Genomic DNA, 57,671 nt, shown 5'->3' on the forward strand with positions numbered 1-57,671 from the left:
TTTAATTATAAGTACTTGACTAATCGTAGGAAAGAGGCTGGGACAAACACAGGCTTTTTCAATACATTGGCAGATTGAGTGTCATTGAAGAAGCTCGAAATTTAGAAAAATGTATTTTTGATGAGTGAACATTTACGATTTGAATTAAAATAAAAGCAAGAGAAACAAAAACGTTACTCTTGCTTAAATCTACGTATGTTAGATAAAGAATCCTGCAATAGCCGCTGATATAAACGAAACAAGTGTTGCACCAAATAATAATTTTATTCCGAAACGAGCAACAACGTCACCTTTTTCATCATTCAATGATTTAATAGCTCCTGAAATAATACCAATTGAACTAAAGTTTGCGAATGATACTAAGAAGACAGAGGTAATTCCTTTAGCATGTTCCGATAATCCAGTCGCTTTACCTAAATCTTGCATTGCTACAAATTCATTAGATAGTAATTTTGTAGCCATTACTGAACCAGATTGAACTGCATCTTGCCACGGTATTCCAGTTAGGAAAGCGAAAGGTGCAAAAATAAATCCAATAAGCGTTTGGAAGTTCCATTGAATAGCACCACCAGACATAAAGCTTAAGATTCCACTCACCATTCCATTTAATAAAGCAATAATTGCAATATAACCTATCAGCATAGCGCCTACAATAACTGCTACTTTAAATCCATCTAGTATATACTCCCCAAGCATTTCAAAGAAAGATTGTTTTTTTGTTTCGTTCTCATCAATTAATAATTTGTCGTCTTCCTCATTGACTTTATAAGGATTAATGATAGATGCAATGATAAAACCACCAAACAAGTTAAGCACTACTGCAGTAACAACATATTTTGGTTCAATAAGTGTAAAATAAGCGCCTATAATTGATGCTGATACCGTTGACATCGCTGAAGCAGTTAATGTATATAAGCGTTGTTTAGGTATGTAAGGTAATTGTTTTTTTAATGAGATAAAGACTTCAGATTGTCCTAGAATTGCTGCCGCGACCGCATTGTAAGATTCTAAACGGCCCATTCCATTAATTTTTGAAATTAAAAAGCCCAGTAAGTTAATAATTAGTGGAAGTATTCGTGTATATTGTAATATACCAATCAATGCTGAAATAAAAACAATAGGTAACAAAACGCTAAAGAAGAATGGTGGTTGTTTAGGATCAATAAATTTAAAGCCACCAAATACAAAATTGACACCGACCGCTGCTTTAGCTAATAAATAATTAAAACCATCTGAAATACTCCCAATAACTGAAATTCCCAAATTAGTTTTAAGTAATATAAATGCAAATATTAGTTGAATTACTAATAGCAATCCAACATATCGCCAGCGAATATTTTTTCTGTCTGAACTAAATAAAACTGCGAGTGCTAAAAAGAAAATGATTCCTAATATCCCAATCACAATATGCATATTTCTTCATTCCTTTAAATTTTTTCTATTTTCTATCATACAACAAAATGAACACGCTAACATCATTAATTTGAAATTTTAAAATCAAATTGGTTGAAAAAGGTCAAAGATGGTCATATAATATAGTCAAAGAAGGTCAAAAAAGAGGTGATATCTATGCACAATATGTCCGACATCATAGAACAATACATTAAGCGGTTATTTGAAGAAGCAGATGAAGATGTTGTAGAAATACAACGCGCTCATATTGCTCAACGTTTCGATTGTGTTCCTTCTCAACTTAACTATGTTATTAAGACACGTTTTACTAATGAACATGGTTATGAAATAGAAAGTAAACGTGGTGGCGGTGGTTACATTCGAATCACTAAAATTGAAAATAAAGATGCTACAGGTTATATTAATCACTTACTACAATTAATAGGTCCATCTATTTCTCAACAACAAGGGTATTATGTCATAGATGGTTTGTTAGATAAAGGTTTGATCAATGAAAGAGAAGCTAAAATGATACAGACCATTATTGATAGAGAAACTTTAAAAATGGATGTTGTTGCACGCGATATTATTAGAGCTAATATCTTAAAACGATTACTACCAGTTATTAATTATTACTAGGTTAGGTGAGGTGTTTAAAATTGCTTTGTGAAAATTGCCATTTTAATGAAGCGGAAGTTAAACTTACTGTTAAAGGTATAGATAGTACGCATGAAAAATGGGTATGTTCAGTATGTGCCCAAGGAGAAAACCCCTGGTTACATTCTAACGATGATAATACGTATCATACACACCAAGACGATATAGAAGAAGCATTTGTAGTGAAACAGATACTTCAACACCTTGCTGCAAAACATGGTATTAATTTTCATGAGATGGCATTTAAAGAAGAAAAAAAATGCCCAACGTGTCAGATGACACTTAAGGATATTGCACATGTTGGTAAGCTTGGGTGTGCTGATTGTTATGCTACGTTTAAAGAAGACATCATTGATATAGTTCAACGTGTTCAAGGTGGTCAATTTGAACATGTAGGAAAAACACCACAATCATCGTATAAGAAACTTGCAATAAAAAAGCAAATTGAAGAAAAATCAAAATATCTAAATAAATTGATAGATGGTCAAGAGTTTGAAGAGGCAGCGATTGTTCGTGATGAAATTAAAGCTTTAAAAAGTGAGAGCGAGGTGTCTCATGATGAGTAATATCCATACTAATATTAGTGAGTGGATGAAGATGTCTGAGGAGACACCTGTTATTATTTCTTCCAGAATTCGATTAGCTAGAAATCTTGAAAACCATGTCCACCCACTTATGTTCCCTTCAGAGCAAGAAGGATATCGAGTGATAAATGAAGTTCAAGATGCGCTTTCCAACTTAACTTTAAATCGATTAGATACGATGGATCAACAAAGTAAAATGAAATTGGTTGCGAAACATCTTGTGAGTCCTGAACTAGTGAAACAACCTGCTTCAGCAGTAATGTTAAATGATGATGAATCGGTAAGTGTTATGATAAACGAAGAAGATCATATACGAATACAGGCTCTAGGAACTGATTTATCGCTAAAGGATTTATATCAACGCGCTTCTAAAATTGATGATGAATTAGATAAAGCGTTAGACATTAGTTATGATGAGCATTTAGGATATTTAACTACCTGTCCTACTAATATTGGTACAGGAATGCGTGCAAGTGTGATGTTACATTTACCTGGACTCTCCATTATGAAAAGAATGAACAGAATTGCACAAACAATTAATCGTTTTGGATTTACAATTCGAGGTATATACGGAGAAGGGTCACAAGTATATGGTCACATTTATCAGGTTTCAAACCAACTTACACTAGGGAAAACAGAAGAAGACATTATCGATAACTTAACTGAAGTTGTAAATCAAATTATAAATGAAGAAAAGCAAATAAGAGAAAGACTTGATAAACACAATTCTGTAGAGACACTGGATAGAGTTTATCGATCATTAGGTGTACTACAAAACAGTAGAATTATTTCTATGGAAGAAGCCTCATATCGTTTGAGCGAAGTGAAACTAGGTATTGATTTGAATTATATTTTGCTTGAAAATTTTAAATTTAATGAATTAATGGTAGCAATACAGTCACCATTTTTAATAGATGACGATGATAATAGAACAGTAAATGAAAAAAGAGCTGATTTATTAAGAGAACATATAAAATAGGAGGTATTTATACATGTTATTTGGTAGATTGACAGAGCGTGCACAACGTGTGTTGGCACATGCACAAGAGGAAGCAATTCGTTTGAACCATTCTAATATTGGAACAGAACATCTTTTGCTTGGTTTAATGAAAGAGCCAGAAGGTATAGCAGCAAAGGTATTAGTAAGTTTTAATATTACTGAAGATAAAGTCATCGAAGAAGTTGAAAAACTTATCGGTCACGGTCAAGAGCAAATGGGCACACTACATTATACACCGAGAGCAAAAAAAGTAATTGAACTGTCTATGGATGAAGCTCGAAAGCTACATCATAACTTTGTAGGAACAGAGCATATACTATTAGGTTTAATTAGAGAAAATGAAGGTGTTGCAGCACGTGTATTTGCAAACCTAGATTTAAATATTACTAAAGCACGTGCCCAAGTTGTAAAAGCTTTAGGAAGTCCAGAAATGAGTAATAAAAATGCGCAAGCTAATAAGTCTAATAACACGCCTACTTTAGATGGATTAGCTAGAGATTTAACTGTTATTGCTAAAGATGGAACGTTAGATCCAGTCGTAGGACGAGATAAAGAAATTACTCGTGTAATTGAAGTTTTAAGTCGTCGTACTAAAAATAATCCTGTGCTAATTGGTGAACCCGGTGTTGGTAAAACAGCAATTGCTGAAGGGCTTGCGCAAGCAATTGTTAAAAATGAAGTACCAGAAACTTTAAAAGACAAACGTGTAATGTCATTAGATATGGGTACAGTCGTAGCTGGCACTAAATATCGTGGTGAATTTGAAGAAAGATTGAAAAAAGTTATGGAGGAAATCCATCAAGCTGGTAATGTTATTCTATTTATCGATGAACTTCATACTTTAGTTGGCGCTGGTGGCGCAGAAGGAGCAATTGATGCATCTAATATTTTAAAACCTGCTTTAGCTCGTGGAGAATTGCAATGTATAGGTGCCACAACATTAGATGAATATCGTAAAAATATAGAAAAAGACGCTGCATTAGAACGTCGTTTTCAACCAATTCAAGTGGATGAACCTACAGTTGAAGACACGATTGAAATCTTAAAAGGATTACGTGACCGTTATGAGGCTCATCACAGAATTAATATCTCAGATGAAGCTTTAGAAGCGGCTGCTAAATTGAGTGATCGCTATGTTTCAGATCGTTTCTTGCCAGATAAAGCCATTGACTTAATTGATGAGGCAAGTTCAAAAGTTAGACTTAAAAGTCATACAACGCCAAGTAATTTAAAAGAGATTGAACAAGAAATTGATAAAGTAAAAAATGAAAAAGATGCTGCAGTTCATGCTCAAGAATTTGAAAATGCCGCTAATTTAAGAGATAAGCAATCTAAACTTGAAAAGCAATATGAAGATGCTAAAAATGAATGGAAAAATGCACAAGGTGGTTTAGATACTGCCTTATCTGAAGAAAATATCGCTGAAGTAATAGCTGGTTGGACAGGTATTCCTTTAACTAAAATTAATGAAACTGAATCAGATCGTTTATTGAATCTTGAAGATACACTTCATAAACGTGTCATTGGACAAAACGATGCTGTCAATTCAATTAGTAAAGCTGTTAGAAGAGCTCGTGCTGGTCTTAAAGATCCAAAACGTCCAATCGGTAGTTTTATTTTCTTAGGACCTACAGGTGTGGGTAAAACTGAATTGGCTCGTGCTTTAGCTGAATCTATGTTTGGTGAAGACGATGCAATGATTCGCGTAGATATGAGTGAATTTATGGAGAAACATGCTGTCAGTCGATTAGTTGGTGCACCTCCAGGATATGTAGGACATGATGACGGCGGTCAATTGACTGAAAAAGTTAGACGTAAACCATACTCTGTGATTTTATTTGATGAAATTGAGAAAGCACATCCTGACGTATTTAATATTCTTCTACAAGTTTTAGATGATGGTCATTTAACAGATACTAAAGGTCGTACTGTGGACTTCCGTAATACTGTGATTATTATGACTTCTAATGTGGGAGCTCAAGAATTACAGGACCAACGCTTTGCTGGTTTTGGAGGTGCTTCAGAAGGTAGTGACTACGAAACTGTCAGAAAAACAATGATGAAAGAATTAAAAAATTCATTCCGACCAGAATTCTTAAACCGTGTTGATGACATTATTGTCTTCCACAAACTTACAAAAGATGAATTAAAAGAAATTGTTACAATGATGGTAAATAAACTTACTCACCGTCTTTCAGAGCAAAATATTAATATTGTTGTTACTGATAAAGCGAAAGAAAAAATTGCAGAAGAAGGATATGATCCTGAATATGGTGCTAGACCACTCATTAGAGCAATTCAAAAAACGGTTGAAGATAATTTAAGCGAATTGATTTTAGATGGAAATAAAATTGAAGGTAAAGAAGTAACAATTGATCATGATGGTAAAGAATTTAAGTATGATATTTATGAAATTACAGCTAAAAAAGAAACAACAGAATCATAATTAAATTATTATAACTTTAATTTCGCATATTGAGTTACTACAATTATAACGTTAAATATTAAATTAAGAAGAGTGAGATAGAAAGCGTAAGTAATTCGCTGTCTCACTTGGTAATGAGGACTAGAGTTGAAAATTGAGATTAGCCCAAGTTCAACTCGGTTGTCAATTGCCAATAAATAAAATGCCTGGGACAATCATTGTCTCAGGCATTTTCTATACTAAGATAATCACTTAAATATATAATAATAAACAATGAATGAGGTAAATCAATTTAAAATTTTACTTATATTTTTGCTGAATCATCATTAGTATAATTGCCAGAATGTTTAAACAGATAAGCATATGATGAATGTTATAGGTTCATTATAGAAATATTATGAAAGGGTTATAGACTTATAAGTGTTATCAACATCATTATTTAATTTTAATTTGTCAGATTCAACTTGTCAGTTTAAAATAGATTTGTTCATATTAAATCGGAGGTGTCTCAATGGCCAAGAAAAAAGTAATATTCGAATGTATGGCATGTGGCTATCAATCTCCTAAGTGGATGGGCAAGTGCCCTAACTGCGGTGCGTGGAATCAAATGGAAGAAATAGTAGAAAAGGTTGCTCATCCTAAACATGGTGTAAAAACAAAAGAAACAGCAGGTAAGGTACAAAAGTTAAATAGTGTTAAGCATGAAGCTACCCCTAGATTACTTACAGAATCAAAGGAATTTAACCGTGTTTTAGGTGGAGGTATTGTAAGTGGTTCGTTAGTACTAATAGGTGGAGACCCAGGTATTGGTAAGTCGACTTTATTGCTACAAATTTGTGCTGCGCTGTCACAAAATAAGAATGTTTTATATATTACTGGTGAGGAATCTATTAATCAAACTAAGTTGCGCGCTGATCGTTTAGAAGAAGATTCTAGTCATCTTAATGTTTTAGCTGAAACTGATTTAGAAGTGATACATCAAACTGTAAAAGAAGAGAGACCTGACTTACTTGTTGTTGATTCGATTCAAACAATCTATCATCCGGAAATTAGTTCCGCACCTGGATCGGTATCACAAGTAAGAGAGAGTACGCAGAGTTTAATGAACATTGCTAAACAAATGAATATTGCCACATTTATTGTGGGACACGTAACAAAAGAAGGACAAATCGCCGGACCAAGATTATTGGAACATATGGTTGATACAGTTCTTTATTTTGAAGGAGATGAGCATCACGCATATCGTATCCTTAGAGCAGTAAAAAATAGATTTGGTTCTACAAATGAGATGGGGATTTTCGAAATGAAGCAAAGTGGATTAAAAGGTGTACTTAATCCTTCTGAAATGTTTTTAGAAGAACGTTCTACAAATGTTCCGGGCTCTACAATCGTCCCCACTATGGAAGGAACAAGACCACTACTCATTGAAGTCCAAGCGCTTGTTACACCAACAACATTTAATAATCCTAGACGAATGGCTACAGGTATAGATCATAATCGATTAAGTTTACTTATGGCGGTTCTAGAAAAAAAGGAAAACTATTTACTCCAACAACAAGATGCCTATATTAAAGTAGCAGGTGGCGTCAAATTAACAGAACCTGCTGTTGATTTAAGCATTATTGTTGCGACAGCTTCAAGTTTTAAAGATCAAGCTGTTGATGGATTAGATTGTTTTGTGGGTGAAGTTGGATTAACAGGTGAAGTACGCAGAGTATCTCGCATAGAGCAACGTGTTCAAGAAGCGACCAAACTAGGGTTTAAAAGAGCTATTATTCCACAGACAAATATTGGAGGTTGGACATTCCCAGAAGGCATCCAAGTCGTTGGTGTTTCATCAGTACATGAAGCTTTGAAATATGCATTACATTCAAAACAGCGATAAGCCATATTGTTAAGCCATACTAGGATATAACATCAATGGAAGGAGGCTATAAATTGAATATAACAAAAGCAATTGTTGTAGCAATCTATATCATTGTTGGTGCAGCACTTGGTGTTATAATTATACCCGAAGTTGTTACAGATCTTGGCATTCATCACCATGCGGTTATCACTAATTATTATGTAGATGGTTTCATAGGGATCATTATATTTTTTATAATATTTGGATTGTTCATTAATAAAGTAACATATGCTTTTAAACAATTTGAACAATTAATCATGAGACGTAGTGCGGTAGAAATATTATTTGCTACAATTGGTTTAATTATTGGTTTATTTATTTCAGTGATGGTTTCTTTTATCTTAGAAATGATAGGTAATTCCATATTAAATCACTTTGTACCTATGATAATCACTATTATTTTATGTTATTTAGGGTTTCAATTTGGTCTGAAAAAAAGAGATGAAATGCTTATGTTTTTACCAGAGAATATGGCACGTTCCATGTCTAATAATATACGAAGAGCGACACCTAAGATTGTAGATACAAGTGCCATTATCGATGGAAGGATATTAGATATTATACGTTGCGGATTTATCGATGGTGATATATTGATACCACAAGGCGTTATAAATGAATTACAGGTTATAGCGGATGCTAAAGATAGCGTGAAACGTGAAAAAGGTCAAAGAGGATTAGATATTTTGAATCAACTTTATGATTTAGATTATCCTACACGCGTTATACATCCAACTCAATCCCATAGTGATATAGATACATTATTAATTAAATTAGCACAACAGTATCATGCACATGTGATTACGACTGATTTTAATTTAAATAAAGTATGTCACGTTCAAGGAATTACAGCACTCAACGTTAATGATTTATCGGAAGCAATCAAACCTAATGTACATCAAGGCGACCAGTTAAGTATTTTATTAACGAAGATAGGTAAAGAGCCAGGACAAGGCGTAGGATATTTAGATGATGGTACAATGGTGGTTGTTGATAACGCGAAGAGTTACATTGGTCAACAAGTTAATTTAGAGGTCGTAAGTTTGTTACAAACATCATCAGGAAGAATTGTTTTTGCGAAATTTGTTGACTGAAATTTTATAGATTATCTCTGTTAGAATAAGGGTTTCATGTGAAACGTATCGTACGAATTTAGGTACTATATTTAAGTGGAATATTTCAAATTGATTTTATTTAACAAGGTTATGCATATTAAACATGTGACTTATCAAAGAGTTCTTTAAGTGCTACAATATTATTGAAATATTAGGTGGATTAGAATATTCAATATTTAATCAAGTTATTCATCAAGGTATACTTTAGGGTATCTTTATCGTTTGAATAACTTTTTTAAAATTAAACCACTTACAATAAACTACCGCATTTATTTGCATATTTTGATAGTGGTCATAGTTATCATTTTATTGATGTATAATTTGCAAAGTATTTTAATTAATATTTGGCTATTTATTATCCACACAATTAATAGTAGGAGTGAAAATAATGAGTGAACGTATCAGAGTAAGATATGCGCCAAGTCCAACAGGATATTTGCATATTGGTAATGCAAGAACAGCATTATTCAATTATTTATTTGCTAAACATTATAATGGTGATTTTGTTGTTCGCATCGAAGATACAGATAGTAAACGTAATTTAGAAGATGGTGAATCTTCACAATTCGATAATCTAAAATGGTTAGGTTTGGATTGGGATGAATCTGTCGATAAAGATAAAGGTTTTGGACCTTATCGTCAATCTGAACGTGCAGAAATCTATAATCCACTAATTCAACAGCTATTAGAGGAAGACAAAGCATATAAATGTTATATGACTGAAGAAGAGTTAGAAGCAGAGCGTGAAGCTCAAATTGCTCGTGGAGAGATGCCAAGATATGGTGGACAACATGCGCACTTAACAGAAGAACAGCGTCAACAGTACGAAGCGGAAGGGCGTAAACCATCAATTCGTTTCCGTGTGCCTAAAGATCAAACATATACTTTCAATGACATGGTTAAAGGAGAAATTTCCTTTGAATCTGACAATATCGGAGACTGGGTAATTGTAAAAAAAGATGGTGTTCCGACTTATAATTTTGCAGTTGCCGTAGATGATCATTATATGCAAATATCAGATGTTATACGTGGTGATGACCATGTTTCAAATACACCTAAGCAGTTAATGATATATGAAGCATTTGGATGGGAAGCACCTCGTTTTGGTCATATGTCACTCATTGTTAATGAAGAGCGTAAAAAATTAAGCAAGCGAGATGGTCAAATCCTACAATTTATCGAGCAATATCGTGACTTAGGATATCTTCCAGAAGCATTATTTAACTTTATTACATTGTTAGGTTGGTCACCTGAAGGTGAAGAGGAAATCTTTTCTAAAGAAGAATTTATAAAGATTTTTGATGAAAAACGCTTGTCTAAGTCTCCAGCTATGTTCGATAGACAAAAACTTGCTTGGGTTAACAATCAGTATATGAAAACAAAAGATACAGAAACAGTATTCGAACTTGCATTACCTCATTTAATCAAGGCTAATCTTATACCTGAAAACCCATCAGAAAAGGATAGAGAATGGGGACGTAAATTAATAGCGTTGTATCAAAAAGAAATGAGTTACGCTGGTGAAATTGTTCCATTATCAGAAATGTTCTTCCATGAAATGCCGGAACTTGGAAAAGATGAACAAGAGGTATTACAAGGAGAACAAGTGCCAGAACTAATGAACCATTTATATGGTAAATTAGAATCTTTAGAATCGTTTGAGGCAACTGAAATTAAGAAAATGATTAAAGAAGTTCAAAAAGAAACTGGTATTAAAGGTAAACAATTATTTATGCCTATTCGTGTTGCTGTTACTGGACAAATGCATGGTCCTGAATTACCTAACACAATTGAAGTATTAGGCAAAGATAAAGTATTGTCACGCTTAAAAAACCTTGTTTAAATAAATATTAAGTCATAAAGTGTTTACGACTTGAAATTTTACAAGTGACAACATATGATTATAAATATAAAGTGATTCAAAGGATTAGTAGTTAAATGTTTATGTGTCAGAGAGTGTGCGGTAGCTGTGAGCACATCATAAATATTAATGAATGCACCTTTGTTAATAAAAATAAATAATTGAGATGAGAATAGTAATAAATCAAATATGAGTATTGCTATTAAATGAAGAGTGGAACCGTGCGAGAGCGCCTCTAGCAACAAATGTTAGAGGTGCTCTTTTCATATTTTTAAACTTATGATACCGATGATATTCCGCATAGTGATTTAAACGTGTTGAAATTAATTTGATTAGACTGAGGGGGAGACGTTCGTGTTAAAAAGAATGAGAGACGATATAAAGATGGTGTTTGAACAGGATCCTGCAGCGCGCTCGACTTTAGAAGTAATAACTACTTACGCTGGATTACATGCAGTTTGGAGTCACTTAATTGCCCATAAATTATATAAAAATAGACGCTATGTAGCAGCCAGAATGATTTCTCAACTATCACGTTTTTTTACCGGAATTGAAATACATCCAGGTGCAAAAATCGGTAAGCGTTTATTTATCGACCATGGCATGGGTGTAGTTATTGGAGAAACATGTACAATTGGTGATAATGTTACTATTTATCAAGGAGTTACTTTAGGTGGTACAGGCAAAGAAAAAGGAAAACGCCATCCTGATATTGGTGATAATGTTTTGATAGCAGCTGGATCTAAGATATTAGGTAATATAAAAATTGAATCAAATGTGAATATTGGAGCTAATTCCGTAGTATTACAGTCTGTTCCTAGTTATACAACTGTAGTAGGTATACCAGGTCACATTGTTAAACAAGAAGGTAGACGTATTGGTAAAACATTTGATCACCGTAACTTACCTGATCCACTTTACGAACAAATTAAACACTTAGAAAGACAGCTTGAAAAAGCTAAGAATGGAGAGATTCAAGATGATTACATTATATAATACCTTAACACGTCGGAAAGAGACGTTTGAGCCCATTGAACCAGGTAAGGTCAAAATGTATGTATGTGGGCCAACAGTTTACAATTATATTCATATTGGAAATGCACGACCAGCTATTAATTATGATGTAGTCAGAAGATATTTCGAATATAAGGGATATGAAGTCATCTATGTTTCTAATTTCACAGACGTTGATGATAAACTCATTAATCGCTCTAAAGAACTTAATGAAAGTGTTCCTGAAATTGCTGAAAAGTATATTAAAGCTTTTTATGAGGACGTTGGTGCTTTGAATGTGAAAAAGGCTACATCTAATCCGCGTGTGATGCATCATATGGGTGAAATTATTGATTTTATTAAAGAATTAGTAGATGAAGGTTATGCATATGAAAGTGACGGTGATGTCTATTTTAGAACACGTCAATTTGATGGATATGGTAAATTAAGTCATCAATCATTAGATGATTTGAAAGTTGGCGCTCGTATTGAAGCTGGAGAACAAAAAGAAGATGCGCTAGATTTTACTTTATGGAAGAAAGCTAAACCAGGTGAAATTAGTTGGAATAGTCCATTTGGTAAAGGTAGACCAGGTTGGCACATTGAATGTTCAGTAATGGCTTATCATGAACTAGGGTCTACAATAGATATTCACGCAGGTGGTTCAGATTTACAATTTCCGCATCATGAAAATGAAATTGCTCAATCAGAGGCTCATAATCATGCACCTTTCGCAAATTATTGGATGCATAATGGTTTTATTAATATTGATAATGAGAAAATGAGTAAGTCTCTAGGAAATTTCATTTTAGTTCACGATATCATTAAAGAAGTCGATCCAGACGTATTACGATTCTTTATGATTAGTGTGCATTATCGTAGCCCAATAAACTACAATTTAGAATTAGTAGGTGCGGCGCGAAGTGGTCTTGAACGTATACGTAATAGCTACAAGTTAATTGAGGAAAGAGAACAAATTGCCTCAGATTTGGAAGAACAATCAGAATATATACAACAAATAGATAAAATACTAAATCAATTTGAAACGGTAATGGATGATGACTTTAATACTGCTAATGCAGTAACTGCATGGTATGACTTAGCTAAACTTGCAAATAAATATGTATTAGAAAATACAACTTCAACAAAAGTTTTAAATAGATTTAAAGAAGTGTACAGCATTTTTAGTGACGTCCTTGGTGTACCACTTAAGAGTAAAGAAACTGAAGAGTTACTAGATGAAGACATTGAACAATTGATTGAGGAGCGTAATGAAGCACGTAAAAATAAAGATTTCGCTCGAGCAGATGAAATTAGAGATATGTTAAAAGCACGTCATATCATTTTAGAAGATACCCCCCAAGGTGTAAGATTTAAACGTGGCTAAACATATGAACGTAAAACTTCTTAATCCTTTAACATTGGCATATATGGGTGATGCAGTACTTGATCAACATGTGCGTGAATATATCGTGCTAAAATTACAAAGTAAACCTCATCGTTTGCACCAAGTATCGAAAAGTTACGTTTCAGCGAAAAGTCAAGCTAAGACTTTAGAGTATTTGTTAGATATTGACTGGTTTACAGAGGAAGAGCTAAGTGTTTTAAAACGAGGACGTAACGCTAAAAGTTATACAAAAGCTAAAAATACTGACATTCAAACTTATCGTAAAAGTTCAGCGTTAGAAGCTGTTATCGGATTTTTATATTTAGACCATCAATCAGAACGATTAGAAAACTTATTAGAAACAATTGTTAGGATAGTGGATGAAAGGTAGTGTGAATGTGGAAGATATAGTGATAGTAGGTAGACACGCAGTTAAAGAAGCAATTATATCAGGTCACGCCATAAATAAGATTTTGATTCAAGACGGTATAAAAAAGCAACAAATTAACGACATTTTAAAAAATGCAAAATCACAAAAATTAATTGTACAAACGGTACCAAAATCTAAATTAGATTTTTTAGCAAATGCACCTCACCAGGGTGTGGCTGCTTTAGTAGCCCCATATGAATATGCAAACTTCGATGAATTTTTACAAAAACAAAAGAAAAAAGCCCGTTATTCAACTGTTATCATTTTAGATGGTTTAGAAGACCCGCATAATCTTGGCTCTATATTAAGAACAGCAGATGCTTCTGGTGTTGATGCGGTTATTATACCTAAAAGACGATCAGTTGCGCTAACACAGACCGTTGCAAAAGCTTCTACAGGAGCGATTCAGCATGTTCCGGTTATAAGGGTTACTAATCTTTCGAAAACTATCGACGAATTAAAAGACAACGGCTTTTGGATTGCGGGGACAGAAGCTAATAATGCAACGGATTATAGAGATTTACAAGCAGATATGTCACTAGGTATTGTAATAGGTAGTGAGGGGCAAGGTATGAGTCGTTTAGTGAGTGATAAGTGTGATTTTCATATTAAGATTCCAATGGTTGGACATGTCAATAGCTTGAACGCGTCTGTGGCTGCAAGTTTAATGATGTATGAAGTATATCGTAAACGTCATCAGTTAGAGGAAAAGTCATGAAGAAAAGATACTTAATTATAGATGGTTACAATATGATTGGCCAATCCTCAACACTTAGCACTGTTGCTAAAGAGAATTTAGAAGAAGCTAGAGAGCAATTATTAGACACAATTGCCAACTACAATGCATTAATAGCAGATGAAATTGTCTGTGTATTTGATGCCTATGAACAGTCAGGGATAGAAAGGGAATACTTCTATCATGGTGTCAAAACAATCTTTACTAAAGAAAAAGAAACTGCAGATAGTTTTATAGAACGCTACGTGTATGAATTATATAATAAACACACGACACACATTACCGTTGTAACAAGTGATATGAGTGAACAACATGCTATTTTTGGTTCAGGTGCATATCGTATTTCTTCAAGAGAAATGTGGCGTGAATTAAAAGAAAATGAGGTTGTTGTTAACAAGTCACTTGATGATTTTAGCGAAAAGAAACCAAGAATTAGAATTCCGTTATCTAATGAGATACTTGAAGAATTTGAAAAGATTAGACGTGGCAATCAGAAAAAAGACTAATTTTGCTCTGTTGTGATTTTAGATAGATTTCATATAAACTAATTTCAACTTACTCGAAAGGTTAGATATATGAATCTGAATAAACAGCAACATGAATATACAGCACTGTGTCTATCGCAAACAGAAAATAAATCTTCTGAAGAACTATTTGAGTCTTTAATAGAAGAGCTAAAGCCACTGATTTACAATAAAATAAGGTATATCTCCCATAATAAGTATGACATTGAAGACATGTATCAAGAGATTGTTATTAAATTCTACCGTGCCTTGCAAAAATTCGACTATCAACAAGGTGTACCAATAGAACACTATATTTATTTTTTAATTCGTTCGGTTAAATATGACTATCTTAGAAAAGTAAAAGCGAATTATAAACGTCAACCTCTACTTGTTAATGAATACATTGTTGAATATAACGCTACTTTGGCATTAAACGATATAGAAAGATCGATAATTAGAAAAGAATTAACATTAGCTTTTAAAAGAAGCGAAGTCAAACTCAGTCGAATGGAAAGACGTATCATTCGATTACTACTTAATGATTACAAGCCAAAGGAGATTGCTATGGTTTTAAATTTGGAATCCAAAGTTGTTTATAATGCGATTCAACGTAGTAAATGTAAACTTAAAAGAAGTTTTGAATAAGAAAATAATATGCAAATAGTATACTGTATGGTGAGGAAATTATAGCGTGGCGCATAAGTTTGACATTTAATACAATACTTATGTATAGTATATTGGTATTATAATGAGTAAAGGTGAATAATTGTGAAGAAAGTACCTTTGAATTGTGAGAATTGTGGCAATCGGAATTACAATGTTCCTAAAAAGGAAGGCTCAGCAACGAGACTTACTTTAAAAAAATATTGTCCAAGATGTAACGCGCATACAGTTCATAAAGAATCGAAATAAGATGATATCAATTAATTGAGTATGACTTTCATTAGAAAGTTATAGAGTGTGGAGGTCTTATGATGGCTAAAAAAGAAAGTTTCTTTAAAGGCGTTAAGTCAGAAATGGAAAAGACGAGTTGGCCAACTAAGGAAGAATTATTTAAATATACAATAATAGTTGTATCAACAGTGATATTCTTCTTAGTCTTTTTCTATGCCTTAGACATAGGAATTAATGCATTAAAACAATTATTTTTAGGTTAGGAGTGAAGACATGTCTGAAGAAGTAGGCGCTAAGCGTTGGTATGCTGTACATACCTATTCAGGATATGAAAATAAAGTTAAAAAGAATTTAGAAAAAAGAGTAGAATCTATGAATATGACTGAACAAATTTTTAGAGTTGTCATACCAGAAGAGGAAGAAACTCAAGTTAAGGATGGGAAAGCTAAAAAGCTTGTGAAGAAAACATTTCCTGGATATGTATTAGTTGAGTTAATCATGACAGATGAGTCGTGGTATGTAGTTAGAAATACTCCTGGAGTAACAGGATTTGTCGGATCTGCAGGTGCAGGATCAAAACCTAACCCTCTACTTCCTGAAGAAGTACGCTTCATTCTTAAGCAAATGGGTCTTAAAGAGAAAACAATAGATGTTGAACTCGATGTTGGGGAACAAGTTCGTATCCAATCAGGTCCTTTTGCTAATCAAATTGGAGAAGTACAAGAGATTGAAGCGGATAAATTCAAGCTTACTGTACTTGTTGATATGTTTGGTCGTGAAACACCTGTAGAAGTTGAATTTGACCAAATTGAAAAATTATAAAACTATTTTGTTTAAATTCACTCAAAACACATTTGAATAGATTTAAGAAAGATATTCATTAAAAGAAAATAGAATTATAAGTTAGAAAAGTATATTCCTTTATTTATAAGTGATGGATGTACATAAACAAGCGTTATGAATGTATAAAATAAAACAAATAATAATAGCGTAGTTAGCAAAGTTGAAATTTTACTATTGATTTTTTATCAATATGAGTGTTAAAATAATGTGGTCGCGCTTTTATAGCGCTCATTTCGTCACGAAATGTTTAAGAGTGGGAGGGCAAAACTAAGCCCTGTGACCACATCACGATATCAAGGAGGTGCACATCGTGGCTAAAAAAGTAGAAAAAGTAGTTAAATTGCAAATTCCTGCAGGTAAAGCGAATCCAGCACCACCAGTTGGTCCAGCATTAGGTCAAGCAGGTGTGAACATTATGGGATTCTGTAAAGAATTCAATGCTCGTACGCAAGAACAAGCAGGTTTAATCATTCCGGTAGAAATCAGTGTTTATGAAGACCGTTCATTTACATTCATTACAAAAACTCCGCCGGCTCCAGTACTACTTAAAAAAGCAGCTGGTGTTGAAAAAGGTTCTGGTGAACCTAATAAAACTAAAGTTGCAACAGTAACTAAAGATCAAGTACGCGAAATTGCTCAAACAAAAATGCAAGACTTAAATGCTGCAGACGAAGAAGCGGCAATGCGTATTATTGAAGGTACTGCACGTAGCATGGGTATCACTGTACAATAATAAAGCGAAACTTTTTAAATTAATTTGAAATAAACTTAATTTAGACGATAAAAAGCAGGTAACAGATAGGGTATACAATGAATATTGTCTATTGGTTTGTTAACATTGCAAATAGTGATGTTAACGTTCATCTGTTATCTGCTCTTAACTTGCAAGGCGCAAGTGAATGTGGGAGGAAATTCCGCTAAAACCACTAAAGGAGGAACTATAAATGGCTAAAAAAGGTAAAAAGTATCAAGAAGCAGCTAGTAAAGTTGACCGCACTCAATACTATAGTGTTGAAGAAGCAATCAAATTAGCTAAAGAAACTAGCGTTGCTAATTTCGACGCTTCTGTTGAAGTTGCATTCCGTTTAGGAATTGATACACGTAAAAATGACCAACAAATCCGTGGTGCAGTAGTATTACCACACGGTACTGGTAAATCACAACGTGTACTCGTTTTCGCTAAAGGCGATAAAATCACTGAAGCTGAAGAAGCAGGTGCAGATTATGTAGGTGAAGCAGATTACGTACAAAAAATCCAACAAGGTTGGTTTGATTTCGACGTAGTTGTAGCTACACCTGATATGATGGGTGAAGTTGGTAAACTTGGTCGAGTATTAGGACCTAAAGGTTTAATGCCTAACCCTAAAACTGGCACTGTAACAATGGATGTTAAAAAAGCAGTTGAAGAAATCAAAGCTGGTAAGGTAGAATACCGTGCTGAAAAAGCAGGTATTGTACATGCATCAATTGGTAAAGTGTCATTCGATGAAGAAAAATTAGTTGATAACTTCAGAACTTTACAAGATGTATTAGCGAAAGCTAAACCAGCTTCTGCTAAAGGTACTTACTTCAAATCTGTTGCTGTTACAACAACAATGGGTCCTGGAGTAAAAGTTGATACTTCATCTTTCAAACTATAAATTTTAAATAGAAAACAAATTACAGACTAACTATTGATTTTAGTCTGTAATTTTTTGTTGACTTTTTATACTAAAGCAGTTATATTAATACTTGTGATTATTTTACCTAAGACAGTAGGAGTTATTAATAACTTAAAACAGTATCCTACCGAGGCTAAAATTGACTTGAACGTGATGATTAATGATCTTTCAAGCACTTTTTGCCGTGGGTAGAAAGTGCTTTTTTTATTGTGATTAAAAAAAGCACCCAATAAATTTAAATGGAGGTGTCTGAATGTCTGCTATCATTGAAGCAAAAAAACAACAAGTCGATACTATCGCTGAACAACTTAAAAATTCAGTTTCAACAGTTATCGTTGACTACCGTGGTTTAACTGTAGCAGAAGTTACTGAATTACGTTCACAATTACGTGAAGCAGGTGTTGAGTATAAAGTATACAAAAACACTATGGTTCGTCGTGCTGCTGAACAAGCAGGTATCGAAGGCTTGGATGAATTCTTAACAGGTCCTACAGCAATCGCAACTTCTACTGAAGATGTTGTTGCACCAGCAAAAGTTATTGCAGGATTTGCAAAAGAACATGAAGCTTTAGAAGTTAAAACAGGCGTTATGGAAGGTAACGTTATCTCTGCTGAAGAAGTTAAAACAGTTGGTTCATTACCTTCACACGATGGTCTTGTATCTATGCTTTTATCTGTATTACAAGCACCTGTACGCAACTTCGCTTATGCAGTTAAAGCTGTTGGAGAACAAAAAGAAGAAAGCGCTGAATAATTGCGCATAAAAATTAAATTAATGGAGGAAATATAAAATGGCTAATCAAGAACAAATCATTGAAGCAATTAAAGAAATGTCAGTATTAGAATTAAACGATTTAGTAAAAGCAATTGAAGAAGAATTTGGTGTAACTGCAGCAGCTCCAGTAGCAGCAGCAGGTGCAGCTGGTGGCGGAGATGCAGCAGCTGAAAAAACTGAATTTGATGTTGAATTAACTTCAGCTGGATCTTCAAAAATTAAAGTTGTTAAAGCAGTTAAAGAAGCAACTGGCTTAGGATTAAAAGATGCTAAAGAATTAGTAGATGGAGCTCCTAAAGTAATTAAAGAAGCTATGCCTAAAGAAGATGCTGAAAAACTTAAAGAACAATTAGAAGAAGTTGGAGCTAGCGTAGAATTAAAATAGTTTCTACTTTCTAATTAAATAGTTAGGTTGAAAATGTATGTTTAACCTATTTAATATAGATTTCAATGCAAATACAACCTGAATTCTTTGAGAAGTTAAAACCCCGTTATTCTAATAACGGGGTTTTTCAATTAATTAATACAAGCATACTAAATGCTTTTGGATTGAATGATAAAAATAGAGGTGAAGAAATGAGTCATTATTATGATGAACAACCTGATGTTAAAAGTAACCCAAAAAGAATTAGTTATCAAATTAAAAATGCGCAACTAGAGCTTACTACTGATGCTGGAGTTTTTTCAAAAGATAATGTAGATTTTGGATCTGACTTACTAATTAAAACTTTTTTAAAAGAACATCCTCCAGGCCCAAGTAAAACCATCGCGGATGTAGGATGTGGATATGGTCCTATCGGTTTAGCAATAGGAAAAGTATCTCCACACCATCAAATCACAATGTTGGATATTAACAATAGAGCCTTGGCGTTGGCAGAAATGAATAAGACGAAAAATCAAGTGGATAATGTAACGATTATAGAAAGCGATTGTTTATCTGCTGTCAATCATCAGTGCTTTGATTACATTTTAACTAATCCCCCTATTAGAGCTGGTAAGGACATTGTTCATCGAATCTTTGAACAAGCGTTTGACAGACTCAAGACTACGGGTGAACTTTATGTCGTCATTCAAAAAAAGCAAGGTATGCCTTCAGCTAAAAAGAAAATAGAAGAACTATTTGGCAATGTAGAAATTATAGCTAAGAGTAAAGGATATTATATTTTGAAAAGTATAAAAGGTTGATTTCGAAATGGTATTCTGATATAGTTATAAAATGTAAAAATTTATGTTCAATAAGTGTGTACTTTTACGTAAAATGGATAAATTAATTAAGTGTAAATAGAAATCGAAAATGGTGTCATCATATGTGTTGCCGTTTTCTTTTTGTCTTTTCTATTATTTATTATATTCAATTGAAAAGTAAGGGTGAACACACAATTTTTGAGGGGTGAATCTGTTTGGCAGGTCAAGTTGTCCAATATGGAAGACATCGTAAACGTAGAAATTACGCGAGAATTTCAGAAGTATTAGAATTACCAAACTTAATAGAAATTCAAACAAAATCTTATGATTGGTTCCTTAAAGAAGGTTTATTAGAAATGTTCAGAGATATTTCTCCAATTGAAGATTTCACTGGCAACCTATCTTTAGAATTTGTAGATTACAGATTAGGTGAACCTAAATATGATTTAGAAGAATCAAAAAACCGTGACGCTACTTATGCAGCACCTCTTCGTGTGAAAGTGCGTCTTATTATTAAAGAAACTGGTGAAGTTAAAGAACAAGAAGTCTTCATGGGTGATTTTCCACTGATGACAGATACAGGTACGTTCGTAATTAATGGTGCTGAACGTGTTATCGTATCTCAATTAGTTCGCTCACCATCCGTGTATTTTAACGAGAAAATCGATAAAAATGGACGTGAAAACTATGATGCAACAATCATTCCTAACCGTGGTGCTTGGTTAGAGTATGAGACAGATGCTAAAGATGTTGTATATGTTCGTATCGATAGAACACGTAAATTACCATTGACTGTATTACTACGTGCGCTAGGTTTCTCAACTGATCAAGAAATTGTTGACTTATTAGGAGACAGCGAGTATTTACGTAATACATTAGAAAAAGATGGGACAGAAAATACAGAACAAGCTTTATTAGAGATTTATGAACGTTTACGTCCTGGCGAACCACCAACAGTAGAAAATGCTAAAAGTTTATTATATTCTCGTTTCTTCGACCCTAAACGTTATGATTTAGCTAGTGTAGGTCGTTATAAAGCGAACAAAAAATTACACCTAAAACATCGTTTGTTCAATCAAAAATTAGCAGAGCCAATTGTTAACAGTGAAACTGGTGAAATTGTCGTTGACGAAGGAACAGTTTTAGATCGTCGTAAACTTGACGAAATCATGGACGTATTAGAAACAAACGCTAATAGCGAAGTATTTGAACTTGAAGGTAGCGTAATTGACGAACCTGTAGAAATCCAATCTATTAAAGTATATGTGCCTAACGATGAAGAAGGTCGTACGACTACTGTCATTGGTAATGCACTACCTGATTCTGAAGTTAAATGTATTACTCCAGCAGATATTGTTGCCTCAATGAGTTATTTCTTCAACTTATTGAATGGCATTGGTTATACAGATGATATTGATCATTTAGGTAATCGTCGTTTACGTTCTGTCGGCGAGCTATTACAAAATCAATTCCGTATCGGTTTATCAAGAATGGAACGTGTTGTTCGTGAAAGAATGTCAATACAAGATACAGATTCTATTACGCCACAACAACTGATTAATATCAGACCAGTTATTGCATCAATCAAAGAATTCTTTGGTAGTTCACAATTATCTCAATTCATGGACCAAGCTAACCCGTTAGCAGAGTTAACGCACAAACGTCGTTTATCTGCTTTAGGGCCTGGTGGATTAACACGTGAACGTGCTCAAATGGAAGTGCGTGACGTTCACTACTCTCACTATGGGCGTATGTGTCCAATTGAAACACCTGAGGGTCCTAATATTGGTTTAATAAACTCATTGTCAAGTTATGCTAGAGTGAATGAATTTGGTTTTATTGAAACGCCATATCGTAAAGTGGATTTAGATACAAACTCAATCACCGATCAAATAGATTATTTGACAGCTGATGAAGAGGATAGCTACGTTGTTGCACAGGCTAATTCTAGACTTGATGAAAATGGACGTTTCTTAGATGATGAAGTTGTTTGTCGTTTCCGTGGTAATAACACTGTTATGGCTAAAGAGAAAATGGATTACATGGACGTTTCACCAAAACAAGTTGTTTCAGCAGCAACAGCATGTATTCCATTCTTAGAAAATGACGACTCTAACCGTGCGTTAATGGGAGCAAACATGCAACGTCAAGCAGTGCCTTTAATGAATCCTGAAGCTCCATTTGTGGGTACAGGTATGGAACATGTAGCCGCAAGAGACTCTGGTGCTGCAATCACTGCTAAGCATAGAGGGCGCGTTGAACATGTTGAATCTAATGAAATTTTAGTTCGTCGTTTAGTTGAAGAAAATGGAACTGAGCATGAAGGTGAATTAGATCGTTATCCTTTAGCGAAATTCAAGCGTTCAAACTCTGGTACTTGTTATAACCAACGTCCGATTGTATCAATTGGAGATGTTGTTGAATATAATGAGATTTTAGCGGACGGTCCTTCAATGGAATTAGGAGAAATGGCATTAGGACGAAATGTAGTTGTTGGTTTCATGACATGGGACGGTTACAACTATGAGGATGCTGTAATTATGAGTGAACGACTAGTTAAAGATGATGTATATACATCTATTCATATTGAAGAGTATGAGTCAGAAGCTCGTGATACGAAATTAGGACCTGAGGAAATCACACGTGATATTCCAAACGTATCTGAAAGTGCACTTAAGAACTTAGATGATCGTGGTATCGTTTACGTTGGTGCAGAGGTTAAAGACGGTGACATCTTAGTAGGTAAAGTAACGCCTAAAGGTGTAACAGAATTAACAGCTGAAGAGAGATTATTACACGCTATCTTTGGTGAAAAAGCACGTGAGGTTCGTGATACATCATTACGTGTACCTCATGGTGCTGGCGGTATCGTTTTAGATGTTAAAGTCTTTAATCGTGAAGAAGGAGACGATACTTTATCTCCTGGAGTTAACCAATTAGTACGTGTATATATTGTCCAAAAACGTAAAATACATGTTGGTGACAAAATGTGTGGTCGTCACGGTAACAAAGGTGTTATTTCTAAGATTGTTCCAGAAGAAGATATGCCATATTTACCAGATGGTCGACCAATCGACATTATGTTAAACCCATTAGGTGTACCATCACGTATGAACATTGGACAAGTATTAGAATTACATTTAGGTATGGCAGCTAAAAACTTAGGAATCCACGTTGCTTCTCCAGTGTTTGATGGTGCCAACGATGATGACGTTTGGTCAACTATCGAAGAAGCTGGAATGGCGCGTGATGGTAAAACTGTCCTATACGATGGACGAACTGGTGAACCTTTCGATAATCGTATTTCAGTTGGTGTCATGTATATGCTTAAACTTGCACACATGGTAGATGATAAGTTACATGCACGTTCTACTGGACCATACTCACTTGTTACACAACAACCATTAGGTGGTAAAGCACAATTTGGTGGTCAACGTTTCGGTGAGATGGAGGTATGGGCACTTGAAGCTTATGGTGCTGCTTATACTTTACAAGAAATCTTAACTTATAAATCTGATGATACTGTAGGTCGTGTTAAAACTTACGAGTCTATAGTTAAAGGTGAGAATATTTCTAGACCTAGTGTTCCAGAATCATTCCGAGTATTGATGAAAGAACTACAAAGTTTAGGTCTAGATGTTAAAGTGATGGATGAGCATGATAATGAAATCGAAATGGCCGATGTTGATGACGAAGATGCAGCAGAACGCAAAGTAGATTTACAACAAAAGAGTGCTCCAGAATCACAAAAAGAAACTACCGATTAATAAGCACTTAAGATAACTGAAACCATAGAGGTATGAAATGCTAGTCATTTCAACCTCTTTAAGGTATTTAATTTCAATGAATGTAATCAATCAAATAGCACAGCTAATCTAAATTGAAGGAGGTAGGCTCCTTGATTGATGTAAATAATTTCCATTATATGAAAATAGGATTGGCTTCACCTGAAAAAATTCGCTCTTGGTCTTATGGTGAAGTTAAGAAACCTGAAACAATAAATTACCGTACACTTAAGCCTGAAAAAGATGGTCTATTCTGTGAAAGAATTTTCGGACCTACTAAAGATTGGGAATGTAGTTGTGGTAAGTACAAACGTGTACGCTACAAAGGTATGGTATGTGATAGATGTGGCGTTGAAGTAACGAAATCAAAAGTGCGTCGTGAAAGAATGGGTCATATTGAATTAGCAGCACCCGTATCTCACATTTGGTATTTCAAAGGAATTCCAAGTCGTATGGGGCTATTATTAGATATGTCTCCTAGAGCATTAGAAGAAGTAATATACTTCGCTTCATATGTTGTAGTTGATCCAGGACCAACTGGACTTGAAAAGAAAACATTATTATCTGAAGCTGAATTCAGAGAATATTATGATAAATACCCAAATCAATTTGTTGCCAAAATGGGTGCAGAAGGTATAAAAGACCTATTAGAAGAAATTGATTTAGATGAAGAATTAAAAGAGTTACGTGATGAGCTTGAATCTGCAACAGGTCAAAGATTAACACGTGCGATTAAACGTTTAGAGGTAGTTGAGTCATTTAGAAATTCTGGGAATAATCCTTCTTGGATGATTTTAGATGTATTACCTATTATACCACCTGAAATTCGTCCGATGGTTCAATTAGACGGTGGACGTTTCGCTACAAGTGATTTAAATGACTTGTATCGTCGTGTTATCAATCGTAACAACCGTTTAAAACGTTTATTAGACCTTGGAGCACCAGGCATCATTGTTCAAAATGAAAAACGTATGTTACAAGAAGCAGTCGATGCTTTAATTGACAATGGTCGTCGTGGTCGCCCTGTAACGGGACCAGGTAACCGTCCATTGAAATCTCTTTCACATATGCTTAAAGGTAAGCAAGGACGTTTCCGTCAAAACTTACTAGGTAAACGTGTTGACTATTCAGGGCGTTCAGTTATCGCAGTTGGACCAAGCTTGAAAATGTATCAATGTGGTTTACCAAAAGAAATGGCGCTTGAATTATTTAAACCATTCGTTATGAAAGAGTTAGTTCAACGTGAGATTGCTACAAACATTAAAAATGCTAAAAGTAAAATTGAACGTATGGACGATGAAGTTTGGGATGTGCTTGAAGATGTTATAACTGAACATCCAGTACTATTAAACCGTGCTCCAACACTACACAGACTAGGTATTCAGGCATTTGAACCTACTCTAGTAGAAGGTCGTGCAATTCGCCTTCACCCTCTTGTTACAACTGCTTATAATGCAGACTTTGATGGTGACCAAATGGCTGTTCACGTTCCATTATCAAAAGAAGCTCAAGCTGAAGCACGTATGCTTATGCTTGCAGCACAAAACATCCTAAACCCTAAAGATGGTAAGCCAGTTGTAACACCATCACAAGATATGGTTTTAGGTAACTATTACCTAACATTAGAGCGAAAAGATGCCGTGAATACTGGTGCAATCTTTAACGATACTAATGAGGTTTTAAAAGCTTATGCAAATGGTTATGTACATCTACACACTCGTATAGGTGTTCATGCTAATTCATTTAATAATCCAACGTTTACTGATGAGCAAAATAGCAAAATTTTAGCTACTTCAGTAGGTAAAATTATTTTCAATGAAATTATTCCTGATTCATTTGCATACATTAATGAACCAAGTCAAGCTAACCTAGAAAGAACGACACCTGATAAATACTTTGTTGATCCTACACAATTAGGTGAAGGTGGACTAAAAGAATACTTTGATAATACAGAACTTATTGAACCTTTCAACAAAAAGTTCTTAGGAAATATCATCGCAGAAGTATTCAATAGATTTAGCATTACTGATACTTCAATGATGCTTGATAGAATGAAAGATTTAGGATTCAAATTCTCATCTAAAGCTGGTATTACTGTTGGTGTTTCTGACATTGTTGTACTTCCAGATAAACAAGACATTTTAGATGAACATGAAAAATTAGTTGAACGTGTGACTAAACAGTATAATCGTGGTTTAATCACTGAAGACGAGCGTTACAATGCTGTTGTAGAAATTTGGACTGACGCAAAAGACCAAATTCAAGGCGAATTAATGCAGTCTCTTGAAAAAACTAACCCAATATTTATGATGAGTGATTCTGGTGCCCGTGGTAATGCATCAAACTTCACTCAATTAGCTGGTATGCGTGGATTAATGGCAGCACCATCTGGTAAGATTATTGAATTACCAATCACATCTTCATTCCGTGAAGGTTTAACGGTATTAGAATACTTTATTTCTACACACGGTGCGCGTAAAGGTCTTGCCGATACAGCACTTAAAACAGCTGATTCTGGTTACCTTACTCGTCGTCTTGTTGATGTAGCACAAGATGTTATCGTTCGTGAAGAAGATTGTGGTACAGACCGTGGTTTATTAGTTTCTGATATAAAAGAAGGAACTGAAATGATTGAACCATTTATCGAACGTATCGAAGGTCGTTATTCTAAAGAAACAATTCGACATCCTGAAACAGACGAAGTAATTATTCGCCCAGACGAATTAATTACACCAGATATTGCAAAACAAATCACTGATGCAGGTATTGAGCAAATGTATATACGCTCAGCATTTACATGTAACACACGTCATGGTGTATGTGAAAAATGTTATGGTAAAAACCTTGCTACTGGTGAAAAAGTTGAAGTGGGTGAAGCAGTTGGTACAATTGCCGCTCAATCTATCGGTGAACCAGGTACCCAACTTACAATGCGTACATTCCACACTGGTGGTGTAGCAGGAAGTGACATCACTCAAGGTCTTCCTCGTATCCAAGAAATCTTTGAGGCACGTAATCCAAAAGGTCAAGCTGTGATTACTGAAATCGAAGGTGTAATTGATGATATTAAATTAGCAAAAGATCGCCAACAAGAAATAATTGTTAAAGGTGCTAATGAAACTAGATCTTATCTAGCATCAGGTACTTCAAGACTTAAAGTTGAAATAGGTCAATCTGTTGAACGTGGTGAAGTTCTAACAGAAGGTTCAATTGAACCTAAAAACTATTTATCTGTAGCAGGCCTAAATGCAACTGAAAGTTACTTATTAAAAGAAGTACAAAAAGTTTACCGTATGCAAGGTGTTGAAATTGACGACAAACACGTTGAAGTTATGGTAAGACAAATGTTACGTAAAGTTCGCATCATTGAAGCTGGTGACACTAAATTATTACCAGGTTCACTAGTTGATATTCATAACTTTACTGACGCTAACAGATATGCATTCAAACATCGTAAACGTCCAGCTACAGCTAAACCAGTATTACTTGGTATTACTAAAGCTTCTCTGGAAACTGAAAGCTTCTTATCAGCAGCTTCATTCCAAGAAACAACACGTGTGCTTACTGATGCAGCTATTAAAGGTAAACGTGATGATTTACTTGGTCTTAAAGAGAATGTTATTATTGGTAAGTTAATTCCTGCTGGTACTGGTATGAGACGTTATAGTGATATTCAATACGATAAAGCTACTGCACCAGTAACAGAAACAAGTGAAGAAGTTGAAACGATAGATTAATGAGTCTAATTAGACTTTGATTTATGACATTATCACAAATCATACATTAGACCGAAAATTATGAACCATAAAATTCTAGTACAGAGATTTTCAGACGAAAATATTTGTGCTAGAGATATCATTCAAGAGTGGGACGATGCGTTTAGCTTAATTTATGTCCCACTCTCTTCTTTTTGCTATAAATTATAGATGTTGTAATAATTACTATGAAATTTTGAAGTGCTTTGTATTTTATTTATAAATGCAAATATAAATTGTTGACTATTAGTAACAAATAATGTTAATATATTAAAGGTTGATGCAAGCAGAACTTTGGAGGATATGTAGATGTCTAATGAAAAAGTTGCACGCTTTAACAAACAACAATATGTAGTTGGTCTTAAAGAAACGCTTAAAGCGTTAAAGAAAGATCAAGTTACATCATTGATTATTGCTCAAGACGTTGAAGTTCATTTACTAACTCGCGTGTTAAGCTATATCAATCATAAAAACATACCAGTCTCATTTTTTTCTAGCCAACATGCGTTAGGAAAATATGTAGGTATTAATGTTAATGCGACAATAGTTGCATTAATAAGTGAGAATTAGTAAGTGTTTTACTTACTAAATTTTATTTAACCTTAAAATGAACCACCTGGATGTGTGGGATTAAAAAACGAAGAGAGGAGGACATATTCAATGCCAACTATTAACCAATTAGTACGTAAACCAAGAAAAAGCAAAACGAAACAATCAGATTCACCAGCTTTAAACAGAGGTTTCAATAGTAAAAAGAAACAATTTACTAACTTAAACTCACCTCAAAAACGTGGTGTATGTACTCGTGTAGGTACAATGACACCTAAAAAACCTAACTCTGCGTTACGTAAATATGCACGTGTGCGTTTATCAAATAACATTGAAGTTAACGCATACATTCCTGGTATCGGACACAACTTACAAGAACACAGTGTTGTACTTGTTCGTGGTGGACGAGTGAAAGACTTACCTGGTGTGCGTTACCATATCGTACGTGGTGCACTTGATACTTCAGGTGTTGATGGACGTAGACAAGGACGTTCATTATACGGAACTAAAAAACCAAAAAATTAAGTTTAAGATTACGTAAATTTTAAATATATCTTTTAATAATATACTATAATAGGAAGGGAGGATTTAGATTATGCCTCGTAAAGGATCAGTACCTAAAAGAGATGTATTACCAGATCCAATTCATAACTCTAAGTTAGTTACTAAATTAATTAACAAAATTATGTTAGACGGTAAACGTGGAACAGCTCAAAGAATTCTTTATTCTGCATTTGATCTTGTTGAACAACGTAGTGGTCGTGATGCATTAGAAGTGTTCGAAGAAGCAATTAATAATATTATGCCAGTATTAGAAGTTAAAGCTCGTCGTGTAGGTGGTTCTAACTACCAAGTACCAGTTGAGGTGCGCCCAGAACGTCGTACTACTCTTGGATTACGTTGGTTAGTAAACTATGCGCGTCTTCGTGGTGAAAAAACTATGGAAGATCGTTTAGCTAACGAAATCTTAGATGCTGCAAATAATACAGGTGGTGCAGTCAAAAAACGTGAAGACACTCACAAAATGGCTGAAGCGAACAAAGCATTTGCTCACTACCGCTGGTAAGATTAAAGCTATTACCCTGAGTGTGTTCCGTTACGTGGTTTACCAATAAATGGCTCATGCTTAGGGCATCGCCATATCTATAGTACTTATTCAGTAAATACTGGAAGGAGAAAAAATACATGGCAAGAGACTTTTCTTTGAAAAATACTCGTAATATCGGTATCATGGCTCACATTGATGCTGGTAAGACAACTACGACTGAACGTATTCTTTACTACACAGGTCGTATCCATAAAATTGGTGAAACACATGAAGGTGCTTCACAAATGGACTGGATGGAACAAGAGCAAGACCGTGGTATTACTATCACATCTGCGGCTACAACTGCACAATGGCAAGGTCACCGTGTAAACATCATCGATACTCCTGGACACGTAGACTTCACAGTTGAAGTTGAACGTTCATTACGTGTACTTGATGGTGCCGTTACTGTACTTGATGCACAATCAGGGGTAGAACCTCAAACTGAAACAGTTTGGCGTCAAGCAACAACTTATGGTGTACCTCGTATTGTTTTTGTAAACAAAATGGACAAATTAGGTGCGAACTTTGAATATTCAGTAAGCACTTTACATGATCGTTTACAAGCAAATGCAGCACCTATCCAATTACCTATTGGTGCAGAAGATGAATTTGAAGCAATCATTGACTTAGTAGAAATGAAATGCTTTAAATATACAAACGACCTAGGTACAGAAATCGATGAAATCGAAATCCCAGAAGACCATAAAGAAAGAGCTGAAGAAGCTCGCGCTCAATTAATTGAAGCTGTTGCTGAAAACAACGACGATTTAATGGAGAAATATCTTGGGGATGAAGAGATTTCAGTTGATGAATTAAAAGATGCTATTCGCCAAGCTACTACTGACGTAGAATTCTACCCAGTACTTTGTGGTACAGCGTTCAAAAACAAAGGTGTTCAATTAATGCTTAACGCAGTAATTGATTATTTACCTTCACCATTAGATGTTAAACCAATTATTGGTCATCGCGCGAACAACCCTGATGAAGAAGTTGTTGCTAAACCAGATGATTCAGCAGAATTTGCTGCTTTAGCATTCAAAGTTATGACTGACCCTTATGTTGGTAAATTAACATTCTTCCGTGTATACTCTGGAACATTGTCTTCAGGTTCATATGTGAAGAACTCTTCTAAAGATAAACGTGAACGTGTTGGACGTTTATTACAAATGCACGCGAACTCACGTCAAGAAATTGACACTGTTTACTCAGGTGAAATTGCAGCTGCAGTTGGCCTTAAAGAAACAGGTACTGGTGATACTTTATGTGGAGAGAAAAATGACATTATCTTGGAATCAATGGAATTCCCAGAACCAGTTATCCACTTATCAGTTGAACCAAAATCTAAAGCTGACCAAGATAAAATGACTCAAGCTTTAGTTAAATTACAAGAAGAAGACCCAACATTCCATGCACACACAGATGAAGAAACTGGACAAGTTATCATCGGTGGTATGGGTGAATTACACTTAGATATTTTAGTTGACCGTATGAAGAAAGAATTCAACGTTGAATGTAACGTAGGTGCTCCAATGGTTTCTTATCGTGAAACATTTAAACAACCTGCACAAGTTCAAGGTAAATTCTCACGTCAATCTGGTGGTCGTGGTCAATATGGTGATGTTCACATTGAATTCACTCCTAACGAAACAGGTGGCGGTTTCGAATTCGAAAACGCTATTGTTGGTGGTGTAGTTCCTCGTGAATACATTCCATCAGTTGAACAAGGTCTTAAAGATGCTATGGAAAATGGTGTCTTAGCTGGTTATCCATTAATTGATGTTAAAGCTAAATTATTTGATGGTTCTTATCATGATGTCGATTCATCTGAAATGGCCTTCAAAATTGCTGCTTCATTAGCGCTTAAAGAAGCTGCTAAAAAATGTGATCCAGTTATCTTAGAACCAATGATGAAAGTTACTATCGAAATGCCTGAAGAGTATATGGGTGATATCATGGGTGACGTAACTGCTCGTCGTGGACGTGTAGACGGTATGGAACCACGTGGTAATGCTCAAGTTGTTAACGCATATGTACCACTTTCAGAAATGTTTGGTTATGCAACTTCATTACGTTCTAACACGCAAGGTCGCGGTACTTACACAATGTACTTTGACCACTATGCAGAAGTTCCTAAATCAATTGCTGAAGAAATCATCAAGAAAAATAAAGGTGAATAATATAACTTGTTAAGACTAGCTAAGCTAGGTTAAAATACAGGTTGAGCTTATTTATAAGCTGACATTTTTATGATTTGATTTTTAGGGGTAAATGCATTATAAAAGAATTATAAATTCTTTTATGCTATACTCAATCAATTTTCTTCTCATGATGGTGAGAAACTATCATGAGAGATAAATTTGAAATAACTTTTATTAAGAATAGGAGAGATTTAATAATGGCAAAAGAAAAATTTGATCGCTCAAAAGAACATGCCAATATTGGTACTATCGGTCACGTTGACCATGGTAAAACAACTTTAACAGCTGCTATCGCAACTGTATTAGCTAAAAATGGTGACACTGTTGCACAATCATACGATATGATTGACAACGCTCCAGAAGAAAAAGAACGTGGTATTACAATCAATACTGCACATATCGAATACCAAACTGACAAACGTCACTATGCTCACGTTGACTGCCCAGGACACGCTGACTATGTTAAAAACATGATCACTGGTGCAGCTCAAATGGACGGCGGTATCTTAGTTGTATCTGCTGCTGACGGTCCAATGCCACAAACTCGTGAACACATCTTATTATCACGTAACGTTGGTGTACCAGCATTAGTTGTATTCTTAAACAAAGTTGACATGGTAGACGACGAAGAATTATTAGAATTAGTTGAAATGGAAGTTCGTGACTTATTAAGCGAATATGACTTCCCAGGTGACGATGTACCTGTAATCGCTGGTTCTGCATTAAAAGCATTAGAAGGCGATGCTGAATACGAACAAAAAATCTTAGACTTAATGCAAGCAGTTGATGATTACATTCCAACTCCAGAACGTGATTCTGACAAACCATTCATGATGCCAGTTGAGGACGTATTCTCAATCACTGGTCGTGGTACTGTTGCTACAGGCCGTGTTGAACGTGGTCAAATCAAAGTTGGTGAAGAAGTTGAAATCATCGGTATGCATGAAACTTCTAAAACAACTGTTACTGGTGTAGAAATGTTCCGTAAGTTATTAGACTACGCTGAAGCTGGTGACAACATCGGTGCTTTATTACGTGGTGTTGCACGTGAAGACGTACAACGTGGTCAAGTATTAGCTGCTCCTGGTTCTATTACACCACACACAAAATTCAAAGCTGAAGTATACGTATTATCTAAAGATGAAGGTGGACGTCACACTCCATTCTTCACTAACTATCGCCCACAATTCTATTTCCGTACTACTGACGTAACTGGTGTTGTAAACTTACCAGAAGGTACAGAAATGGTTATGCCTGGCGACAACGTTGAAATGACAGTTGAATTAATCGCTCCAATCGCTATCGAAGACGGAACTCGTTTCTCAATTCGTGAAGGTGGACGTACTGTTGGATCAGGCGTTGTAACTGAAATATTTGAATAATATATTATTCATCAAAAAAGACTCCCATTAGGGAGTCTTTTTTGTTATATATCTGAATATAATTCATTCATTGTTCATTATGCTATTTTATTTAAATGATTTAATATACTTAGTTATCCTCTTATTAAAAAACATTTTCAATTTCTAATATTTTTAAAAATTCACTGGCTGCATATTTTAATGAAGATTCATCAATGTCAAAATGAGGATTATGATGGGGTGCAGTAATGCCTTTGTCTTTATTACCACAACCAGTTAAGAAGAATGCACCAGGTCGTACTTTAAGATAATGTGAAAAATCCTCACCAATCATCATTAAGTCTGACTCATTAAATCTTAAATGTAAATCATTAGCAGCTTGTTTGACTACATCATATGATTGTTGATGATTGTGTACTGGTAAATAACCTTTAATGTATTCCAATTCATAAGTAATATCGTTTGATAAAGATAAACCTTGTAAGAGCTTATCCATTTTATTTTGAACATGACTTTGTAATTTTGTGTCAAAAGTACGTACAGTCCCTTTACAAAAAGCTGTATCTGGAATAACACTATCTGTTGATCCTGCTTGAATCATTCCGAAAGTAAGAACAGCTTCCTTTACTGGATCAATTGTTCGAGAAATAATTTTTTGGGCACTTAAAATAAACTCAGCCATAATGACAATAGGGTCGATTGTTTCGTGTGGTTTCGCACCATGACCACCCTTTCCATATATAGTTACACTAAATTCATCTGGTGAAGCCATTATTGCTCCAGGCCTAGAATAGATTGTCCCAGACGGATAACCACTCCATAAGTGTGTGCCATAAATTTTATCGACGTTCTGTAGACAGCCATCATCAATCATTTCTTGAGAACCACCTGGCATAATTTCCTCACCATACTGGAATATAAAAACAACATTACCTTTCAATAAATGACGATGTTCGTGAACAATTTCAGCTACTCCAAGTAAAATAGCTGTATGGCCATCATGTCCACAAGCATGCATGCACCCTTTATTTTTTGAACGATAGGGTACATCATTTAATTCTTGAACAGGTAATGCATCGAAATCTGCTCGCAATGCAATCGTTGGGCCATTTGAATCAGATCCTTTAAAAGTTGCTTTTATTCCATTACGTCCAACTGGTGTTTCTATTGTGCATGCTAATTGGCTCAATTGATTTACAATAAAATCATGCGTGCGTTTTTCCTCAAAAGAAAGTTCTGGGTATTGATGCAAATATCGTCGTAATTGCACCATTCTCTTTTCTTTATTACTTGCTAATTGAAACCAATCAAACACATGTATCACTTCTTCCATCTTAATTATTGATATTAGTATATCATTATTATTTTAGCTTAAATAGACTTTGTTTTGTTAATACGATATCTAACATTTTTTCACACTATCTCATAACATTTGGAAACATTAAAATGATTAAATATAAAGGGATAGCCCTCATAAAAATACAACACAAATCATAAAACCACACTTAAATTAATAAGAATAAATCATCCATAAAGTTTTTGTTATCAACTGTTACAATAAAAGATAATGTTTATGTAAAAGTATTCAAAAATATGTAGAATACTAAAATACTAAGAAGTGATGTGAATTAGTCGTATTTCTAAGAATTTAATTGCTATGAGACATTTTAATATAATATGAACATCTTGCTAAAGGAATATTAGAATTAGTAATTATAGCTTATTAGGAGTGGGAAAAATTAAAAAGTAAGAAAATTATGATGAGACAGTTTGTTATAATTTTTGATGTTCATACTTAGTCACATTAAAATAGAGTTATCAATAATATAAGATATGGGGTATTTAAGTGGAAGAAATCAGACCAATAACCTATCAAGATAAAGAGGCATACTATTATTATATTCAAGAGTGGTATGAAAATGAGGAAAAAGTGATACCAGGGAATACAGACATTGCCAATTATAATTCATTTAACAATATGGTTGATCGGCTTAATTCTAGTGAAGTTGATGAGGGCTTTGTACCGACTACAACACTATTTTATTTTAAAGATTCAATTATTATAGGTGCTGTTGATATCAGACATCAATTAAATGATAAACTATCAAATATTGGTGGTCATGTGGGATACGGTGTAGCTAAATCTTATAGAGGGAAAGGTTACGCTACTATCCTTCTAGAAAAGGCTTTAGATGAACTTAAGACATTAAATGTAGAGGTCGTACTTATGACATGTAATCCACTTAATTTTGCTTCTCAAACAGTGATGAAGAAATGTGGTGGATATCAAATTGAATCCTATATTAAAAAAAATGGTAAACCTGTTCATCGATATCATATACCTAATACAAAATAATCATGATTATTAAGAAGATATTGTGATAAAGCTAAATATATGATTTTTATTTTTAAAATGATTAGCAAAATGGAGCTTTTTAAAGTCAATATTATTTGAGATGGGAGCTTAGACTTTTAAGTTTATTTATAGCAAAAGAATTTTAATAGAGAATTATGATTTAACAACATCTTGTTATATTACACTTTGAGAAAAAGTTAATCATCTAAATAATCCTATATAATATATTAAAAGCGTAGGAGGATTCATAATAATGAAATATATAGATGAGCAAACACAAGCTCAATTATTAAACATGAATGAAGTCATTTTAGAAGTAGAAAAAGCTTTGCAAGCTTTTTCAGAGAATAAGACGATAACACCATTAAGATATGTTTTGCCATTTAATGAGCAAAATCGTTATTTAGTGATGCCAGCATTATCCGATGAATTAAATATCGTTGGACTTAAAACAGTCTCATTTGCACCTGAAAATTCAAAAAAAGAGAAAGCGACTATTACTGGATCGGTTATTTTAAGTGACTATGAAACAGGAGAAACATTGTCTATATTAGATGGTGGTTTTCTTACTAAAGTAAGAACAGGTGCAATTTCAGGTGTAGCTACTAAATATCTAGCAAAAGAAAACGCTAAAACACTTAGTGTAATAGGGGCAGGTGTACAAGCTGAAGGTCTGATTGAAGCGATACTTGCTGTTAGGGATATTGAAAACATTCACATCGCTAGTAGAACGTTTGAAAAAGCAGAAAATTTTGCTCAAAATATACGAAATCGATTTAATATTAAAGTGAGTGTATTTAAATCGGCAGATGAAGCGATAGACAGTGCAGATATTGTAGTTACAGCAACAAATGCAAGTCAGCCCGTTTATACCCATTCTTTACATCCAGGCGTGCATTTAAATGCAGTCGGATCCTTTAAACCAGATATGCAAGAAATACCTTCAGAAACAATGCTTGTTGCTAATAAAATTGTTGTTGAATCTATGGAAGCAGCTTTAGAAGAAACAGGTGATTTAAAAATTCCTCAATCAGAAGGAATATTAACTAAAAATATGCTACATAGTGAATTAGGCGACATTATTTCTGGTGAAAAAGTGGGTCGCGAAACTGAAGAAGAAGTGACAGTCTTTAAATCGGTCGGTCTAGCAATTGTGGATATCATTGTGGCACAATATTTTTATAAAAAATTAATACAATCTTAGGTTAAATCAATGTTAGTGAAAATAGAGCAGGTAGAGTCGTAACTGCTCTATTTATTTTTTATCTGACGATAGGGCAATTACTTTTATCTAAGATTGATGTTTATAATTAGTTATACATTTGAACAATGCAACTACAAATAACATGATAAAAATAATTAAACTGATACTTGATAATAGCAAAGGTGCAACTTGATGTTTATAAATAAGTACATTGATATCTACAATTATAAAAATAACGAAAATAATCATAGATATAATTAAATTTGATTGATGACGTATGTATGAGCTTCTTTTCATCTACAATACAAATCCTCTCTATCATTCAATTCTTTTAGTATGTATTTTATCGTATGTTACTAACAAAGTTCAAATCCTCCTTTTTAGTCGTCAGTCACTGTACCCTCAGACAAACGTCAGACTAACGCACGCGTGACTTTACAAATAAAGGACATATTTTATAAAGAAATTACCGTCATATTATTATATTTTATTTAAGTAAAAGGATTGTTCATTCTACAAAGGCTGTGTTTTATATTTTAATATAAGGAGATTAGTTTATGAAAAAAATAATAATCACTGGAGCACTCGGTCAAATTGGTACTGAATTAGTTATTAAGTGTAGAGAAAGATATGGAACTGAAAATGTATTAGCTACTGATATAAGAAAGCCAGAACCACACTCTCCAGTTAAAGACGGTCCTTTTGAAATCTTAGATGTTACAGATAGAAATCGTTTATTTGAAACAGTGAGATATTTCAATGCCGATACACTTATGCATATGGCCGCACTGCTTTCTGCTACAGCGGAAAAGAAACCACTAGTTGCCTGGGATTTGAATATGGGGGGACTTATAAATACACTCGAAGCAGCAAGAAGGTATCAATTAAAATTTTTTACGCCAAGTTCAATAGGAGCTTTTGGTATTTCGACACCTAAAGTAAATACACCTCAATTAACAATACAACAACCAACGACTATGTATGGTATAAACAAAGTAACTGGGGAATTATTATGTCAGTATTATTATGTCAAATTTGGAGTGGATACACGTAGCGTTAGATTTCCTGGGTTAATTTCACATGTTAAAGAACCTGGCGGTGGCACAACGGATTATGCAGTTGATATGTATTTTAAGGCAGTTAAAAAAGGACATTATACAAGCTATATTAATCGTTACACTTATATGGATATGATGTACATGGAAGACGCTATTGATGCGATTATCAAATTAATGGAAGAAGACAGTGTTAAATTAAAAACAAGAAATGGCTATAACTTAAGTGCAATGAGTATTGAACCTGAAATGTTAAAACAAGCTATACAAGTATACTATCCAGATTTTACCTTAGACTATGACATTGATTTAGAGCGTCAAGATATTGCATTAAGTTGGCCAGATAGTATAGATACGAGCTGTGCTGAGGATGAGTGGGGATTTGATCCTAAATATGATTTACCAACTATGACTAAAGTGATGTTAGAGGCAATTGAGAAAAAACAAAAAGAATGCTGAGCCCATACGTACTTTTTAAAGTATATAGCTATCTTTTAAAACTTTAATAAAAGATACTACTTCAAAATATTGAATGACAAGAGAAGTTCGAATCAGTTTGTCGAGTAACTACATTGCACAAATTGTCCGATTTATATATCCCCTCATACAGATATTTTTTTAGATTCAAATGGTCAAAGTGAATGATAGGATATAGGGTAAAGAAAACTCTATCTTAGTTCCAAGTTTACTTTTAAAGAAGCTAATTTTCGATTAGAACACAAATTTAATTACCGAAAAAATAAGTGTTGATAATAACATAACTTGTAACTTAATAAATGTAGTGTTTTACTTATACTGTATACATAATAAAGTGAATATCTATTTTGAATATTTAGAAAATTCATTGAATAGTAGAATCACGATTGATATAATTTAGTGTATCTATTTAATTGGAATTATATTAGGAGGCAACAGTCATGTCAGAAAAAATAAAATTCGAAAAAAGAGAGTCTTTAAAAGAAAAGCCTGATACAGCAAACTTGGGATTTGGACAATATTTCACAGACTATATGCTAAGTGTTGATTATGACGCTGATCAAGGATGGCATGATATGAAGATTGTGCCGTACGCACCATTTGAAATTTCACCAGCAGCGCAAGGGTTACATTATGGGCAAGCAGTTTTTGAAGGCCTTAAAGCTTATAAACATAATGGCGAAGTTGTATTATTCCGTCCAGACCAAAATTTCAAGCGTATTAATAATTCTTTAGCACGTTTAGAAATGCCAGAAGTTGATGAAGCAGCATTATTAGAAGGATTAAAGCAGCTTATCGATGTTGAACGAGATTGGGTACCTGAAGGCGAAGGTCAGTCGTTATATATTCGTCCTTTTGTATTTGCTACTGAAGGTATTTTGGGTGTACGTTCTTCACATCAATATAAATTACTAATTATTTTATCTCCGTCAGGGGCTTATTATGGTGGTGACACATTAAAGTCAACTAAAATTTATGTCGAAGATGAATATGTACGTGCAGTACGTGGAGGTGTAGGTTTCGCTAAAGTTGCAGGTAACTATGCAGCTAGCTTACTTGCACAAACAAACGCTAATAAATTAGGTTATGACCAAGTATTATGGCTTGATGGTGTTGAACAAAAATATGTTGAAGAAGTTGGTAGTATGAATATTTTCTTCGTAGAAAATGGCAAAGTAGTTACGCCAGCATTAAACGGTAGTATCTTGCCTGGTATTACTAGAAAGTCAATTATTCAATTAGCTGAAGATTTAGGTTATGAAGTTGAAGAGAGAAGAGTTTCTATAGAAGAGCTGTTTAACGCATATGATAAAGGTGAACTTACAGAAGTATTTGGTTCAGGTACAGCAGCTGTTATCTCTCCTGTAGGTACACTTCGCTATGAAGATAGAGAAATTGTTATTAATAACAATGAACCTGGTAAAATCACTCAAAAATTATATGACACATATACTGGTATTCAAAGTGGCAAATTGGAAGATAAATACGGATGGAGAGTAGAAGTTCCTAAGTATTAACAATAGAGTTTTCAATTATTTATTAAATAGCATCTATAGTATATTTATTATTTGGCAGATTGATTTTTTAAATTTCGATCTGCTTTTTTAAAATCCGTTTATATAAAAATATTTTTTAATTAATTAATCACTTCATATTTTTGTTGTGTGTGGTAAAATACAATTGATATAAAATGAATATAAATCAATTAAATTTAGACAGAGAAACTTTTTTAACATATGTTTTTTCTGTCTTTTTTTATTTACACAACTAAGAATAAGGAGAGATAAAATGATTTATGCGGGTATATTAGCAGGTGGTATTGGTTCTAGAATGGGAAATGTTCCATTACCCAAACAATTTTTATTATTACAAGGAAAACCTATTATTATTCATACAGTAGAAAAATTTTTAATGTATAAGGACTTTGATGAAATCATTATTGCCACGCCTCAAAAGTGGATCAATTATATGCACGATTTGCTAAACAATTATCGATTAGACGATAAGAAAATAAAAGTAATACAAGGCGGCGACGACAGAAATCACACTATAATGAATATTATAGAAAGCATTGAGCAACATAAAAAATTAAATGATGAAGATATCATCGTTACCCATGATGCAGTTAGACCATTTCTAACAAATCGAATTATTAGAGAGAATGTGGAATATGCTAGTCAATATGGCGCTGTAGATACGGTTGTTAATGCTGTTGATACTATCATTTCTTCAAATGATGCACAATTTATTTCTGAGATTCCAATTAGAAGTGAGATGTATCAAGGACAGACGCCTCAAACTTTTAAAATAAAAGAGTTAAAGGATAGCTATTTATCGTTAACTCAATCTCAAAAGGAAATATTAACTGACGCGTGTAAAATACTCGTAGAATTGGGTAAGCCAGTAAAATTAGTCAAAGGAGAGTTATTTAACATAAAAATTACAACACCATATGATTTAAAAGTTGCGAATTCAATTATTACTGGAGCTGTTGATAATGATTAATCAAGTATATCAATTAGTAAGTCCAAGACAATTTGAAGCAACATTTAAAACTATTGATTTACATAATCATAATAGCAAAGTTATTGTTCGACCCTTATATTTGTCAATTTGTGCAGCCGATTTGAGATATTATTGTGGAAATAGAGATAGCAAAATTTTATCTAAGAAATTACCTATGTCATTGATTCATGAAAGTGTAGGTGAAATTGTATACGACTCTGAACATCGACTAAAAAATGGAACTAAAGTTGTTATGATTCCCAATACACCGTCTAAATCGCATAATATCATTGCAGAAAATTATTTAACTTCTAGTCATTTTAAGTCAAGTGGTTATGATGGTTTTATGCAAGATTATATAGTCATGAAACCTGATAGAGTAGTCACTTTACCACAAGAAATTGATTTGAGTGTAGCGTCGTATACTGAATTAGTTACAGTTAGTGTTCATGCAATAGATCGTTTTAAAGCAAAAGCAATACCACAATTTGAATCATTGGGGATATGGGGGGACGGTAATTTAGGATATATCACTGCAGTTTTACTAAAAAAACTATATCCTACTACTAAAATTATAGTTTTTGGAAAAACATTATATAAATTAAGCCGTTTTTCATTTGTAGATGAAATCATTCAAATTGACAATATTCCTCAACATATCAAAATTGATCATGCATTTGAATGTGTGGGTGGTAAAGGAAGTCAGCAGGCTATTGAACAAATTATCAATATTATTAATCCTGAAGGGAGTATCGCTTTATTAGGAGTGAGCGAACTGTCTATACAAGTGAATACAAGAATGGTTTTAGAAAAAGGTTTAACTATAATTGGTAGTAGCAGAAGTGGTTTAAAGGATTTTGAAAAAACTATTGAATTGTATCGTAAATATCCTGAAGTTCTTAATCAATTAGCATTACTTAAAGGTAAAGAATTTGAAATAAATACCATAGAAGACCTCATTACAGCGTTCGAATATGATATTTCTAACGCATGGGGAAAAACAGTTTTAAAATGGAATATTTAAAGAAAAGGAAACAACTATGACAAAGCAAAATATATTTATAGATGACATTTATTGGGAACGTGTCCAACTCTATGTCAAAGGACATTTTGAAGGAGTAAAACCTACAAGAAATTTCCTTCTCAGAAACCTAACAGAAACAAAGCTGTTCAATGCTAATCATGTTAATATTCAAGGATCAACTTTTGAGGCAAGATTTAATATTGCTATTTTAGAAAAAGGCAATTTTTTAAGTACAGGTAATTATATATTAATCAACCGACAAGAAGATGAATACGTCTGCCAAATTAATCCAAAATTTTTGAATGATAAAAAAAAGCAAATGACTTTAGAGGAGTTAAGAGATTACAACTCACTTGAGACCCAATCGTTACAAAAAAGTTATTTATTAAAAAATTATGGTAAGAGTTTTCAAAGGTATAATAACAAAGAGATTAAATCTTACGTCATTGTTCCAGCAATTTCCCAAGAAATTAATGAGTTTATTTTTAAAGTTCAATATAAATCTGAAATAAATAAAATAAGTAAACTTAAGCATTTATCATTCATATTACATAAAGCTTTGAGGAAAATTAGTTTCAATGTAAGAGATAAAATCTATTTGTCGATATTTAACATTTCCAAAACAGTATATAAGAATAATAAAAATCATGTTTTGTTTACATCAGATTCTAGAGCAAATATGTCAGGAAATTTTAAATTTATATACGAAGAAATGCTTAAACAACAATTGGACAAAAAACTTGTCATTCATTCCATTTTTAAACCTAATATAGCAAATAGGAGATCGTTTATTGATAAATTAAAATTCCCATATTTTTTAGGAAAATCTAAATATATTTTGGTTGATGATTATCATCCGATGATATATAAACTTCAATTTAGAGAAAACCAAGAAATAGTTCAAGTATGGCATGCCGTGGGTGCTTTCAAGACTGTAGGATTTAGTAGAACTGGGAAAAAGGGAGGACCTTTCATAGATTCTATTGGCCATAGGAATTATAGTAAAGCTTATGTTTCGTCAAATAATGATATTCTTTACTATGCTGAAGCTTTTGGAATTGAAGAACATAAGGTTATTCCAACAGGTGTTCCACGTACGGATGTTTTGTTCGATGAATCTTATAAAACACGCATTAAACAAAGTTTAGAAACAAAATTACCAATTATAAAAAATAAAAAAGTCATTCTTTTTGCACCTACATTTAGAGGAAGTGGGCATCGCACAGCACACTATCCTTTCTTTAAAATTAATTTTGCAAGATTAGCTAGTTATTGTGAAGAACACCAAGCTACTGTTTTGTTTAAAATGCATCCTTTTGTTAGAAATAAATTAAATATCCCAGCAATTTATAATAAATATTTTTTAGATATTTCAAATTACCGCGAAGTAAATGATGTATTGTTCATTACGGATATTTTAATCTCTGATTATTCTTCTTTAATCTATGAATTTTCAGTTTTTAAAAAACCAATGCTTTTTTATGCTTTTGATTTGGAAGATTATATTTACACGAGAGATTTTTATGAACCTTATGAAACCTTTGTCCCTGGTAAAATAGTGAAAACTTTTGATGAGCTTATTTTAGCGTTAGAAAATAATGATTTTGAATTAGAAAAGGTAAAGCCATTTTTAAATAAGAATTTTAAATATAAAGATGGTAAATCGAGTGAACGATTAGTTAAAGATTTATTTAACAAATTTTTTCAGTAAAAGAATTTAAAGGTTCTAATTTATGCTAATTGTAACAATAGATAAATAACAAGTTAGAAAATTTATATCATAGTGAAACAACTCTAAATCTAGTCATGTCTAGTAAATTTTCAAAGTATAGTTAAGTCATTTTGTTTTTAGCAAGTTCTAGATTAGTGATGTACAAAACGTATTATGAATAGAGTCTTTTAAAGTATGTATTAATTAATAAAAGTACCTAAAGAAAATAGCCATTTTTAATTTTGAACCCAATTTTAGTTTTTATACTTAAATAAAGTTCAGTTTCCTATAATTGTCATGTAATCTATAATACAATAGTTTATGTAACTATAATTAATATAAAAATCATTTTCAGGAGAGAATTAAAATTGGAATGGATATTATTTGATAAAGATGGTACATTGATTGAGTTTGACAGTAGTTGGGAAAAAATTGGCGTACGTCTCGTTGATCAACTTTTAGAAACCTTTCCAGTACATGATAAGGAAGCGGCACATCGCCAATTAGGCATTATCGATAAAAAAATTAAGCCAGATTCTGTTATGGGATCGGGTTCATTAGGTGAAATTATAGAGTCTTTTAATGGTGTAACAGGTAAAGAAACATCAGATTGGACAAAGGATACGAGTCAGGAACTCATTGATTCAAGAGTGCCTGAAAACAATTGGATTGATGGTGTACAAGAAACTATTCAAGCTCTTAGAAATGAAGGATATCACATAGGTATAGTAACAAGTGATACTAAAAAAGGAGTCGATCAATTTCTGGAGGAAACGCAAACTAGAAATCTCTTTGATTTAGTAATTTCTACAGAAACACACGCAGAAGAAAAGCCACATCCTAAAGTTTTAGATCCACTATTTAATGCTTTTGATGTTAAACCAGAAAAGGTAGCAATAGTAGGAGATACGGCCAACGATATGAAAACCGCGATTAATGCTCATTTAGGATTAGCTATCGGTGTGCTAACAGGCGTGGCTAAAAAAGAGGAACTCTACGACGCAGATGTCATCATTAATAGTGCAAAAGATGTTAAACAAGTTATAGAGCAATACGGAAAATAAAGTTTTTAAATTGAGTAAGACGTAGATGTGTGAGTCGATTCGCACGTCTACGTCCTTTTTCTTTTAATAATACATAAAAAACATCGGTTTTATGAGTCGAGATTTAATAATGTACGTAGTGTAGATTGATTATAAGAATTTTTAAATAAAGCACGACGTTGTAGTTCTGGTATAATGTATTTTACAAAATCTTCAAGGCTATGGGGTAATGAAGGTGGCATCAGATTAAAGCCGTCTGCAACGCCTTCATTAAACCACTGCTCCATCTCATCCACTATCTCCTCAGGTGTACCTATAAGAGTAAGATGACCACCACCGGCACTTAAGTAACCTAATAATTCTCTTACAGTCGGTTGTTTATCTTTTATAATGGCTAAAACTGTTTCATATCGACCAATTGGACCTTTGAAATTTTTAACAGGAGGTAAGGGAGGAACTGGTTCATCTAATTCCCAATCTGAACAATCTTGTTGAACAAAAAAACTGAGTTGCTTTAAAGCATCTTCAATGGGTAATTTTTGATCAAGTTCTGCTTTTTTTGATAATGCTTTTTCATGGGTTTCACCTACATAAGTTACTAAACCAGGGAAAATTTTAATTTTTCTATCTGGATGTTGAGTTTTAGAAATAGCATCAGACAATTTCTTTTTATAACTACGTGCTTGCTTGATATCCCATGAAACAGAGTAAACAGCATCAGTATATTTTGCTGCTAATGCAATACCTTCTTTTGACGCACCGGCTTGCATAGATACTGGTTTACCTTGAGGACTTTGTGGTGTTGTATGTGGTCCTCGTACTTGAAAATAGTCTCCCTCATGATAAAAAGGTTTAATATCTTTAGACTCAATAATTTTGTTGTTGTTTTTATCTGGTACATAAGATGCAGTTGACCAAGAAGTGAATAGCTGATTCATTACCGATGCAAATTCATCTGCTTTTTTGTAGCGCTCATGTCTTTCTGGTAAGTATTGAAGACTGTGATTTTGGGCTTCAATATCTGTCATGGATGTGACTAAATTCCAACCCACACGGCCATGAGATAAGTAGTCTAGACTTAATAATTGACGAGAAGCGGTGAATGGATTTGAAAATGTACTCGATATTGTTGGCACTAATCCTATATGTGATGTAACTTGTGCAATAGCTGATAAGTTAATTATAGGATCAAACCAAAAAGCGGGCATAGTAGTATTATCACTTGCATTAAAGGATTGATTATCTGCAAAAAAGACGATATCCAAAAGACCTTTTTCAGCTATTTGAGCTAAATGCTGATAATAAGATATGTTGCCGATATCCTCAATATTAGAATCTTTCATACGCCATGCCGCTTGATGATGACCACATCCATACAGTAACACACCTATGTTAAGAAAGTGATTATTTGTCATATGAACACCTCATTAATTATTATCTTTTTGTAAAAAATACACAAACAATTAGTTCATTGTTAAACCACCGTCAACGGTAATATTTTGACCTGTTACGCCACGTGCTTCATCTGAAGCGAGATATACGACCATATTGGCTACATCTTGAGGTGATGTTACTTTTCTAAGAGGTGTAGTTTGAGCAATTAAATCAAATACTTCAGGTGTAGTGACTGCACTTGCATCAGTCGTTTTGAGTAATCCTCCAGAAACAACATTTGCTGTAATACCATATTGTCCAAGTTCTGCAGCAATATTACGGGTAAAGCCAATGAGACCAGCCTTTGCTGTTGTATACTCATGATAAGGTACGACTGGATTTTGATACAAATTGGTTCCAATACTAATAATGCATCCACTTTGTTGTTCTATAAATTGTGGTATGACGCTTTGAGTCACATTAAATGCTCCTTTTAAAGTACCATTAAGTTGTTGTTGATAATCTTCCCAAGTTAAATCTTTAAACGATTTTTGCTGATTTGGATCAAATTTAAAACCAACAAGTGCATTATTAATGACTATATCTATTTTTCCAAAATGTTGTGTGGCAGTTTGAATCATTCGATTCACATCGTTTCTGTCTGTCACATCACCTTGAATAGCTATTGCCCTACTTTGATTATAATTTCTAATTAATTTTTCAGCTTTATCCTTATTTTGTTTGTAATTAACAACAACATTGTAGCCTTTTTCTAGTAATGTTATTGCAATTTTAGCGCCTAATCCTCGACTACTTCCCGTGATAATTGCAGTTTTTTTCATCTTCATGCCCCCAAAAGTTTTTTTGTATAAGAAAAAATGCACAACCTTCATGAGAAAAGTTGTGCATCCAAATCAATATATAAAGACAGAATGATAATTAGATGAGATTCAACACTTTCCTCCGCTAGTATAAGCTAGTTCAGGTTCAAAGGGTTTGGATGATATCCATCTCAGTTAAAAAACACCCCTAGTGCATTTAATTCACTTATAGTATAAACATAGAATTTTTATAAAATATTGTCAACATTCTTAATAATAGCTATATCTGTTATTTTAATATTTAAGTAAACGGTATATGAAATAACTTGTGAAAGTATATAAATATGAGTTCTAATTTTCTACGATTAGATATATTATCTTGTATCCACTTGTCGGTATGCTTTAATAACTTGAGCAATTTTATCAATGACTGAATCAAGGGAGTCTACGTCTTCGTGTATGTCATATTCATTAATATTAAGTCGAACAACAGGACATGCATTAAAATTGTTAATCCAAGTTTCATACCGTTTAAATAGTTTTCTCCAATATTCTGGATCTGTATTGATTTCCATGTCACGTCCTCGCTGTTGAATACGATCAATTACTTCATCATAATCACATTCTAGATAAATCAGAACATCAGGCTTTGGAAAATAAGGTGTCATGACCATTGCATTAAATAATTCGTAATACGTGTGGTAGTCATCAGCACTCATTGTTCCTTGTTCTTCATGCATTTTTGCAAAAATATCCACATCTTCATAAATTGAACGATCTTGAACGAATCCGCCACCATACTCAAACATGCGTTTTTGTTCCTTAAAACGTTCAGCAAGAAAGTAAATTTGAAGATGAAAGCTCCAACGTTCAAAATTATGATAAAATTTATCTAAATAAGGATTATGGTCTACATTCTCAAAGGAAGTTTTAAAATTTAACTTATCAGCAAGTGCTTGTGTTAACGTAGATTTACCAACCCCTACAGTACCAGCAATGGTTATTACTGCATTTTGAGGAATACCATAATTATTCATCTTTATTTTCTCCAATCATAGGTTTTACTAAATTTAAAATATTTTGGTAATCGTAATCATTTTTAACGAAATCTTGTTGAGACGTATCAATTCGAATGACATTTGCACCGTCATTCTTTAATGATTCATAATAAGCAAGATAATCTTTTTTTAAAGTAAGTAAATAGTCATCTTCTATATGAGATTCAAAGCTACGATTACGTTGTGCAATTCTAGATTTTAATACATCTAAATCAGCATCTAAAAAGATAATTGTATTTGGCATTTCGATATCTTCAGTTAAAATATCAAAAATACGACTGAATTTATCAAATTCTTTAGCATCTAAAGTATTTTTAGCAAAAATTTTATTTTTATGAATATGATAATCGCTAACTATACCTTGATTTAGTGACTCAATATCTCTAATCTGTTTATATCTGTTACATAAAAAGAACATTTCAGTTTGAAAACTCCATTTTTCTATATCATCATAAAAATCGGATAAAAATGGATTTTCATCAACAATTTCCTTCTCTTCATAAAAACCAAACGTCTTGCTTAAACGGTGAGCAAGAGAGGATTTACCAACACCTATAGGTCCTTCGATTGCAATAAATGGTTTATTCATAATCACTTCTCCAAATGTTAAGATAGACAATGAGTATTGTACCATAAGTGAGGTGTTCCAACACATATGAAAAAAAATCATGATTACATGCGCTTAGCAATTAATGAAGCACATAAAGCCAAAGCATTAGGAGAAGTTCCAATCGGAGCAGTTATTGTTAAAGAGGATCAAGTCATTGCACGTGCACATAATTTAAGGGAAACATTGCAGCAACCTACTGCCCATGCAGAGCACATAGCGATAGAACGGGCGTCAGAAGTTGTCGGCAGTTGGAGATTAGAAGAATGTACGTTGTATGTTACATTAGAGCCCTGTGTCATGTGTGCGGGCACTATTATTATGAGCCGTATTCCAAAGGTTGTGTACGGTGCTACTGATCCCAAAGGAGGATGTTCAGGAAGTCTTATGAATTTATTAGAACAACCGCAGTTTAATCATAGGGCAATCGTAGAAAAAGGAATTTTAGAAGAAGAGTGTGCAGAACTATTGAGAAGTTTTTTTAAGGAAATACGTGAAAAGAAAAAAGCAGAAAAACAGGGGAAGATACAAAAGGATATAAATTTGTTAAAATGATGTCGTACATAAATAAACGTATTTTTGAAGTCCAGTAAATCGTTAAAGATTGTGTGATAACATATAACAATGATGAAGTTAAGACACATGCTACACACATTAATTTTAAATCAATTAAAAAAATTCATATAGCATCACTTTAAAATAAGTGGAAACGAGGTCAACTAATGATAAAGCTAATAGCAACTGATATGGATGGAACATTACTTAACGCTGGTCATGAAATCACCACTATGAATCAAGAAGCGATAAAATTTGCGCAAGCGAACGGCATTACAGTAGTTATTGCAACTGGTAGAGCATTTTATGAGGCACAAACACCTGTTGCTGAAACAGACTTAAAAGTACCTTACATATGTTTGAATGGTGCAGAAGTTCGTGATGAATCATTTAATATAATGAGTACATCGCATCTTAATCATGATTTAGTACACAAAATTACGACAGCACTTAAAAATAATCATATTTATTATCAAATTTACACAAACCGTGGCATATATACAGAAGATCCTAAACGTGATTTAGCAATCTATATAGATATTGCAGAACGTGCGGGTCAAAAAGCAGATGTAGACAAGATACGAAATAATATACAAAAACGCATAGATAACGGTACTTTAAAAGTTGTAGATAATTATGATTCAATTGAAGATATTCCTGGAGAACTTATTATGAAGGTGTTAGCTTTTGATGCAGATTTAAGTAAAATCGACCAAGTAGGTCAAGCGTTAGCATCATCACCAAATTTAGCAGTATCTTCATCATCAAGAGGTAATCTAGAAATCACTCATTCAGACGCTCAAAAAGGCATTGCCTTATCAGCTATTGCTCATCAATTGGGTATAGATTTAACAGATGTGATAGCAATAGGAGATAATTTAAATGATATTTCAATGCTAGAACGTGTAGGTTATCCAGTAGCAATGAATAATGCTACAGATGAAGTTAAACATATTGCTAAATATGTCACAGACACCAATGAAAATAGTGGAGTTGGAAAAGCAATCATGAAAATATTAAAAGAGGAAAATAATTTAGAGGTGTAAAATAATGAAAGGTTTAATTATTATAGGGAGTGCTCAAATAGGGTCTCATACGAACGCTTTATCGAAGTATTTAAAAGGGCAACTCGGCGAACACGATGTTGAGGTGGAAATCTTTGACCTAGCTGAGAAACCCATTCATCAATTGGATTTTGCTGGTACAACACAAGCAGTTGATGAAATTAAAAACAATGTCAAATCTTTACAAAATAAAGCAATGGAAGCAGATTTCTTAATTTTAGGAACGCCAAATTATCATGGATCGTTTTCAGGTATTCTTAAAAATGCACTTGACCACCTTAATATGGACCATTTCAAAATGAAACCCGTGGGACTCATTTGCAATAGTGGAGGAATAGTAAGTTCTGAGCCATTATCACACTTAAGAGTCATCGTACGTAGTTTACTTGGTATTGCTGTACCAACGCAAATTGCTACACATGACTCTGATTATGCTAAATTAGAAGATGGTACCTTATACTTAGAAGATAATGAATTTCAACTACGTGCAAAATTGTTTGTTGATCAAATTGTATCCTTCGTAACAAATAGTCCATATGAACACTTAAAATAATCATATTTTATGATTTGTTTTTATCAAGCAATATCATTAAATTAGCTCCCTTTGATGTTTTTAGTAAACATTAAAGGGAGTCTTTATATTTATTGCCTTAATAAAACATATACATGATTTTTGAGATTTAACTTTAAAATATTCCATAAAACACTGTGACAGAGATGTGCATAATACTAATATGAAACACCGCGGTTATTTATATTTTTATCATTCGAAATAGTTTGGTGACAATTTTTTTGATGAATATAGTAATAATTTCAACTATTTATGTTATTAGAATTTTAAGAAATGTAGAGCGAATTAATTAACTGTTTATTAAATGTTTGTTAACATATTTAAAAAATATTGCAAAAAAGACTTATATACTATATTGTATTTTACTCTAGAAACGATTTTTACTTGAAAATTACATTGAAATAGTCAAAGATAAGGAGTTTTTATGATTAAAAAAAAATAATTTACTAACTAAAAAGAAACCTATAGCAAATAAATCCAATAAATATGCAATTAGAAAATTCACAGTAGGTACAGCGTCTATTGTAATAGGTGCAACATTATTGTTTGGTTTAGGTCATAATGAGGCCAAAGCTGAGGAGAATACAGTACAAGACGTTAAAGATTCGAATACGGATGATGAATTATCAGATAGCAATGATCAGTCCAGTAATGAAGAAAAGAATGATGTAATCAATAATAGTCAGTCAATAAACACCGATGATGATAACCAAATAAAAAAAGAAGAAACGAATAGCAACGATGCCATAGAAAATCGCTCTAAAGATATAACACAGTCAACAACAAATGTAGATGAAAACGAAGCAACATTTTTACAAAAGACCCCTCAAGATAATACTCAGCTTAAAGAAGAAGTGGTAAAAGAACCCTCATCAGTCGAATCCTCAAATTCATCAATGGATACTGCCCAACAACCATCTCATACAACAATAAATAGTGAAGCATCTATTCAAACAAGTGATAATGAAGAAAATTCCCGCGTATCAGATTTTGCTAACTCTAAAATAATAGAGAGTAACACTGAATCCAATAAAGAAGAGAATACTATAGAGCAACCTAACAAAGTAAGAGAAGATTCAATAACAAGTCAACCGTCTAGCTATAAAAATATAGATGAAAAAATTTCAAATCAAGATGAGTTATTAAATTTACCAATAAATGAATATGAAAATAAGGTTAGACCGTTATCTACAACATCTGCCCAACCATCGAGTAAGCGTGTAACCGTAAATCAATTAGCGGCAGAACAAGGTTCGAATGTTAATCATTTAATTAAAGTTACTGATCAAAGTATTACTGAAGGATATGATGATAGTGATGGTATTATTAAAGCACATGATGCTGAAAACTTAATCTATGATGTAACTTTTGAAGTAGATGATAAGGTGAAATCTGGTGATACGATGACAGTGAATATAGATAAGAATACAGTTCCATCAGATTTAACCGATAGTTTTGCAATACCAAAAATAAAAGATAATTCTGGAGAAATCATCGCTACAGGTACTTATGACAACACAAATAAACAAATTACCTACACTTTTACAGATTATGTAGATAAATATGAAAATATTAAAGCGCACCTTAAATTAACATCATACATTGATAAATCAAAGGTTCCAAATAATAACACTAAGTTAGATGTAGAATATAAGACGGCCCTTTCATCAGTAAATAAAACAATTACGGTTGAATATCAAAAACCTAACGAAAATCGGACTGCTAACCTTCAAAGTATGTTCACAAACATAGATACGAAAAACCATACAGTTGAGCAAACGATTTATATTAACCCTCTTCGTTATTCAGCCAAAGAAACAAATGTAAATATTTCAGGGAATGGCGATGAAGGTTCAACAATTATCGACGATAGTACAATCATTAAAGTTTATAAGGTTGGAGATAATCAAAATTTACCAGATAGTAACAGAATTTATGATTACAGTGAATATGAAGATGTCACAAATGATGATTATGCCCAATTAGGAAATAATAATGACGTGAATATTAATTTTGGTAATATAGATTCACCATATATTATTAAAGTTATTAGTAAATATGACCCTAATAAGGACGATTACACGACGATACAGCAAACTGTGACAATGCAAACGACTATAAATGAGTATACTGGTGAGTTTAGAACAGCATCCTATGATAATACAATTGCTTTCTCTACAAGTTCAGGTCAAGGACAAGGTGACTTGCCTCCTGAAAAAACTTATAAAATCGGAGATTACGTATGGGAAGATGTAGATAAAGATGGTATTCAAAATACAAATGATAATGAAAAACCGCTTAGTAATGTATTGGTAACTTTGACGTATCCTGATGGAACTTCAAAATCAGTCAGAACAGATGAAGAGGGGAAATATCAATTTGATGGGTTAAAAAACGGATTGACTTATAAAATTACATTCGAAACACCGGAAGGATATACGCCGACGCTTAAACATTCAGGAACAAATCCTGCACTAGACTCAGAAGGCAATTCTGTATGGGTAACTATTAACGGACAAGACGATATGACTATTGATAGCGGATTTTATCAAACACCTAAATATAGCTTAGGGAACTATGTATGGTATGACACTAATAAAGATGGTATTCAAGGTGATGATGAAAAAGGAATCTCTGGAGTAAAAGTGACGTTAAAAGATGAAAACGGAAATATCATTAGTACAACAACAACTGATGAAAATGGAAAGTATCAATTTGATAATTTAAATAGTGGTAATTATATTGTTCATTTTGATAAACCTTCAGGTATGACTCAAACAACAACAGATTCTGGTGATGATGACGAACAGGATAGAAGTCCATGTAACAATTACTGATCATGATGACTTTAGTATAGATAACGGATACTATGATGACGACTCAGATTCAGATAGTGATTCAGACTCAGACAGTGACTCAGACTCCGATAGCGACTCGGATTCAGACAGTGACTCAGACTCAGATAGTGATTCAGATTCAGACAGCGACTCAGACTCCGATAGTGATTCAGACTCAGACAGCGATTCCGACTCAGACAGCGATTCCGACTCAGACAGCGACTCAGATTCCGATAGTGATTCAGATTCAGACAGCGACTCCGACTCAGACAGTGACTCAGGATTAGACAATAGCTCAGATAAGAATACAAAAGATAAATTACCGGATACAGGAGCTAATGAAGATCATGATTCTAAAGGCACATTACTTGGAACTTTATTTGCAGGTTTAGGAGCGTTATTAGTAGGGAACCGTCGCAAAAATAGAAAAAATAAAAATTAAATTATTCAAATGAAATTATTAGAAAGAAGCAGATACGACATTTGAATAGAAAGTATATTTAGTCCAACAAATGTAAGGTGTTGATTAAAACTATAATATAACTTTCACGTTTATCATATCTTGTGAAAAAGATGATGCAAACAAGGTCATTTTTATTAAAAATGACTGAAATGTATGATTAATAGAGAAATAGATACAACTCACAATCTGACAATGATTTAATAGAGGAACCGTGAATTTTAAATGAATTCATGGTTCCTTTTTATCGAATGAATAAAAAATTCTTTTATGTAATACAAAAAAATACTATGAAACCATTTAATAATAAATGACTTCATAGCAAAATTTGACTTATGTTTTTATGCTTTAGTTAAAATGTTGAAGTAAATTTTTCCACAGTAACATGATTTGTGTTCGAGAATACTTTTGTGCAGTTTCAACACAATGATGAGAAAAAGATTGTTGAAGTTGGGGGTTGTTGAGCAATAATTTTACTTTTTCAAATAGCATGTGTTGATTATTCTTTTCTATTAAATATCCATTCTTACCGTCCTGTATCAATTCACCTGGACCATATTGAATATCATAACTGATAGAAGGTACACCATGTGATTCACATTCTAATAATGCTAAGGAAAAGCCTTCCATATTACTTGTTATTAAATTTAGATATGCATCTTGATACTCATCAGTTAAATCTTTTAAAAAACCTCTTAATATTACGTGTTTTTCTAGTCCTAATTCTTGAATACGTTCTTTTAAATGTTGTTCTTCTTTACCAAAACCATACATATGTAGTTCGATATTTGTAAACGTATCTTTAAGCCTATTAATAAGTTCAATTTGTTGTATCAATTGCTTTTCAGGTGAGTATCTTGCGACAGAAATAATTTTTTTAGGTAAAACATAGTTATTTTTATTAGAGTCATCGTTCATTTCAATAGATGAATAACCAACTGGAATAGCATATACTGGAATGACTCCTCTGATTCTCTCAATTACATCAGCTTTTTGTTGTTGTGTTGAAACAATGATGGCTTTATACCTTTGTAAATGTTCAAAAACCCCTTTATAAACATTTTTGATTGGTGAATGCGTTAAATCAGTAACATCTTTAACATGAGTGCTATGTAACACTGCAATAACAGGGATGTAAGATGCAACTATGTTAAATATATGTGATGTAACAAGGTTACGATCGCTAAAGAATAAGTCACTACTTTGATATATTGTTTCAATAAAAAAAGCACCTAGCTCAGTTTCATTATTTAAAAAGTGCGTTTTACCTAAATGATTTAATATAATCTTTTTTGCCACATAGGGATGATTTGAATTAATATCATAATACTTTTCAATTTTCACTTTTCCTTCAGGAGAAAGATAGTACTCTGCTTGTATTTTTTGGTCCGTTGATAAAACTCTAACGCAACTTAAAAATCCACGTGTATCGTATAACTCTCTTTTTATTTTTCTTCTAGATGTATCAAAGTAATTAATATAATCAATTTTTTGATAAGCTTCATCAGCAAAATGCGCATACATTATAAATTGTTGTTGATCATAAATCCGGACGTCATTTGTCTCAGAAACAGGTTTTATAGTATAGCCACATTCATTTCTCCAGTAATGAATCCAATTTTTACTGAACACTGATGTTACGTTACTTGCTTCTTGAAAATAATCATACATGTTTATATAATCTTCGCTATTAATATATTGCGATGCTGTTTGAGTTAAATAGCGATTCCATGCTAGTAATAAGATTTTAGCTTGATAATGATATGCTTTAAATAGGTTTAATCGATTAATCATTGCTTTTTCTATACCAGCAGTTTTATGACCGATGTTATTACCTACAAAATAGTACATAATTTACCTCATATAGTTAAGTTTATTTTACAAACATTGTAACATAATAAAAATTTATAATATTAATAAAACTAATAAACATTTAAAAATAATTTATACGAAAATACATACTACTAACTATATTTACCTCTTTATAATCAAAAAATTTAAAATAACGAGTCACTTACAAACGAGCTTATAATAAAATTTATTGTGTGTGAATACAACTATTGTGATAGCACCCACAATAAACGATTTTAGTTGTTTATCATGATTACTCCACTTAGTATATTTCTGTTATTGTAGTTTCACTCATCAGTATGATAGCGAAGTATGTTGTTAAATTTGTTGAAAAGTATAAATAATAGTGAGTTTTAAGTTTTGAGTTAAGTTACACTCTATGAGCAAATGTTTCGATCGCTGCTTTAATCTCATCTCTTACACGTTGAAATTCTGACCAATCTTTACCAGCAGGATCATCAAATCCCCAATGTTCTTTAGTGACGTTTTTAGGTAAAACTGGACAGTTTGCATCTGCATCACTACACAATGTGACAACTATATCAGACGCTATTAAAATGTCATTGTTTATCAGGTCAGAAGTGTGATGTGAAATATCAATACCGACTTCTTTCATAGCTTTTATAGCATGCGGATTAACACCATGTGTTTCAATGCCAGCAGAATATACATTCCATTTATCACCTAATATTAATTTTCCAAAACCTTCAGCCATTTGACTGCGACAAGAATTACCAGTACAAATAAAATAAATAGTTTTCTTTTGCATAAAAAAATCTCCTAATTTAAAAGATAATAAGTGTTAGGTAAAGACCTAACAAAGTAAAGAATAATACAGGTATAGTAATTACAATACCCGTTTTAAAGTAAGTACCCCAAGAAATTTTAACTCCTTTTTGAACTAAAACATGTAACCATAATAATGTAGCAAGAGATCCAATGGGTGTGATTTTTGGTCCTAAATCTGCTCCAATCACATTGGCATAAATCATTCCTTCTTTTATAGAACTTATAGCATGCGATTGATCGATGGCTATCGCATCAATAAGTACGGTAGGCATATTATTCATAATTGCTGAAAGAAATGCGGATACAAATCCCATGCCCATAATACTGCTAAAAAGTCCGTGCTGAGCTATTGATGATAAAATATCTGCTAAAATCAATGTCATCCCTACATTCTTTAAGCCAAAAATAACAAGATACATACCGATAGAAAATATTACGATATTCCACGGAGCCCCTTTGATCACTTGTTTCGTATGCACTACATTAGACTGACGCGCTAATAATATAAAAATCACAGCTATAGCTCCAGTGATAAATGATACAGGTATATGTATGAACTCACTCACTAAGTAACCTATAAGTAATAAAGCTAAAATAATCCATGAAATTTTAAATAATCGTGTGTCTCGTATAGCATCTTTAGGTTCAGAAATACTTGATATATCAAAAGTTTTAGGGATGGATTTTCTAAAGTAAAACCATAAAACTAAGATACTAGCTAATAGAGAAAATAAATTAGGTATAAACATACGCATTAAATATTCAACAAATTTAATACCAAAGTAATCTGCTGATACAATGTTAACTAAATTACTTACAACAAGTGGTAATGAGGTGGAATCTGCTATAAACCCACAAGCTATAATAAAAGGAAATACTAACTTATTATTGAAACCTAAATTTCTTATCATTGCTAAAACAATAGGCGTCAAAATTAAGGCTGCACCATCATTAGCAAAGAATGCTGCAATAAGCGCCCCTAATATCATGATATATATAAACATCTTTAATCCATGTCCATTAGATGCCTTAACCATATGAATAGCTGACCATTCAAAGAATCCTATCTCATCAAGAATCAATGATATAAGAATGACTGAGACAAAAGTTAGTGTAGCATTCCAAACAATTCCGATCACTTCTAATATATCTGTAAAATTTACTACACCCGTAATAATAACTAAAAGTGCTCCAATGATTGCTGAAATACCTATGTCTAACCCT

At 33.2% G+C, this 57,671-nt stretch carries 49 protein-coding genes, 1 pseudogene, 1 riboswitch and 1 other annotated feature (1 of these 52 running past the window's edge); of the genes and pseudogenes, 40 read left to right on the forward strand and 10 right to left on the reverse strand.

Annotated features, from left to right (window positions below; genetic code table 11):
• Positions 1-198: 198 nt before the first annotated feature.
• Complete coding sequence (locus HMPREF2663_RS02820) at positions 199-1,413, reverse strand: NupC/NupG family nucleoside CNT transporter (protein WP_002438658.1); 1,215 nt, start codon at positions 1,411-1,413, stop codon at positions 199-201.
• Positions 1,414-1,569: 156 nt separating this feature from the next.
• Between HMPREF2663_RS02820 and HMPREF2663_RS02825 the strand changes: the two genes are divergently transcribed.
• The 28 genes from HMPREF2663_RS02825 to tuf all read left to right on the forward strand — a co-directional run bounded on the left by HMPREF2663_RS02825 (position 1,570) and on the right by tuf (position 33,106).
• Entirely contained in the window at positions 1,570-2,031 is a 462-nt protein-coding gene (locus HMPREF2663_RS02825; RefSeq protein ID WP_001832288.1) for a CtsR family transcriptional regulator, read from the forward strand.
• A 20-nt stretch (positions 2,032-2,051) separates the two neighbouring features.
• Entirely contained in the window at positions 2,052-2,615 is a 564-nt protein-coding gene (locus HMPREF2663_RS02830; protein ID WP_002469112.1) for a UvrB/UvrC motif-containing protein, read from the forward strand.
• The gene (locus tag HMPREF2663_RS02835) at positions 2,605-3,612 is read left to right on the forward strand and encodes a protein arginine kinase (protein WP_002438663.1); all 1,008 of its coding nucleotides are present in this window, start codon (positions 2,605-2,607) and stop codon (positions 3,610-3,612) included. The genes HMPREF2663_RS02830 and HMPREF2663_RS02835 overlap by 11 nt, the downstream gene beginning before the upstream one ends.
• Before the next feature lie 13 nt (positions 3,613-3,625).
• Positions 3,626-6,079: an ATP-dependent Clp protease ATP-binding subunit gene (locus HMPREF2663_RS02840; protein WP_002445729.1), complete on the forward strand. Its 2,454-nt coding sequence runs from the start codon at positions 3,626-3,628 to the stop codon at positions 6,077-6,079.
• A 490-nt stretch (positions 6,080-6,569) separates the two neighbouring features.
• Positions 6,570-7,943: a DNA repair protein RadA gene (gene radA / locus HMPREF2663_RS02845; protein WP_002445730.1), complete on the forward strand. Its 1,374-nt coding sequence runs from the start codon at positions 6,570-6,572 to the stop codon at positions 7,941-7,943.
• Positions 7,944-7,996: 53 nt separating this feature from the next.
• Positions 7,997-9,055, forward strand: a complete 1,059-nt coding sequence (locus tag HMPREF2663_RS02850; RefSeq protein WP_001832313.1) for a PIN/TRAM domain-containing protein — start codon at positions 7,997-7,999, stop codon at positions 9,053-9,055.
• A 409-nt stretch (positions 9,056-9,464) separates the two neighbouring features.
• The gene (gltX, locus tag HMPREF2663_RS02855) at positions 9,465-10,919 is read left to right on the forward strand and encodes a glutamate--tRNA ligase (protein WP_002438667.1); all 1,455 of its coding nucleotides are present in this window, start codon (positions 9,465-9,467) and stop codon (positions 10,917-10,919) included.
• Positions 10,920-11,303: 384 nt separating this feature from the next.
• A complete protein-coding gene (gene cysE / locus HMPREF2663_RS02860) occupies positions 11,304-11,933 on the forward strand; it encodes a serine O-acetyltransferase (RefSeq protein ID WP_002438669.1) in 630 nt (209 codons plus the stop codon).
• A complete protein-coding gene (gene cysS / locus HMPREF2663_RS02865) occupies positions 11,917-13,317 on the forward strand; it encodes a cysteine--tRNA ligase (protein WP_002445731.1) in 1,401 nt (466 codons plus the stop codon). The genes cysE and cysS overlap by 17 nt, the downstream gene beginning before the upstream one ends.
• Before the next feature lie 4 nt (positions 13,318-13,321).
• Positions 13,322-13,708, forward strand: coding sequence for a Mini-ribonuclease 3 (locus HMPREF2663_RS02870; RefSeq protein ID WP_002469321.1), 387 nt, complete (start codon positions 13,322-13,324; stop codon positions 13,706-13,708).
• A 7-nt stretch (positions 13,709-13,715) separates the two neighbouring features.
• Entirely contained in the window at positions 13,716-14,465 is a 750-nt protein-coding gene (gene rlmB, locus HMPREF2663_RS02875) for a 23S rRNA (guanosine(2251)-2'-O)-methyltransferase RlmB (protein WP_002494715.1), read from the forward strand.
• Positions 14,462-14,989 carry an NYN domain-containing protein gene (locus tag HMPREF2663_RS02880; RefSeq protein ID WP_001832317.1) on the forward strand — a complete coding sequence of 176 codons (528 nt, stop codon included), beginning with the start codon at positions 14,462-14,464 and terminating at the stop codon, positions 14,987-14,989. The genes rlmB and HMPREF2663_RS02880 overlap by 4 nt, the downstream gene beginning before the upstream one ends.
• Positions 14,990-15,058: 69 nt before the next feature.
• Complete coding sequence (locus HMPREF2663_RS02885; RefSeq protein WP_002445734.1) at positions 15,059-15,634, forward strand: sigma-70 family RNA polymerase sigma factor; 576 nt, start codon at positions 15,059-15,061, stop codon at positions 15,632-15,634.
• 123 nt (positions 15,635-15,757) lie between these two features.
• The gene (gene rpmG, locus HMPREF2663_RS02890; protein WP_001832285.1) at positions 15,758-15,901 is read left to right on the forward strand and encodes a 50S ribosomal protein L33; all 144 of its coding nucleotides are present in this window, start codon (positions 15,758-15,760) and stop codon (positions 15,899-15,901) included.
• A 62-nt stretch (positions 15,902-15,963) separates the two neighbouring features.
• A complete protein-coding gene (gene secE / locus HMPREF2663_RS02895; RefSeq protein ID WP_002438679.1) occupies positions 15,964-16,146 on the forward strand; it encodes a preprotein translocase subunit SecE in 183 nt (60 codons plus the stop codon).
• Between the two features lie 10 nt (positions 16,147-16,156).
• Positions 16,157-16,705 (forward strand): transcription termination/antitermination protein NusG, encoded by a 549-nt coding sequence (nusG, locus tag HMPREF2663_RS02900; protein WP_001832303.1) that lies wholly within the window; start codon positions 16,157-16,159, stop codon positions 16,703-16,705.
• 331 nt (positions 16,706-17,036) lie between these two features.
• The gene (rplK, locus tag HMPREF2663_RS02905) at positions 17,037-17,459 is read left to right on the forward strand and encodes a 50S ribosomal protein L11 (RefSeq protein ID WP_001832298.1); all 423 of its coding nucleotides are present in this window, start codon (positions 17,037-17,039) and stop codon (positions 17,457-17,459) included.
• Positions 17,460-17,670: 211 nt separating this feature from the next.
• A complete protein-coding gene (gene rplA, locus HMPREF2663_RS02910; protein ID WP_001832314.1) occupies positions 17,671-18,366 on the forward strand; it encodes a 50S ribosomal protein L1 in 696 nt (231 codons plus the stop codon).
• Positions 18,367-18,453: 87 nt separating this feature from the next.
• Positions 18,454-18,601, forward strand: a sequence feature (ribosomal protein L10 leader region).
• A gap of 39 nt (positions 18,602-18,640) precedes the next feature.
• On the forward strand, positions 18,641-19,141 hold the full coding sequence (gene rplJ, locus HMPREF2663_RS02915; protein WP_001832306.1) for a 50S ribosomal protein L10: 501 nt from the start codon (positions 18,641-18,643) through the stop codon (positions 19,139-19,141).
• A 37-nt stretch (positions 19,142-19,178) separates the two neighbouring features.
• Positions 19,179-19,547, forward strand: a complete 369-nt coding sequence (gene rplL / locus HMPREF2663_RS02920) for a 50S ribosomal protein L7/L12 (protein ID WP_001832283.1) — start codon at positions 19,179-19,181, stop codon at positions 19,545-19,547.
• A 191-nt stretch (positions 19,548-19,738) separates the two neighbouring features.
• Positions 19,739-20,347 (forward strand): class I SAM-dependent methyltransferase, encoded by a 609-nt coding sequence (locus HMPREF2663_RS02925; RefSeq protein ID WP_002494716.1) that lies wholly within the window; start codon positions 19,739-19,741, stop codon positions 20,345-20,347.
• Between the two features lie 215 nt (positions 20,348-20,562).
• A complete protein-coding gene (rpoB, locus tag HMPREF2663_RS02930; RefSeq protein WP_001833083.1) occupies positions 20,563-24,114 on the forward strand; it encodes a DNA-directed RNA polymerase subunit beta in 3,552 nt (1,183 codons plus the stop codon).
• Between the two features lie 158 nt (positions 24,115-24,272).
• Positions 24,273-27,869 carry a DNA-directed RNA polymerase subunit beta' gene (gene rpoC / locus HMPREF2663_RS02935; RefSeq protein ID WP_176746326.1) on the forward strand — a complete coding sequence of 1,199 codons (3,597 nt, stop codon included), beginning with the start codon at positions 24,273-24,275 and terminating at the stop codon, positions 27,867-27,869.
• Positions 27,870-28,196: 327 nt separating this feature from the next.
• Positions 28,197-28,457: a ribosomal L7Ae/L30e/S12e/Gadd45 family protein gene (locus HMPREF2663_RS02940; RefSeq protein ID WP_002475490.1), complete on the forward strand. Its 261-nt coding sequence runs from the start codon at positions 28,197-28,199 to the stop codon at positions 28,455-28,457.
• A gap of 90 nt (positions 28,458-28,547) precedes the next feature.
• On the forward strand, positions 28,548-28,961 hold the full coding sequence (gene rpsL, locus HMPREF2663_RS02945) for a 30S ribosomal protein S12 (RefSeq protein ID WP_001833079.1): 414 nt from the start codon (positions 28,548-28,550) through the stop codon (positions 28,959-28,961).
• A 70-nt stretch (positions 28,962-29,031) separates the two neighbouring features.
• A complete protein-coding gene (rpsG, locus tag HMPREF2663_RS02950) occupies positions 29,032-29,502 on the forward strand; it encodes a 30S ribosomal protein S7 (protein ID WP_001137495.1) in 471 nt (156 codons plus the stop codon).
• Positions 29,503-29,621: 119 nt separating this feature from the next.
• Complete coding sequence (fusA, locus tag HMPREF2663_RS02955; protein WP_001832287.1) at positions 29,622-31,703, forward strand: elongation factor G; 2,082 nt, start codon at positions 29,622-29,624, stop codon at positions 31,701-31,703.
• Between the two features lie 218 nt (positions 31,704-31,921).
• Positions 31,922-33,106, forward strand: a complete 1,185-nt coding sequence (gene tuf / locus HMPREF2663_RS02960; RefSeq protein WP_001832289.1) for an elongation factor Tu — start codon at positions 31,922-31,924, stop codon at positions 33,104-33,106.
• Positions 33,107-33,230: 124 nt separating this feature from the next.
• On the opposite strand, the gene HMPREF2663_RS02965 is transcribed toward tuf, so the two are convergent.
• Positions 33,231-34,400: a M20 family metallopeptidase gene (locus tag HMPREF2663_RS02965; protein WP_002494717.1), complete on the reverse strand. Its 1,170-nt coding sequence runs from the start codon at positions 34,398-34,400 to the stop codon at positions 33,231-33,233.
• Between the two features lie 531 nt (positions 34,401-34,931).
• Between HMPREF2663_RS02965 and HMPREF2663_RS02970 the strand changes: the two genes are divergently transcribed.
• Together HMPREF2663_RS02970 and HMPREF2663_RS02975 are read left to right on the forward strand one after the other, a co-directional pair.
• A complete protein-coding gene (locus tag HMPREF2663_RS02970) occupies positions 34,932-35,441 on the forward strand; it encodes a GNAT family N-acetyltransferase (protein WP_002445738.1) in 510 nt (169 codons plus the stop codon).
• A gap of 253 nt (positions 35,442-35,694) precedes the next feature.
• Positions 35,695-36,645 carry an ornithine cyclodeaminase family protein gene (locus HMPREF2663_RS02975; RefSeq protein ID WP_002475595.1) on the forward strand — a complete coding sequence of 317 codons (951 nt, stop codon included), beginning with the start codon at positions 35,695-35,697 and terminating at the stop codon, positions 36,643-36,645.
• Positions 36,646-36,732: 87 nt separating this feature from the next.
• On the opposite strand, the gene HMPREF2663_RS02980 is transcribed toward HMPREF2663_RS02975, so the two are convergent.
• Positions 36,733-36,942, reverse strand: a complete 210-nt coding sequence (locus HMPREF2663_RS02980; protein ID WP_002475516.1) for a hypothetical protein — start codon at positions 36,940-36,942, stop codon at positions 36,733-36,735.
• Positions 36,943-37,202: 260 nt separating this feature from the next.
• Here HMPREF2663_RS02980 and HMPREF2663_RS02985 point away from each other — a divergent pair, with 260 nt between their 5' ends.
• The 6 genes from HMPREF2663_RS02985 (at position 37,203) to HMPREF2663_RS03010 (ending at position 44,481) form a co-directional block, all read left to right on the forward strand.
• Positions 37,203-38,159 carry an NAD-dependent epimerase/dehydratase family protein gene (locus HMPREF2663_RS02985; protein ID WP_002445742.1) on the forward strand — a complete coding sequence of 319 codons (957 nt, stop codon included), beginning with the start codon at positions 37,203-37,205 and terminating at the stop codon, positions 38,157-38,159.
• Positions 38,160-38,617: 458 nt separating this feature from the next.
• Positions 38,618-39,694 carry a branched-chain amino acid aminotransferase gene (locus tag HMPREF2663_RS02990; protein ID WP_002458636.1) on the forward strand — a complete coding sequence of 359 codons (1,077 nt, stop codon included), beginning with the start codon at positions 38,618-38,620 and terminating at the stop codon, positions 39,692-39,694.
• A 271-nt stretch (positions 39,695-39,965) separates the two neighbouring features.
• Positions 39,966-40,682, forward strand: coding sequence for an IspD/TarI family cytidylyltransferase (locus tag HMPREF2663_RS02995; protein WP_002445744.1), 717 nt, complete (start codon positions 39,966-39,968; stop codon positions 40,680-40,682).
• Positions 40,675-41,706 carry an alcohol dehydrogenase catalytic domain-containing protein gene (locus HMPREF2663_RS03000; RefSeq protein ID WP_002445745.1) on the forward strand — a complete coding sequence of 344 codons (1,032 nt, stop codon included), beginning with the start codon at positions 40,675-40,677 and terminating at the stop codon, positions 41,704-41,706. Before HMPREF2663_RS02995 ends, HMPREF2663_RS03000 begins: the two co-directional genes overlap by 8 nt.
• 16 nt (positions 41,707-41,722) lie before the next feature.
• On the forward strand, positions 41,723-43,417 hold the full coding sequence (locus HMPREF2663_RS03005) for a CDP-glycerol glycerophosphotransferase family protein (protein WP_070845752.1): 1,695 nt from the start codon (positions 41,723-41,725) through the stop codon (positions 43,415-43,417).
• Between the two features lie 368 nt (positions 43,418-43,785).
• Positions 43,786-44,481 carry an HAD family hydrolase gene (locus HMPREF2663_RS03010; RefSeq protein WP_002438704.1) on the forward strand — a complete coding sequence of 232 codons (696 nt, stop codon included), beginning with the start codon at positions 43,786-43,788 and terminating at the stop codon, positions 44,479-44,481.
• Between the two features lie 89 nt (positions 44,482-44,570).
• Here the strand turns inward: HMPREF2663_RS03010 and HMPREF2663_RS03015 are convergent, their stop codons facing one another.
• From HMPREF2663_RS03015 to HMPREF2663_RS03030, 4 genes are all read right to left on the reverse strand, one after another.
• On the reverse strand, positions 44,571-45,875 hold the full coding sequence (locus HMPREF2663_RS03015; RefSeq protein ID WP_070845754.1) for an NtaA/DmoA family FMN-dependent monooxygenase: 1,305 nt from the start codon (positions 45,873-45,875) through the stop codon (positions 44,571-44,573).
• 48 nt (positions 45,876-45,923) lie between these two features.
• Entirely contained in the window at positions 45,924-46,676 is a 753-nt protein-coding gene (locus HMPREF2663_RS03020) for a 3-oxoacyl-ACP reductase (protein WP_070845756.1), read from the reverse strand.
• 99 nt (positions 46,677-46,775) lie between these two features.
• A riboswitch (TPP riboswitch) is annotated at positions 46,776-46,875 on the reverse strand.
• Between the two features lie 154 nt (positions 46,876-47,029).
• The gene (locus HMPREF2663_RS03025) at positions 47,030-47,692 is read right to left on the reverse strand and encodes a deoxynucleoside kinase (RefSeq protein WP_070845758.1); all 663 of its coding nucleotides are present in this window, start codon (positions 47,690-47,692) and stop codon (positions 47,030-47,032) included.
• The gene (locus HMPREF2663_RS03030) at positions 47,685-48,302 is read right to left on the reverse strand and encodes a deoxynucleoside kinase (RefSeq protein ID WP_002469116.1); all 618 of its coding nucleotides are present in this window, start codon (positions 48,300-48,302) and stop codon (positions 47,685-47,687) included. The genes HMPREF2663_RS03025 and HMPREF2663_RS03030 overlap by 8 nt, the downstream gene beginning before the upstream one ends.
• A gap of 66 nt (positions 48,303-48,368) precedes the next feature.
• Here HMPREF2663_RS03030 and tadA point away from each other — a divergent pair, with 66 nt between their 5' ends.
• The 4 genes and pseudogenes from tadA (at position 48,369) to sdrG (ending at position 53,789) form a co-directional block, all read left to right on the forward strand.
• A complete protein-coding gene (gene tadA, locus HMPREF2663_RS03035) occupies positions 48,369-48,875 on the forward strand; it encodes a tRNA adenosine(34) deaminase TadA (RefSeq protein WP_002438711.1) in 507 nt (168 codons plus the stop codon).
• 167 nt (positions 48,876-49,042) lie between these two features.
• Entirely contained in the window at positions 49,043-49,921 is an 879-nt protein-coding gene (locus HMPREF2663_RS03040; protein WP_002458628.1) for a Cof-type HAD-IIB family hydrolase, read from the forward strand.
• Between the two features lie 4 nt (positions 49,922-49,925).
• Positions 49,926-50,492, forward strand: a complete 567-nt coding sequence (locus HMPREF2663_RS03045) for an NADPH-dependent FMN reductase (RefSeq protein WP_002490265.1) — start codon at positions 49,926-49,928, stop codon at positions 50,490-50,492.
• A gap of 482 nt (positions 50,493-50,974) precedes the next feature.
• Positions 50,975-53,789, forward strand: a pseudogene (gene sdrG / locus HMPREF2663_RS03050) (MSCRAMM family adhesin SdrG).
• Positions 53,790-54,155: 366 nt separating this feature from the next.
• On the opposite strand, the gene HMPREF2663_RS03055 reads toward sdrG, so the two are convergent.
• The 3 genes from HMPREF2663_RS03055 to arsB form a co-directional block, all read right to left on the reverse strand.
• A complete protein-coding gene (locus HMPREF2663_RS03055) occupies positions 54,156-55,658 on the reverse strand; it encodes a glycosyltransferase (protein ID WP_070845760.1) in 1,503 nt (500 codons plus the stop codon).
• 370 nt (positions 55,659-56,028) lie between these two features.
• Positions 56,029-56,427, reverse strand: coding sequence for an arsenate reductase (thioredoxin) (arsC, locus tag HMPREF2663_RS03060; protein ID WP_002445750.1), 399 nt, complete (start codon positions 56,425-56,427; stop codon positions 56,029-56,031).
• A 16-nt stretch (positions 56,428-56,443) separates the two neighbouring features.
• Positions 56,444-57,671: the 3' portion of an arsenite efflux transporter membrane subunit ArsB gene (gene arsB / locus HMPREF2663_RS03065; RefSeq protein WP_002445751.1), read on the reverse strand. The gene runs 65 nt beyond the window's last position; the window shows 1,228 of its 1,293 coding nt (coding positions 66-1,293); its start codon lies off the right edge, out of view; its stop codon occupies positions 56,444-56,446.

This window comes from Staphylococcus sp. HMSC077D08, from assembly GCF_001837945.1.
Taxonomy (GTDB): Bacteria; Bacillota; Bacilli; order Staphylococcales; family Staphylococcaceae; genus Staphylococcus; species Staphylococcus epidermidis.

Coding starts and splice junctions, on each gene's coding strand:
- HMPREF2663_RS02820 (WP_002438658.1), bottom strand. CDS start 1,413: ATGCATATTGTGATTGGGATATTAGGAATCATTTTCTTTTTAGCACTC.
- HMPREF2663_RS02825 (WP_001832288.1), top strand. CDS start 1,570: ATGCACAATATGTCCGACATCATAGAACAATACATTAAGCGGTTATTT.
- HMPREF2663_RS02835 (WP_002438663.1), top strand. CDS start 2,605: ATGATGAGTAATATCCATACTAATATTAGTGAGTGGATGAAGATGTCT.
- HMPREF2663_RS02840 (WP_002445729.1), top strand. CDS start 3,626: ATGTTATTTGGTAGATTGACAGAGCGTGCACAACGTGTGTTGGCACAT.
- radA (WP_002445730.1), top strand. CDS start 6,570: ATGGCCAAGAAAAAAGTAATATTCGAATGTATGGCATGTGGCTATCAA.
- gltX (WP_002438667.1), top strand. CDS start 9,465: ATGAGTGAACGTATCAGAGTAAGATATGCGCCAAGTCCAACAGGATAT.
- cysE (WP_002438669.1), top strand. CDS start 11,304: ATGAGAGACGATATAAAGATGGTGTTTGAACAGGATCCTGCAGCGCGC.
- cysS (WP_002445731.1), top strand. CDS start 11,917: ATGATTACATTATATAATACCTTAACACGTCGGAAAGAGACGTTTGAG.
- HMPREF2663_RS02870 (WP_002469321.1), top strand. CDS start 13,322: ATGAACGTAAAACTTCTTAATCCTTTAACATTGGCATATATGGGTGAT.
- HMPREF2663_RS02880 (WP_001832317.1), top strand. CDS start 14,462: ATGAAGAAAAGATACTTAATTATAGATGGTTACAATATGATTGGCCAA.
- HMPREF2663_RS02885 (WP_002445734.1), top strand. CDS start 15,059: ATGAATCTGAATAAACAGCAACATGAATATACAGCACTGTGTCTATCG.
- secE (WP_002438679.1), top strand. CDS start 15,964: ATGGCTAAAAAAGAAAGTTTCTTTAAAGGCGTTAAGTCAGAAATGGAA.
- nusG (WP_001832303.1), top strand. CDS start 16,157: ATGTCTGAAGAAGTAGGCGCTAAGCGTTGGTATGCTGTACATACCTAT.
- rplA (WP_001832314.1), top strand. CDS start 17,671: ATGGCTAAAAAAGGTAAAAAGTATCAAGAAGCAGCTAGTAAAGTTGAC.
- rplJ (WP_001832306.1), top strand. CDS start 18,641: ATGTCTGCTATCATTGAAGCAAAAAAACAACAAGTCGATACTATCGCT.
- rplL (WP_001832283.1), top strand. CDS start 19,179: ATGGCTAATCAAGAACAAATCATTGAAGCAATTAAAGAAATGTCAGTA.
- HMPREF2663_RS02925 (WP_002494716.1), top strand. CDS start 19,739: ATGAGTCATTATTATGATGAACAACCTGATGTTAAAAGTAACCCAAAA.
- rpoC (WP_176746326.1), top strand. CDS start 24,273: ATGAAAATAGGATTGGCTTCACCTGAAAAAATTCGCTCTTGGTCTTAT.
- HMPREF2663_RS02940 (WP_002475490.1), top strand. CDS start 28,197: ATGTCTAATGAAAAAGTTGCACGCTTTAACAAACAACAATATGTAGTT.
- rpsL (WP_001833079.1), top strand. CDS start 28,548: ATGCCAACTATTAACCAATTAGTACGTAAACCAAGAAAAAGCAAAACG.
- rpsG (WP_001137495.1), top strand. CDS start 29,032: ATGCCTCGTAAAGGATCAGTACCTAAAAGAGATGTATTACCAGATCCA.
- fusA (WP_001832287.1), top strand. CDS start 29,622: ATGGCAAGAGACTTTTCTTTGAAAAATACTCGTAATATCGGTATCATG.
- tuf (WP_001832289.1), top strand. CDS start 31,922: ATGGCAAAAGAAAAATTTGATCGCTCAAAAGAACATGCCAATATTGGT.
- HMPREF2663_RS02975 (WP_002475595.1), top strand. CDS start 35,695: ATGAAATATATAGATGAGCAAACACAAGCTCAATTATTAAACATGAAT.
- HMPREF2663_RS02980 (WP_002475516.1), bottom strand. CDS start 36,942: ATGAAAAGAAGCTCATACATACGTCATCAATCAAATTTAATTATATCT.
- HMPREF2663_RS02985 (WP_002445742.1), top strand. CDS start 37,203: ATGAAAAAAATAATAATCACTGGAGCACTCGGTCAAATTGGTACTGAA.
- HMPREF2663_RS02990 (WP_002458636.1), top strand. CDS start 38,618: ATGTCAGAAAAAATAAAATTCGAAAAAAGAGAGTCTTTAAAAGAAAAG.
- HMPREF2663_RS02995 (WP_002445744.1), top strand. CDS start 39,966: ATGATTTATGCGGGTATATTAGCAGGTGGTATTGGTTCTAGAATGGGA.
- HMPREF2663_RS03000 (WP_002445745.1), top strand. CDS start 40,675: ATGATTAATCAAGTATATCAATTAGTAAGTCCAAGACAATTTGAAGCA.
- HMPREF2663_RS03005 (WP_070845752.1), top strand. CDS start 41,723: ATGACAAAGCAAAATATATTTATAGATGACATTTATTGGGAACGTGTC.
- HMPREF2663_RS03015 (WP_070845754.1), bottom strand. CDS start 45,875: ATGACAAATAATCACTTTCTTAACATAGGTGTGTTACTGTATGGATGT.
- HMPREF2663_RS03020 (WP_070845756.1), bottom strand. CDS start 46,676: ATGAAAAAAACTGCAATTATCACGGGAAGTAGTCGAGGATTAGGCGCT.
- HMPREF2663_RS03025 (WP_070845758.1), bottom strand. CDS start 47,692: ATGAATAATTATGGTATTCCTCAAAATGCAGTAATAACCATTGCTGGT.
- HMPREF2663_RS03030 (WP_002469116.1), bottom strand. CDS start 48,302: ATGAATAAACCATTTATTGCAATCGAAGGACCTATAGGTGTTGGTAAA.
- tadA (WP_002438711.1), top strand. CDS start 48,369: ATGAAAAAAAATCATGATTACATGCGCTTAGCAATTAATGAAGCACAT.
- HMPREF2663_RS03040 (WP_002458628.1), top strand. CDS start 49,043: ATGATAAAGCTAATAGCAACTGATATGGATGGAACATTACTTAACGCT.
- HMPREF2663_RS03045 (WP_002490265.1), top strand. CDS start 49,926: ATGAAAGGTTTAATTATTATAGGGAGTGCTCAAATAGGGTCTCATACG.
- HMPREF2663_RS03055 (WP_070845760.1), bottom strand. CDS start 55,658: ATGTACTATTTTGTAGGTAATAACATCGGTCATAAAACTGCTGGTATA.
- arsC (WP_002445750.1), bottom strand. CDS start 56,427: ATGCAAAAGAAAACTATTTATTTTATTTGTACTGGTAATTCTTGTCGC.